The organism is Leclercia sp. LSNIH8 (genome assembly GCF_002920195.1).
Lineage (GTDB): Bacteria > Pseudomonadota > Gammaproteobacteria > Enterobacterales > Enterobacteriaceae > Enterobacter.
Genome location: NZ_PQJY01000006.1, coordinates 171,915 through 226,584 on the forward strand (window position 1 = coordinate 171,915; position 54,670 = coordinate 226,584).

60 protein-coding genes and 1 pseudogene (2 of these 61 only partly in view) are annotated in these 54,670 nt (G+C 60.0%); 27 read left to right on the forward strand and 34 right to left on the reverse strand.

What is annotated here, in order from left to right:
* The 3 genes in view from C3406_RS17990 to C3406_RS18000 are tightly spaced (at most 10 nt apart) and all read left to right on the forward strand, a layout consistent with a single transcriptional unit that may run on beyond the window.
* On the forward strand, positions 1 to 134 hold the 3' end of the coding sequence (locus tag C3406_RS17990) for a DNA replication terminus site-binding protein (protein ID WP_022652180.1). 826 nt of this gene lie to the left of the window's left edge; 134 of the gene's 960 nt are visible here — the last part of the coding sequence; its start codon lies off the left edge, out of view; it ends in the stop codon at positions 132 to 134.
* 10 nt (positions 135 to 144) lie between these two features.
* Entirely contained in the window at positions 145 to 1,053 is a 909-nt protein-coding gene (locus tag C3406_RS17995; protein WP_022652181.1) for a hypothetical protein, read from the forward strand.
* Positions 989 to 1,333 carry a hypothetical protein gene (locus C3406_RS18000; protein ID WP_015063150.1) on the forward strand — a complete coding sequence of 115 codons (345 nt, stop codon included), beginning with the start codon at positions 989 to 991 and terminating at the stop codon, positions 1,331 to 1,333. The genes C3406_RS17995 and C3406_RS18000 overlap by 65 nt, the downstream gene beginning before the upstream one ends.
* Positions 1,334 to 1,357: 24 nt before the next feature.
* On the opposite strand, the gene C3406_RS18005 is transcribed toward C3406_RS18000, so the two are convergent.
* The 14 genes from C3406_RS18005 to C3406_RS18070 all read right to left on the reverse strand — a co-directional run bounded on the left by C3406_RS18005 (position 1,358) and on the right by C3406_RS18070 (position 15,245).
* On the reverse strand, positions 1,358 to 2,539 hold the full coding sequence (locus tag C3406_RS18005) for a tyrosine-type recombinase/integrase (RefSeq protein ID WP_015063151.1): 1,182 nt from the start codon (positions 2,537 to 2,539) through the stop codon (positions 1,358 to 1,360).
* 374 nt (positions 2,540 to 2,913) lie between these two features.
* The gene (locus C3406_RS18010) at positions 2,914 to 3,159 is read right to left on the reverse strand and encodes a DUF2274 domain-containing protein (protein ID WP_006378741.1); all 246 of its coding nucleotides are present in this window, start codon (positions 3,157 to 3,159) and stop codon (positions 2,914 to 2,916) included.
* The gene (locus C3406_RS18015) at positions 3,156 to 4,439 is read right to left on the reverse strand and encodes a TraB/TrbI/VirB10 family type IV secretion system protein (protein WP_016487820.1); all 1,284 of its coding nucleotides are present in this window, start codon (positions 4,437 to 4,439) and stop codon (positions 3,156 to 3,158) included. Before C3406_RS18015 ends, C3406_RS18010 begins: the two co-directional genes overlap by 4 nt.
* Positions 4,440 to 4,441: 2 nt before the next feature.
* Positions 4,442 to 5,434, reverse strand: coding sequence for a P-type conjugative transfer protein TrbG (trbG, locus tag C3406_RS18020; RefSeq protein WP_016487821.1), 993 nt, complete (start codon positions 5,432 to 5,434; stop codon positions 4,442 to 4,444).
* On the reverse strand, positions 5,431 to 6,135 hold the full coding sequence (gene trbF / locus C3406_RS18025; protein ID WP_006378793.1) for a conjugal transfer protein TrbF: 705 nt from the start codon (positions 6,133 to 6,135) through the stop codon (positions 5,431 to 5,433). The genes trbG and trbF overlap by 4 nt, the downstream gene beginning before the upstream one ends.
* 18 nt (positions 6,136 to 6,153) lie before the next feature.
* A complete protein-coding gene (gene trbL / locus C3406_RS18030; RefSeq protein ID WP_006378795.1) occupies positions 6,154 to 7,521 on the reverse strand; it encodes a P-type conjugative transfer protein TrbL in 1,368 nt (455 codons plus the stop codon).
* Positions 7,518 to 7,844, reverse strand: a complete 327-nt coding sequence (locus C3406_RS18035) for a hypothetical protein (protein ID WP_006378798.1) — start codon at positions 7,842 to 7,844, stop codon at positions 7,518 to 7,520. The genes trbL and C3406_RS18035 overlap by 4 nt, the downstream gene beginning before the upstream one ends.
* Positions 7,845 to 7,856: 12 nt before the next feature.
* Complete coding sequence (gene trbJ / locus C3406_RS18040) at positions 7,857 to 8,600, reverse strand: P-type conjugative transfer protein TrbJ (protein ID WP_006378800.1); 744 nt, start codon at positions 8,598 to 8,600, stop codon at positions 7,857 to 7,859.
* Complete coding sequence (trbE, locus tag C3406_RS18045) at positions 8,597 to 11,047, reverse strand: conjugal transfer protein TrbE (protein WP_006378801.1); 2,451 nt, start codon at positions 11,045 to 11,047, stop codon at positions 8,597 to 8,599. The genes trbJ and trbE overlap by 4 nt, the downstream gene beginning before the upstream one ends.
* Before the next feature lie 12 nt (positions 11,048 to 11,059).
* Positions 11,060 to 11,329: a VirB3 family type IV secretion system protein gene (locus C3406_RS18050; protein WP_006378802.1), complete on the reverse strand. Its 270-nt coding sequence runs from the start codon at positions 11,327 to 11,329 to the stop codon at positions 11,060 to 11,062.
* On the reverse strand, positions 11,326 to 11,712 hold the full coding sequence (locus tag C3406_RS18055) for a TrbC/VirB2 family type IV secretion system protein (protein WP_006378803.1): 387 nt from the start codon (positions 11,710 to 11,712) through the stop codon (positions 11,326 to 11,328). The genes C3406_RS18050 and C3406_RS18055 overlap by 4 nt, the downstream gene beginning before the upstream one ends.
* A complete protein-coding gene (gene trbB, locus C3406_RS18060) occupies positions 11,699 to 12,778 on the reverse strand; it encodes a P-type conjugative transfer ATPase TrbB (protein ID WP_022652184.1) in 1,080 nt (359 codons plus the stop codon). The genes C3406_RS18055 and trbB overlap by 14 nt, the downstream gene beginning before the upstream one ends.
* A complete protein-coding gene (locus C3406_RS18065; protein WP_006378865.1) occupies positions 12,775 to 13,251 on the reverse strand; it encodes a CopG family transcriptional regulator in 477 nt (158 codons plus the stop codon). Before C3406_RS18065 ends, trbB begins: the two co-directional genes overlap by 4 nt.
* The gene (locus C3406_RS18070) at positions 13,248 to 15,245 is read right to left on the reverse strand and encodes a conjugal transfer protein TraG (protein WP_016487822.1); all 1,998 of its coding nucleotides are present in this window, start codon (positions 15,243 to 15,245) and stop codon (positions 13,248 to 13,250) included. Before C3406_RS18070 ends, C3406_RS18065 begins: the two co-directional genes overlap by 4 nt.
* Before the next feature lie 306 nt (positions 15,246 to 15,551).
* Between C3406_RS18070 and C3406_RS18075 the strand changes: the two genes are divergently transcribed.
* The 3 genes from C3406_RS18075 to C3406_RS18085 all read left to right on the forward strand — a co-directional run bounded on the left by C3406_RS18075 (position 15,552) and on the right by C3406_RS18085 (position 17,819).
* Complete coding sequence (locus tag C3406_RS18075; protein ID WP_006378991.1) at positions 15,552 to 16,457, forward strand: LysR family transcriptional regulator; 906 nt, start codon at positions 15,552 to 15,554, stop codon at positions 16,455 to 16,457.
* Positions 16,458 to 16,737: 280 nt separating this feature from the next.
* Positions 16,738 to 17,268, forward strand: a complete 531-nt coding sequence (locus C3406_RS18080) for an SRPBCC family protein (protein WP_016487823.1) — start codon at positions 16,738 to 16,740, stop codon at positions 17,266 to 17,268.
* 44 nt (positions 17,269 to 17,312) lie between these two features.
* Positions 17,313 to 17,819, forward strand: coding sequence for a type 1 glutamine amidotransferase family protein (locus C3406_RS18085; RefSeq protein WP_006378996.1), 507 nt, complete (start codon positions 17,313 to 17,315; stop codon positions 17,817 to 17,819).
* A gap of 335 nt (positions 17,820 to 18,154) precedes the next feature.
* Here C3406_RS18085 and C3406_RS18090 read toward each other — a convergent pair whose 3' ends face one another.
* The 4 genes from C3406_RS18090 to C3406_RS18105 all read right to left on the reverse strand — a co-directional run bounded on the left by C3406_RS18090 (position 18,155) and on the right by C3406_RS18105 (position 21,225).
* A complete protein-coding gene (locus C3406_RS18090) occupies positions 18,155 to 18,472 on the reverse strand; it encodes a DMT family transporter (protein WP_000539741.1) in 318 nt (105 codons plus the stop codon).
* Between the two features lie 58 nt (positions 18,473 to 18,530).
* Positions 18,531 to 18,794, reverse strand: a complete 264-nt coding sequence (locus C3406_RS18095; RefSeq protein WP_016487824.1) for an EexN family lipoprotein — start codon at positions 18,792 to 18,794, stop codon at positions 18,531 to 18,533.
* A 32-nt stretch (positions 18,795 to 18,826) separates the two neighbouring features.
* On the reverse strand, positions 18,827 to 19,732 hold the full coding sequence (locus C3406_RS18100; RefSeq protein WP_006378999.1) for a LysR family transcriptional regulator: 906 nt from the start codon (positions 19,730 to 19,732) through the stop codon (positions 18,827 to 18,829).
* A gap of 89 nt (positions 19,733 to 19,821) precedes the next feature.
* Positions 19,822 to 21,225: an efflux transporter outer membrane subunit gene (locus tag C3406_RS18105; RefSeq protein WP_016487825.1), complete on the reverse strand. Its 1,404-nt coding sequence runs from the start codon at positions 21,223 to 21,225 to the stop codon at positions 19,822 to 19,824.
* Positions 21,226 to 21,326: 101 nt separating this feature from the next.
* On the opposite strand from C3406_RS18105, the gene C3406_RS26565 reads away from it, so the two are divergent.
* The 6 genes from C3406_RS26565 to C3406_RS18135 all read left to right on the forward strand — a co-directional run bounded on the left by C3406_RS26565 (position 21,327) and on the right by C3406_RS18135 (position 26,142).
* Positions 21,327 to 21,815: a TetR family transcriptional regulator gene (locus C3406_RS26565; RefSeq protein ID WP_022652185.1), complete on the forward strand. Its 489-nt coding sequence runs from the start codon at positions 21,327 to 21,329 to the stop codon at positions 21,813 to 21,815.
* Positions 21,816 to 21,830: 15 nt separating this feature from the next.
* Positions 21,831 to 22,451, forward strand: coding sequence for a DUF3313 family protein (locus C3406_RS18115; protein WP_016487830.1), 621 nt, complete (start codon positions 21,831 to 21,833; stop codon positions 22,449 to 22,451).
* Positions 22,448 to 23,605 (forward strand): MlaE family ABC transporter permease, encoded by a 1,158-nt coding sequence (locus C3406_RS18120; RefSeq protein WP_016487831.1) that lies wholly within the window; start codon positions 22,448 to 22,450, stop codon positions 23,603 to 23,605. The genes C3406_RS18115 and C3406_RS18120 overlap by 4 nt, the downstream gene beginning before the upstream one ends.
* Positions 23,602 to 24,423 (forward strand): ABC transporter ATP-binding protein, encoded by an 822-nt coding sequence (locus C3406_RS18125; protein ID WP_016487832.1) that lies wholly within the window; start codon positions 23,602 to 23,604, stop codon positions 24,421 to 24,423. The genes C3406_RS18120 and C3406_RS18125 overlap by 4 nt, the downstream gene beginning before the upstream one ends.
* 91 nt (positions 24,424 to 24,514) lie before the next feature.
* Entirely contained in the window at positions 24,515 to 25,444 is a 930-nt protein-coding gene (locus tag C3406_RS18130) for an MlaD family protein (protein WP_016487833.1), read from the forward strand.
* Between the two features lie 92 nt (positions 25,445 to 25,536).
* Positions 25,537 to 26,142: an ABC-type transport auxiliary lipoprotein family protein gene (locus C3406_RS18135; protein WP_223231737.1), complete on the forward strand. Its 606-nt coding sequence runs from the start codon at positions 25,537 to 25,539 to the stop codon at positions 26,140 to 26,142.
* A 75-nt stretch (positions 26,143 to 26,217) separates the two neighbouring features.
* Here the strand turns inward: C3406_RS18135 and C3406_RS18140 are convergent, their stop codons facing one another.
* The 9 genes from C3406_RS18140 to C3406_RS18190 all read right to left on the reverse strand — a co-directional run bounded on the left by C3406_RS18140 (position 26,218) and on the right by C3406_RS18190 (position 33,667).
* The gene (locus tag C3406_RS18140; RefSeq protein WP_016487835.1) at positions 26,218 to 28,212 is read right to left on the reverse strand and encodes a relaxase/mobilization nuclease and DUF3363 domain-containing protein; all 1,995 of its coding nucleotides are present in this window, start codon (positions 28,210 to 28,212) and stop codon (positions 26,218 to 26,220) included.
* Positions 28,213 to 28,660: 448 nt separating this feature from the next.
* Positions 28,661 to 29,248 (reverse strand): S26 family signal peptidase, encoded by a 588-nt coding sequence (locus tag C3406_RS18150; RefSeq protein ID WP_006379345.1) that lies wholly within the window; start codon positions 29,246 to 29,248, stop codon positions 28,661 to 28,663.
* Entirely contained in the window at positions 29,245 to 29,802 is a 558-nt protein-coding gene (locus C3406_RS18155; RefSeq protein ID WP_006379346.1) for a DUF2840 domain-containing protein, read from the reverse strand. The genes C3406_RS18150 and C3406_RS18155 overlap by 4 nt, the downstream gene beginning before the upstream one ends.
* Entirely contained in the window at positions 29,799 to 30,062 is a 264-nt protein-coding gene (locus tag C3406_RS18160; RefSeq protein ID WP_022652187.1) for a hypothetical protein, read from the reverse strand. The genes C3406_RS18155 and C3406_RS18160 overlap by 4 nt, the downstream gene beginning before the upstream one ends.
* The gene (gene parA / locus C3406_RS18165; protein WP_003092312.1) at positions 30,059 to 30,697 is read right to left on the reverse strand and encodes a ParA family partition ATPase; all 639 of its coding nucleotides are present in this window, start codon (positions 30,695 to 30,697) and stop codon (positions 30,059 to 30,061) included. Before parA ends, C3406_RS18160 begins: the two co-directional genes overlap by 4 nt.
* Positions 30,698 to 30,938: 241 nt before the next feature.
* Positions 30,939 to 31,760, reverse strand: a complete 822-nt coding sequence (locus tag C3406_RS18175) for a replication initiator protein A (protein WP_022580213.1) — start codon at positions 31,758 to 31,760, stop codon at positions 30,939 to 30,941.
* Positions 31,761 to 31,810: 50 nt separating this feature from the next.
* On the reverse strand, positions 31,811 to 32,095 hold the full coding sequence (locus C3406_RS18180; RefSeq protein ID WP_001247107.1) for a helix-turn-helix transcriptional regulator: 285 nt from the start codon (positions 32,093 to 32,095) through the stop codon (positions 31,811 to 31,813).
* Between the two features lie 111 nt (positions 32,096 to 32,206).
* Complete coding sequence (locus tag C3406_RS18185) at positions 32,207 to 32,977, reverse strand: DUF2285 domain-containing protein (protein WP_006379424.1); 771 nt, start codon at positions 32,975 to 32,977, stop codon at positions 32,207 to 32,209.
* Between the two features lie 342 nt (positions 32,978 to 33,319).
* Positions 33,320 to 33,667, reverse strand: coding sequence for a DUF2958 domain-containing protein (locus C3406_RS18190; protein WP_016487838.1), 348 nt, complete (start codon positions 33,665 to 33,667; stop codon positions 33,320 to 33,322).
* 287 nt (positions 33,668 to 33,954) lie between these two features.
* Between C3406_RS18190 and C3406_RS18195 the strand changes: the two genes are divergently transcribed.
* Positions 33,955 to 34,248: a helix-turn-helix domain-containing protein gene (locus C3406_RS18195; RefSeq protein ID WP_006379425.1), complete on the forward strand. Its 294-nt coding sequence runs from the start codon at positions 33,955 to 33,957 to the stop codon at positions 34,246 to 34,248.
* Positions 34,249 to 34,560: 312 nt separating this feature from the next.
* On the opposite strand, the gene C3406_RS18200 is transcribed toward C3406_RS18195, so the two are convergent.
* The 4 genes from C3406_RS18200 to C3406_RS18225 all read right to left on the reverse strand — a co-directional run bounded on the left by C3406_RS18200 (position 34,561) and on the right by C3406_RS18225 (position 38,894).
* Positions 34,561 to 34,875, reverse strand: a complete 315-nt coding sequence (locus C3406_RS18200) for a DUF736 domain-containing protein (protein ID WP_001273857.1) — start codon at positions 34,873 to 34,875, stop codon at positions 34,561 to 34,563.
* 770 nt (positions 34,876 to 35,645) lie between these two features.
* Complete coding sequence (locus C3406_RS18215; RefSeq protein WP_016487839.1) at positions 35,646 to 35,855, reverse strand: hypothetical protein; 210 nt, start codon at positions 35,853 to 35,855, stop codon at positions 35,646 to 35,648.
* Positions 35,856 to 35,916: 61 nt separating this feature from the next.
* Positions 35,917 to 37,986, reverse strand: coding sequence for a ParB/RepB/Spo0J family partition protein (locus C3406_RS18220; protein ID WP_006379606.1), 2,070 nt, complete (start codon positions 37,984 to 37,986; stop codon positions 35,917 to 35,919).
* 80 nt (positions 37,987 to 38,066) lie between these two features.
* Positions 38,067 to 38,894: a DUF932 domain-containing protein gene (locus C3406_RS18225; RefSeq protein ID WP_003092327.1), complete on the reverse strand. Its 828-nt coding sequence runs from the start codon at positions 38,892 to 38,894 to the stop codon at positions 38,067 to 38,069.
* A gap of 392 nt (positions 38,895 to 39,286) precedes the next feature.
* On the opposite strand from C3406_RS18225, the gene C3406_RS18230 reads away from it, so the two are divergent.
* Positions 39,287 to 41,743: an ATP-binding protein gene (locus C3406_RS18230; protein ID WP_016487840.1), complete on the forward strand. Its 2,457-nt coding sequence runs from the start codon at positions 39,287 to 39,289 to the stop codon at positions 41,741 to 41,743.
* A gap of 66 nt (positions 41,744 to 41,809) precedes the next feature.
* On the opposite strand, the gene radC is transcribed toward C3406_RS18230, so the two are convergent.
* The 3 genes from radC to C3406_RS18245 all read right to left on the reverse strand — a co-directional run bounded on the left by radC (position 41,810) and on the right by C3406_RS18245 (position 44,931).
* A complete protein-coding gene (gene radC / locus C3406_RS18235) occupies positions 41,810 to 42,319 on the reverse strand; it encodes a RadC family protein (protein WP_016487841.1) in 510 nt (169 codons plus the stop codon).
* Between the two features lie 351 nt (positions 42,320 to 42,670).
* Positions 42,671 to 43,735: a PDDEXK nuclease domain-containing protein gene (locus tag C3406_RS18240; RefSeq protein ID WP_016487843.1), complete on the reverse strand. Its 1,065-nt coding sequence runs from the start codon at positions 43,733 to 43,735 to the stop codon at positions 42,671 to 42,673.
* Positions 43,732 to 44,931, reverse strand: a complete 1,200-nt coding sequence (locus C3406_RS18245) for a tyrosine-type recombinase/integrase (protein WP_014603550.1) — start codon at positions 44,929 to 44,931, stop codon at positions 43,732 to 43,734. Before C3406_RS18245 ends, C3406_RS18240 begins: the two co-directional genes overlap by 4 nt.
* Positions 44,932 to 45,244: 313 nt before the next feature.
* Between C3406_RS18245 and C3406_RS18250 the strand changes: the two genes are divergently transcribed.
* The 13 genes and pseudogenes from C3406_RS18250 to C3406_RS18320 form a co-directional block, all read left to right on the forward strand.
* Positions 45,245 to 45,457, forward strand: a complete 213-nt coding sequence (locus C3406_RS18250; protein WP_022652191.1) for an Hha/YmoA family nucleoid-associated regulatory protein — start codon at positions 45,245 to 45,247, stop codon at positions 45,455 to 45,457.
* 176 nt (positions 45,458 to 45,633) lie between these two features.
* Complete coding sequence (locus C3406_RS18255) at positions 45,634 to 46,275, forward strand: hypothetical protein (protein WP_015063153.1); 642 nt, start codon at positions 45,634 to 45,636, stop codon at positions 46,273 to 46,275.
* A gap of 291 nt (positions 46,276 to 46,566) precedes the next feature.
* Positions 46,567 to 47,640, forward strand: coding sequence for a competence protein CoiA family protein (locus C3406_RS18260; RefSeq protein WP_022652192.1), 1,074 nt, complete (start codon positions 46,567 to 46,569; stop codon positions 47,638 to 47,640).
* Positions 47,641 to 48,167: 527 nt separating this feature from the next.
* The gene (locus C3406_RS18265; RefSeq protein ID WP_022652193.1) at positions 48,168 to 48,560 is read left to right on the forward strand and encodes a hypothetical protein; all 393 of its coding nucleotides are present in this window, start codon (positions 48,168 to 48,170) and stop codon (positions 48,558 to 48,560) included.
* A gap of 409 nt (positions 48,561 to 48,969) precedes the next feature.
* Positions 48,970 to 49,200 carry a hypothetical protein gene (locus tag C3406_RS18270; protein ID WP_022652194.1) on the forward strand — a complete coding sequence of 77 codons (231 nt, stop codon included), beginning with the start codon at positions 48,970 to 48,972 and terminating at the stop codon, positions 49,198 to 49,200.
* Positions 49,201 to 49,352: 152 nt separating this feature from the next.
* Entirely contained in the window at positions 49,353 to 50,558 is a 1,206-nt protein-coding gene (locus tag C3406_RS18275) for a hypothetical protein (protein WP_015063155.1), read from the forward strand.
* A gap of 244 nt (positions 50,559 to 50,802) precedes the next feature.
* Complete coding sequence (locus tag C3406_RS18285) at positions 50,803 to 51,462, forward strand: HNH endonuclease (RefSeq protein WP_015063156.1); 660 nt, start codon at positions 50,803 to 50,805, stop codon at positions 51,460 to 51,462.
* A 114-nt stretch (positions 51,463 to 51,576) separates the two neighbouring features.
* Positions 51,577 to 51,984 carry a hypothetical protein gene (locus C3406_RS18290; protein ID WP_015063157.1) on the forward strand — a complete coding sequence of 136 codons (408 nt, stop codon included), beginning with the start codon at positions 51,577 to 51,579 and terminating at the stop codon, positions 51,982 to 51,984.
* 32 nt (positions 51,985 to 52,016) lie between these two features.
* The gene (locus tag C3406_RS18295) at positions 52,017 to 52,220 is read left to right on the forward strand and encodes a hypothetical protein (protein WP_022652195.1); all 204 of its coding nucleotides are present in this window, start codon (positions 52,017 to 52,019) and stop codon (positions 52,218 to 52,220) included.
* A gap of 185 nt (positions 52,221 to 52,405) precedes the next feature.
* Complete coding sequence (locus C3406_RS26310) at positions 52,406 to 53,317, forward strand: HNH endonuclease (RefSeq protein WP_022652196.1); 912 nt, start codon at positions 52,406 to 52,408, stop codon at positions 53,315 to 53,317.
* Between the two features lie 129 nt (positions 53,318 to 53,446).
* On the forward strand, positions 53,447 to 53,701 hold the full coding sequence (locus C3406_RS18305) for a hypothetical protein (protein WP_022652197.1): 255 nt from the start codon (positions 53,447 to 53,449) through the stop codon (positions 53,699 to 53,701).
* An 84-nt stretch (positions 53,702 to 53,785) separates the two neighbouring features.
* Positions 53,786 to 54,097: a hypothetical protein gene (locus C3406_RS18310; protein ID WP_032610398.1), complete on the forward strand. Its 312-nt coding sequence runs from the start codon at positions 53,786 to 53,788 to the stop codon at positions 54,095 to 54,097.
* 430 nt (positions 54,098 to 54,527) lie between these two features.
* Positions 54,528 to 54,670: pseudogene (locus C3406_RS18320) on the forward strand (DDE-type integrase/transposase/recombinase); its annotated part runs 25 nt beyond the window's last position; the annotation flags it as partial.

Below are 54,670 nucleotides of genomic sequence, written 5' to 3' on the forward strand. Positions count from 1 at the left end.
CAGCATTTAAAGGTCTTCAGAACTGGGTGCCTGCGTCGGATGACGCACCGTCAAATGCACGAAGGATCAACCATAGCTACACGGAGCTTGTACCCGGTGCGGATCTTGGCATTTTCATTATGAGTAAGGTCTGAGGAGAAAAGCATGCAATGGATCTCCACTACCAGCCAGAAGCTCGATGAGAGACTTTATCGTGTCTGTGTCTGGGTGAAAAAATACCACGAGGACGCTATTAACCGTGTTGTATTGACGGTGGATCTCAGTAAAGCCCGACATGACCCGGGAGAGGATAAGGTACGGTCCGAGTTACTGTGTGGCCATTACTTTCTCATGAGGAAGGAAAACAATGCGAAATCGGCGCCAGCGGATCAAAACTTTGAATTTTTACCTGACGGCCGCAACCTGAGCTGGCAGACGTCGACCCCGGGGCTTCAGCAGCTTCTGCTGAACAATAATGTACCGGAGTCCCTCAGGACCCTGGCTGATTATATTCACATACGTCTGACCAAACTGACAATGGTCCCGATGTCGGGAACCATAATGAAAGCTGCACAGGAAGACAGTATCAGCTGGGTGAAAGTGGATCTGCGATATTTCTGGCAGTATGAACTGGTTGATTCCCATCTGGGACCTGTCCAGGTGTCTCATAAGGCGCTTGTGCGTTTTGGCCGTCTGGCTAAACACGATGAAAATGCCAGCGCTATTCGTATGCTTCGCCAGCGGTTGTCATCACCATTTATTCAGGAATATGAGATGCCTGAGGAGGAGCTGAAGCGTAAGCAACAGATCATGAATACCGCCGATGTGAAAATGCTTTTTCATGCTCATTATCCGGGGCAGAAATTGCTGTTGGCCCGGTATGCCAATGGCTGGGTGCTGGTGGATTGTTTCCTGTTCCACCATATCAAACCCAAAAAGAAGGCGAAAAACAAAACCAAAGCAGGCAAATCAGAAACACAAAATATAAAAACGACGGGGAGTGAGGATCATGGAACTGGGCATTATGGTGTGCATCGTGTTGTTACTCTCACTGGCAGCGGTGTGGATCAGTAACAAGGCGGTGGGATTACTGGAAATCCATTATTTTAAGCGACCGCTGAGCATGGAATATGCGGCGTGGCTGAGGGTGATGTGTGCCGGTTTGTTGTTTATTTTTATCCAGATGGCCCCGGCATTCACGTTTCTGTATACGCTTAAGCTGGTGGCACTGTTAAACTTGGGTGTGCAAACTATGAAGCTTAACGGCGTTTATAAAATGAAACGCACAGGTATGCTGCCGCCGAAAGACGCCCTTCAGGATCTGAACCGGTTTAATCCTTTCCGTAAGAAATAACCCTCAGCAGCGCCCGCATGGGCGCTACTCATCCAGCGCTCCGCGCATGAATTGCGTCATCGCTTTTTTACCAGCTTCAATGTTACGGATATAGCGTGAAACCATCTCCGCGTTGCTCCAGTTACCCATCTCCATGATCTGCAAGAGCGTATACCCGGCATGAGCAAGTTCGATGGCACCGCCTACGCGGACGCTGTGACCGGTCCAGCATCGGGTGCCCGTTTCCTGCGGATGAAGCTCTTCCCAAAGCGCTTCAAAGGCCCGGAGTAGCGTGTTCTTACTAAGCATACCCTCATCCTCGACGGGAATGGGTTCGCCATTTCCCCCGAGCGGGGTTCGGGTAGGCAGATAGGGCATGTTATGGTTTCTCAGCAGCGCATTGATTTCGTTACCCTGGCTTCGTAAACCCCATTCAGGTGGCATATATCCGTTATCCTGAAAGTTAACGGCCTGAAAGAGATAGTCCTTCGGATGGCTGTATTGATCCCTTCCGACCATACCCATCAGCCTTCTCAGTGTGGCTGTGAGGTTAGGGGTCAGATGATAGGTGAGCAGGGTACTGACAGTGGATTTTGTCCGGTATACCGTCAAGGTAAAGCTGCCGGTCTTTTCATCCAGCACAAGGTCTTCCATCCGAATTCGCCTGATCTCCGCTGAGCGAAGCAGTGTTTCAAACCCTGTCCAAATTAGGCAAAGGTCGCGGAGTTTGCGCACCGACTGCGTCGTACTGTGTGCTTTAATCAATGCCTTTAGATCCGTCACCATGAATGGCGTAGCCTGGCGGGTAACTTTCTGCTTTCGGGCTTCAGCCTGTTCGAGGGCCGCAAGAATATAACCCACTTCAGATGTGATGATCCCAGGCTGATCGAGTGCTTTCCTTTGGATACTGTTCAGGGCATGCAGGCACCCTTTAATACTGCTTCGTGACAGTGACTTCTGAAGATGGTCTAAATAGGCCAGCAGTGGAGTTTCAGTCACCGGGAGAGAGCTGGCGGGCCAATCTTCGTTCACCTCCTTTCCTGCATTTGCCTGATACCACTCATTCCAGGAACGCAGCCAATGGAGATACGTCTTAGCCGTATGGTATTTCAGGTGAGAAAAATAGCGGATGAGGCGCATCAGTTGCTTGTCATTAACTTTAACCGTAGACAATTGTTGATGGAGATCGTTGTCTGCAAACCGTCTGGTTACTGGCTGGCTATTCATTGTGTCCACCTGAATACACTGTTTTTATTTACAGCCATTTTAGCATTGCGGTACCTGCTTATGAACAGGTTCCGGGCAACAAAAAAGTGCCGGTGTCAAGTCTTTCGCGCAAATCAAGAAGGACTTGAAACCGTATATGGGACAGTAGGTTAGCTCCTTTCGGGGCCGCTTAGAAGAAGAGCGGCGTTGTCGGCTAGGAGCGACATAGGAGCGTTGGGAGAGAAAGCCGCATCGCACTGTGTAGTGCTGGATTGCCGAGGAACGGCGGGCCTGTCGCATCATCATAGCCCAACAGGCTCGGCGGCATCCAGAATGAAGAACGCGCAGCCTGGGCTGCGCGTTCGATGGATGCCGTTGAATAGCATGCGGTGCAATCATGGCGGCTTCGGTGGTGTGCTGCGGGTCGCCGTGCCCTTCCTGAATCCTCGATCCCCCGCCATGAACGCTTCCAGCATATGCGGGATCAGCGTCGCCGCATCAACGGCCTCGCCATACGCCTGCGCGTGTAGCGCGGCGTAGCGGTCGAGGTCGGCTTTCAAGCTGGTCGGGCAAACGAAAGTCAGCTTGGTGCTCTCGGTCTTCGGCAGCGGGCCGAGCCGCAGCTTCTTGGTCGTGCTCATCGTGAAGTCCCCCGGTTGAAGAACAGCGGCTGGTACCGCCGCAGCACCAGATCCCGGTTGACGATGATGCGAACCGGCAGGCCCGGCCGTTGCGTTAAGGTCGGCTGGATGTTGAGGTTGCGCCGGGTCATCTCCTGGCCGACCTGATTGATGCTGTCCTGCGCGCTGTCGCGCCCAGCGATGATGACGCGATCACCATCCTGCCGGTTCTCCGGCGCGGCCAGCTCGGCACCGACGCCCAGCAGCGTGGTGAGTGCCGCACCGGCAAAGATGCGGCCCCAGTGGTAGTCCACATCGTCCTCCAGCCCGGCATAGCCGGCTGGGTCGGTGCCGGCCAGGTTGTCGAGCGTGAGCGAAGACGTGTCCGGCAGGATGATCCGGTTCCAGACGACTTGAACGCGGCTCTGCCCGTAGCTGACCTGGCTGTTGTATTTGCCCAGGATGCGCGAACCCTGCGGAATCAGCAGGAAGCGCCCGGAGGCTGTGTCATAGACCGGCTCCGTCACCGTGGCGATCACGTCGCCGGGCAAGTCCGACTTAATCCCCGTCACCAAGGCACCTGCGACCACCGTTCCGGCCATGACCTGATACGGCGAAGTTGGCAGGGTCAGATTGCCGGAATTACGGGTTTCAGTGGAGCCACCTTTCAAGAAAGCCTCTTTATGGTCTTGCCGGTTTTGCACCGCTGTCGGGTCAGCAGGCTGGGCCGCCGTGGAGACCGGCCCGGCCGCCAGCGGGTCAAACACCGCATTGGCGGCGAAGCCCGGCGCAGCGGCCACCTGTGTCTGCGCCACCGGCGCCGCATTCTGCCCTCCCGAGCGGAAGAACACGGACGAGGCCGCGGCCGCTTCGGCTTCTTTGCGCAGAGCATCGTTCGGGTCGTGGCCGGGGGCCGCGTAGGCGGCCGTCGCCGGCTGCTGCGACTTCACGATGGCCGGGCCAAGATCGCCCGGCAGCGGCGGCCCCAGTTCGGGAACGGCAGGCGGCAACGCCGGCGGCAGCTTGGAGTAGTCCGTCGGCAGCGCATCCAGTCCTTCAGACTTCGAGACACGATCGACGTTGTAAAGCTCGGTCTGCTCGCCCGCACCGCGCCGCTGAGGTTGCAGCGACCACATCACCGCGCCGAGCACGGCCACCGCCAGGACGCCGGCGAGGATGGCCAGCGTGCGCCGATTCAGGCGCGTGACCGGGCGCGGCTGGGCGCGAAGCGCGACCGCCTCGGGAGCGATCTTGCCCGCCGCCTGCGGCGCGGCAAGGTCGGGAGTGTCATCCTGGCTCATGGTCAGTTCCTCCGCGCAACGCCATCGGTGCGCTCGATCCGCACCACGTCGCCGCCGTCGCCGCCCAGCCGCAGTTCGGCCGCGCCGAACAGGCGATCCACGACGTAGTACGGCGCGCGGAAACGGTAGTTCACCAATTGCCCGTCGCCCTGCGCGCCGATGACAAACAGCGGCGGCAACTCGCCCTGGGCGATGCCCGCCGGAAACTGGATATAGACCTTCTCTCCATCATCGAAGGCGCGTAGCGGCTTCCACGGCGGGTTGCTGCCCGATACCGCGTAGCGGAAGCGGATCTTGTCCAGCGACAGGCCCGTATCGACAGGCGTTGTCGCCTGCGCAGCCTGCGCCTGGCGCTGCAACGCGAGCATCCGGTCTTTCGGGTAGTCCCAGGATACCGACGCCATCCATGCCTTCTCGGTCGAGGTCAGCTCCAGCAGGTAGGTGCGCCGACTGGTGGTGATGACGAGATTGGTTTTCAGGCCGGAACGGATGGGCTTGACCAGCACATTGACGCGCAGATCGGCCCCGCCGCCGCTGGACGTGTCGCCCACGATCCAGCGCACGGTATCGCCGGCGGCGACCGTCACCAGTTCCTCGCCCGGTTGAAGCGAAACCACCGTCACGCGCCCCGGCGACGCATAGACCTGATAAAGCGCGCCATCGGTGAACGGCCACACCTGAATCGCGTTGACGTAGCCCTCACGGGTAGGCGCGATACGCGCTTCTGCATTGGCACGGGAAACGCGCACCTTTTCGTCGGCCGGCTCCGGCGCAACGGGGGCCTCATCGAGTTCCGGCAGCGGCTTCAACTGCGCCGGCAGCGCCAGCGGTTCAGGGACGGCGACGACTTCGACGGGCTTGGGCGGTTCGGGCAATGGCTGGGCCAGCACCGGCTCGTCGAGCGAGATGGACGGCGGCGGCTTGCCCTGCGAGGCGCAGCCCGCGAGGGCCAGCAGCGTCAAAGGAAAAACGTAAAGGCAGAAACGAAGTTTCATGGTTTGGCTCCTTCGGAAGAATCCAGTTCGCGGCTCCATGACAGGCCGTTGACGTAGATACCCAATGGGTTCTTGCGCAAGCGCTGTTCAGTACGCGGGGTTTGCAGGACGGTCGAAAGCACGGCGTTCCAGCGTTCGGTGCCGGCGGGCGCACCGTTGACATAGCGCTGCTCTGTCCAGCGCACGTTGAAAGACGTGTCGCTGGCGCGAACCACGCTGGTGATTTGCACCGTTACCGATTCCTTGCCGATGCGGGCGAATGGGTCATTGGTGCGGGCGTAGTCGTTGAGCACCGCCGCGCCCTTGTCGGTGGTGTAGTCGTAGGCATCGAGCCAGTTCTGCCGCACCACGATGGGGTCGATGGACAGCGAGCGAACCAGCGTCACGAAGCGCGCCAGGTGGTGCGCGATCTGCGCGTCGCCGGGCCGATACGGCGTAGCGGCCTTACCTACAGCGCGCACCTGCCCGGCCTGATCGACCTCGATGACATAGGGCGTCACGATGGACTGCGCCGAGCGCCACACCAGGCCGCCGGCCATCAACAGCGCGAGCACTAGACAGCCGAAGGCCATCAGGCGCCAATTCTTCGCCTGCACGCGGGCGGAGCCGATACGGTCGTCCCACACCTGGGCGGCGGCTTGATACGGGGTGGCAGGCTGCGGCGTATCGGCGTAGCGCACCTGCGGTCGTTTGAATCGCATGGGTGTTCTCCTTGAAGGTTAGGTATCGGAATCCCGCAGGCTCGGGCCTTGCCCGGAGCCGCCGCCGTCGCCCCCGCGCAGCGTGTGGGCGGCAGTGGTCGCGGCATGGGTAGCCTGCTGGCGGCGGTGCATCCGCTTGGCCCAGGCCGGTTGCTCTTGCTTCTGCGAGCCTGCGGTGCCGTCTGCGGTCTGGCCGCGGCCAGCACCGTCGCTGCCGGCTTCTGTGCCGTTCCAGCCAGCGCGGAAGGAGTCGGCCACCTTCTGCCCAACAGCGGAAGCACCAGAGGTGACGCTGCGGCCTGCGGCTTGTGCGCCGGTCTTGGCGACATTGCCGAGGCCAGCCGCCGCGCCCTTGGCACCGCCGCCGGCCGCAGCGGAACCGGCCTGGAACGCCGATCGGGCACTGCCGGCCGCCGAAGTCGCGGCACGCGCGCCGGCACCGGCCAGCTTTGCGGCCGCCGGGGCCATTCGTGCCCCAGCCATGACGGCGCCGCCCACTCCCGTTGCGGCGGCTCCGATGGCAACGCCGGTGCCGACAGCCCCGACCGCAGCACCAGCCATCGCGCCCGCACCAAGCTGTGGCGCACCGGACACCAGGCCGGTGGCGATACCGGGGCCGAAAATGCCCAGCGCCAGCAGCGCGAGCGAGGCCAGCATCACGACCAGCGCGTGGTCGATTGATGGTTCGTCGGGATGTACCTGGAACTCGGCAAACAGCCCGGAACCAATGCCGACGATGACGGCCAGCACCAAGACCTTGATGCCTGACGACACCACGTTGCCTAGCACCTTTTCCGCGAGGAACGAGGTCTTGTTCCAGAGTGCAAACGGGATCAAGACGAAGCCGGCGAGCGTAGTCAGTTTGAACTCGATCAGCGTGATGAAAAGCTGTACGGCCAGCACGAAGAAGCAGAGGATCACCACCAGCCAGGCGATGAACAGAACCACGATAGGGTCGATGTTCACGAACACCTCGGGGAACCCAGCCATGTCCCCGATCTGTTCCAGAATCGGCGCGGCTGCGTCGATGCCGGTCTTCGCCAGCCGGCCCGGCTGAAGAAAGTTCTCCATCGTGATGGCCGAGCCGGTAGCGGTGATTCCCAAGCCGGCGAACGAGCGGAACACGATGCTCGCCAGCCAGTTGAAGTTGCCGATGATGTAGGCGAACGCGCCGACATAGAGCACCTTGCGCAGCAGCTTGGCGATCACGTCGTCGCCCTGGCCGGTGGCGTGGCTCATGGCCCAATACAGGCCAGCGATCGTCATGTCGATGACGATGAGCGTGGCGGTGAGAAATGCCACTTCGCCCTGCAATAAGCCGAAGCCCGAGTCGATGTAGCGCGAGAACGTATCGAGGAAACGGTCGATGATGGTCACGTCGTTCATGGCGAATCCTCGGGCGGAGTGAGCGGAACGGCGCCCTCTGGCAATTCATCTGCGGGCGTATCGAAGCTCGGCGGAATCGGCGGGAGTTCAGCCAGCGAGTTGTATTCATCCGGCCCGGTATGGCCGGCGAAGAAGCGCCGCCGGAAGGCTTCGGCGGCGGCGCGGCAGGCATCCTCGCCCATGGCCTGCCGGTCGACCGCGCATTGCCCGCGCAACGCCTTGAGCCGCACCGGATCTGCGGCCAGGGCGTCGGCCAGGTTCTCGGCCGGCTGCTGGCCGCACGCGGTCAGCAGCACGGCCAGCAGGACGGAAGCGCATCGCATGGCCGCCTCCGGTCAGTTGTTGTAGAAGTTGACGGACTGCGGCGTGTACGGCGTGCCGGTGCCGAGGAAGCGCCGCCGCACTTCGCGGGCGCGCTCCATAGCCGCCGCTTGCCGCGCCAGTTCCAGCGAAGCGGCCCGGTCTTGCGTGATCTGGAGCTGCTGCGCCTGGATCGACTGCTTGGCCTGCAAAGCCAGGAGCTGGTTCGTCGCCTGCATCGCTTGCAGCGCGCCGGTGGCCGACTGGCTCTGGCTCACGAGGTCGGCCAGCGCGCTTTCGTCTTGGGCGAGGTTCTGCGACACCTGCGCCTGCATCCGCATCGCGGTGTGCAGGCCGTTCAAGGTGTTCTGCCAGCGTTCGCGGGCATCCTGTGCCATGCGGTCGCCGCTGATGGTGGAGGCGTACTGTTCCGGGTACAGGCGGGCGAACGTGGCATCCATGCTCTGCACGTCGTAGGCCAAGCCGCGCGCCTCGGCGATCAGGCGCTCGGTGGTGGCGAGCGTCGAGCGCAGGCGGTTGACGATGTTGAAGTCGAGATTTGCCAGGTTCCTGGCCTGGTTCATCAACATCTGCGCCTCGTTCTGGAGCTGGTTGATCTGGTTGTTGATCTGTTCCAGCGTGCGCACGGCGGTCAGCGTGTTCTGCACGAAGTTGGACGGGTCGAACACCGTCAGCGCGGATGCGGGCTGCACGGCCAACAGCGATACCGACAGCACAGCAGCGAGTGAGACAGAGAGCAAACGGGGCTTGGTCATCATGGCGAAACCTCCAGCGGTTGAGAAGCGAGAAAGGAAGCTGCCGCCGGAGCGGACGGCAGCAGGTCGGCGGCCCAGCCGAGGCCGCGATGGCGCAGCCACGCGCCGGCGAAGCCGGGAGCGCCGGCCTGCGTCAGCACGCGGTCAATGTCGCGTTGGTCTTGAGGGGTGGATGCGCTCGCGAATGCGAGCGCGACAGGCCCCAGGTCGAGGTCGAACAGGCGATTGCCGAGGCGCGACTGGTAGTAGTAATCGCGCTTGGGCTGGGCGGTCGCCACGATCTCAATCTGGCGGCTGCTCAAGCCGAAGCCTTCGTAGATCGTGCGAATCTGCGGCTCGGTGGCCTGCGGGTTAGGTAAGAAGATCCTGCTCGCGCAGCTTTCGATGATGGCTGGCGCGATGGTCGAGTCCTTGATGTCGGCCAGCGACTGCGTGGCGAAGATGACGCTGACGTTCTTTTTTCTGAGCGTCTTGAGCCATTGCCGGATGCGGGCCGCGAAGGACGGCTCATTGAGGAACAGCCACGCTTCATCGAGGATCAACAGCGTGGGCGCGCCGTCGAAACGTTCGTCGAAGCGGGCGAACAGGTAGCGCAGCACCGCTTGCACGGCGGCCGGGCTGTGCATCAGTTCTTCCATCTCGAAGCCCTGCACGTCGGCCATGCCCAGCCGGTCGTGGTCAGCGTCCAGCAGCTTGCCGTGTGCGCCGCCCAGCACATAGGGCGCGAGCGCTTGGCGCAGCGCGTTAAACTGCAATAACACCGACAAGCCGGTCATGGTGCGCTGCTCCACCGGCGCACCGGCAAGGCTTCTCAGCGCCGACCAGATGGCAGCCTTCTCGTCCGGGCCGACCGTCACGCCTTCGTGCAGCAGCCGGCCCTCCACCCATTCGGCGGCCCAGGTGCGGTAGCCCTCGTGGGCAATTCGCGCGAGTGGCTGGAAGGCGATGCCGCCATCGGCGCCGAGGTCATAGTGCTCACCGCCAAGGCCGAAGATGGTGGCGCGCATCGAGCGGCCCATGTCGAAGGCGAAGATCCGCGAGCCGAAGTAGCGCCGGAACTGCATGGCCAAGATGGCGAGCAGCACCGACTTGCCCATGCCGGTCGGCCCGGCGACAAGGGTGTGCCCCACGTCGCCGATGTGCGTCACCAGCCGGAACGGCGTCGCGCCATCGGTGCGGGTGACGATCAGCGGCGGGCCATCGAGGTGTTCGTTCTTCTCCGGCCCAGCCCATACCGCTGACATCGGCATCATGTGCGCCAGGTTCAGCGTCGAAACGATGGGCTGACGCACGTTCGCGTATGCGTTGCCGGGGACGGACGACAGCCAGGCATCGACTGCGTTGAGGGTTTCGGGGATGGTCACGAAACCCCGGCCCTGGATGACGCGCTCCACCATGCGCAGCTTCTCGTCGGCCACGGCCGGGTCGGCGTCGAGCACCGTCACCGTGGCGGTGAGGTAGCCGAAGGCGACTTGATCGCTGCCCAGCTCCTGCAAGGCGGCATCGGCGTCGGCGGCCTTGTTGCTGGCATCGGTATCGACCAGCGGGCTTTCCTGCTGAAAGATCGTTTCGCGCAGCAGCGCGATGACGTTCTTGCGCTTGGCGAACCATTGGCGCCGCAAGCGCCCCAATTCCCGTTCCGCCTCGGCTTTGTCCAGGCACAGGAAGCGCGTACTCCAGCGATACGCAAAGCCCAGGCGGTTGAGGTCGTCCAAGATCCCCGGCCAGGTCGAGGTCGGGAAGCCTCGTACCGACACCACGCGCAGGTGCTGATCGCCCAGCATGGGCGCCAGGCCGCCGACCAGCGCGGCATCGGCAAGCAGTGCGTCGATATGGAACGGCACGTCGGGCACGCCGACGCGATAGCGCCGGGTGGAGACTGTGGCATGCAGGTAGGTCAGCGTCTGGCTATCGTCCAGCCAGGCAATCTCCGGCATCACACCATCGAGCAGGTCGAACACGCGATCGGTCTCTGCCACGAAGGAATCAAGCCGACCACGCCAGTCCACACCCTCAGTGGGCCGGTTCTCGTACAGCATCCCAGCCGCACGGGCGCGAGACTCTTGCGGCGGTAGGTGTTGCAACGTGAAGTGATAGACGCTCTCGAAATGGCCATCCGACTCCTCGAACGCCGCGCGTCGCTCCTCATCCACCAGCCAGGACAGTGGTTCGGGAAAGGAGGATTGCGGATAGCTCGATGCCCGCATCCGCTCGGCCTCGATATAGAAGGCCCAGCCAGACCCGGTACGGCGAAGCGCGTTGTTCTGCCGCGCCGACGTGGCAATCAGCTCGCCCTGTGTCGCACTGTCCAAGTCGGGGCCGCGAAACTGGAACGTGCGTTGAAACGAACCATCTTTGTTCAGCACAACGCCCGGCGCGACCAGCCCGGCCCAGGGCAGCCAGTCGGCAAGCAAGGCCGGGCGCTGACGATATTCGGCAAGGTTCAGCATGGCGTCCTCCCCTCACACGTCCAGAAGCGGGCGGTGTTTGATATGCCGCGCGAAGACCTGCATGAACTGCGGATCGACGCGCGCACCCCATACGGCCAGCGAGTGGCCGACGATCCAGAGCACCACGCCGGGAATCCACAGTTGCAGGCCCAGCCCGACGGCGGCGGCCAGCGTGCCGTTGGCAATTGCCACGGTGCGCGGCGCGCCGCCCAGCAGGATTGGCTCGGTCAGCGAGCGATGCAGCGGCACCTCGAAGCCTGGAAGGTCGCTGGCCGTACTCATACGACGGCCCCGCCGGAGAACGAGAAGAACGACAGGAAGAACGAGGAAGCGGCGAACGCGATGCTCAACCCGAACACGATCTGGATCAGCTTGCGAAAGCCGCCGCTGGTGTCGCCGAAGGCCAGCGCCAGGCCCGTGGCGATGATGATGATGACCGCGACGATGCGTGCCACCGGCCCCTGGATCGACTCCAGAATCGACTGCAAGGGCCCCTCCCACGGCATCGAGGAACCGGCGGCTTGCGCCGTTCCGGCCAGCAACAGCAGCAGCGCGGCCAGCAGCAGCCCCTGCCTCGCAGGGCGGGTGAGGCTGCGCAGCCGCGCCAGGCCGGACAGGCGAGGAAGCGGATTTACGGAAAAGCGGAAAGAATCAACGTGCGTCATGGCAGTTCTCCAAGTTGGTTGGGGGACGGGAATGTGCAGCGGCGTCGGCTGCGAGAGGAACCGGCGTCAGCTCGGGAAACGGCGTTTCCAGTGCGTCCGCCAGGCGATAGCCGGTGCCGTCGAAGCCGACGACACGGGCGATGGTTTCGACGTGGCGCTTGCGGCCGCGTCCGGCGATGTTGATGACGACGTTGACCGCCTCGGCGATCAGCGCCCGCGGCGGATTCACAGCGACTTCGAGAATCAACTGTTCGAGGCGCAGCAACGCGCCCAGCGCGGAGCCGGCATGGATGGTCGCAATGCCGCCGGGGTGGCCGGTGCCCCACACTTTGATGAGGTCGAGGGCTTCGCCGCCGCGCACCTCGCCGACGATCACGCGGTCAGGCCGCAGGCGCATCGTGGCCCGCACCAGCTCGGTCATGGTGACGACGCCGGCGCGGGTGCGCAGCGGCACATGGTCGCGGGCCGCGCATTGCAGCTCGATGGTGTCTTCGAGCACCAGCACGCGGTCGCCTGTGGCGGCGATCTCGGCCAGCAGCGCGTTCGCCAGCGTGGTCTTGCCGGTGCTGGTGCCGCCGGCGATTAGGATGTTCTGCCGCTCGCGCACGGCGCGGCGCAGGAACTCGGCCTGCCCGGCGGTCAGGATGCCGTCGGCCACGTAGCGATCCAGGCCGATGATGCTCACGGCCCGCTTGCGTAGCGCGAAGGCTGGCCCCGGGGCGGCCGGAGGCAGGATGCCCTCGAAACGCTCGCCGGTTTCCGGCAACTCGGCGGTCAAGAGCGGCTGGCCGCGATGCACCTCCGCGCCGACATGCGCGGCGACCAGGCGGATGATGCGTTCACCATCGGCCTCGGGCATCTCCACGCCCAGCGGCGAGCGACCCGACGACAGCCGATCCACCCACAGGGTGCGATCGGGGTTGAGCATGATTTCCACCACATCCGGGTCTTCGAGCGCAGCGGCGATCAGCGGCCCCATTGCAGTGCGCAGCATCTGGATGCGGCGATCCTGGGACGCTGCTGCGGATGAGCGAGGTTCGGGCTGGATCTGTGGAACGGCACTCATGACGCACGCTCCGCAGTTCGTTCATGGGCGGAGGCCATCGCTGCTGCGTCATCCATCTGCATCGGATCGGGGTGCAGTTCCTCCACCACGTCGCGCACCAGACTGCGGCCACGCAGAAGGTGGCGACCCAACTGTTCGACGAACTGCTCGAAGCGCACCTTGCCCTGGGCGCGTGCCGCATCCTGATGGGCTTCGGGCACCGGCGTGCTGACGGTCAGGAAGTAGCGGATGAACAGCGCCAGCGTTTCGATCTGGATGTTCTGGTCGCGCTCCAGGCGTTCGGTCTGCCGCGACAGTCGATCCAACCGCTTGGCAATGGCGGCCTCGCGCTGGTCGCCAGCATCGGGCGACAGCCAGGACGCCAAGGCCGCTGCGACGATGGACGACTTGGACACGCCTTTCTTGGCGGCCAGTTCGTCCAGGCGCTGGGCGTGCTCGGGCTGGATGAAAAGATTGAGGCGGTATTGGCTCATAGGTCGATTCCGTCGTTGGGGTCGAGGGAAGCCAGCCGGGCCGTGCGCTGCATGGCCGGGTCGAGCTGGCCGGGAAGCGGCAGCGCCAGGTCGTCGTCATCGAGCAGCGCCAGGTCGTTCGCATGTGCGTCCGGCTCGGGGTCGTAGGCGACGGTTTCGGAGAGTTCGGGCTGGCGGCGTGGGCCGCCGTCATCGGTGCCGCCCAGGCCATCGGCGGATGCCGAGGCCGGCGCCGCAGGTACGGCCGGGATCGCCAAGCCGCTCCAGTCGTCGGGGCGGGCTGGCGGCGCGTCGGCGTACCTCCCGGCTACGAGCGCGGGCGGTGGCAGGACGCGATTCTTGAAATTGGCGTCGGCGTAGTAGCGCAGCTTCTTCGCGCGGATCGGGGCGACGCTGGACACCATGACCACGGCGTCATCAGGTGGAAGCTGCATCACCTCGCCGGGCGTCAACAGCGGCCGTGCAGTTTCCTGACGCGACACCATCAGGTGCCCCAGCCACGGAGCGAGCCGGTGGCCGGCGTAGTTGCGCTGCGCGCGAAGCTCGGTGGCGGTGCCGAGGGTTTCTGAAATCCTTTTCGCCGTCCTTTCGTCGTTGGTGGCGAAAGTCACCCGGACATGGCAGTTGTCGAGGATGGAATGGTTCTGCCCATACGCCTTGTCGATCTGGTTCAGGCTTTGAGCGATGAGAAAGCTGCGGATGCCGTACCCGGCCATGAAGGCAAGCGCGGACTCGAAAAAATCGAGGCGGCCCAGCGCCGGAAACTCGTCCAGCATCAGCAGCAGCTTGTGCCGGCGCGCGATGCCATCGCTGCCGTCGAGCGATTCGGTCAGCCGCCGCCCGATCTGGTTCAAGATGAGCCGGATCAGCGGCTTGGTGCGGCTTATGTCGGAGGGCGGCACCACCAGATAGAGCGATACCGGGTGCTCGGCGGAAATCAGGTCGGCGATGCGCCAATCGCAGCGCGATGTGACTTCGGCCACGGTCGGGTCGCGGTACAGGCCGAGAAACGACATGGCGGTGGAGAGCACGCCCGATCGCTCGTTGTCCGACTTGTTAAGCACTTCGCGGGCAGCGGATGCGACAACCGGGTGAGGCGCATCGCCCAGGTGCTTCGTCGTCATCATCCGGTGCAGCGTCAGCTCGAACGGACACGCCGGGTCGCTGAGGAAGTTGGCGACGCCGCGCAGCGTCTTGTCCTCGCCTGCGTACAGCACATGCAGGATGGCGCCGACCAACAGCGCGTGACTGGTCTTTTCCCAATGGTTCCGGCGTTCGAGTGCGCCATCGGGATCGACAAGAATGTCGGCCACGTTCTGCACGTCGCGCACTTCGTGCGCGCCGCGCCTCACTTCCAGCAGCGGGTTGTAGGCTGCCGACTGCGCATCCGTGGGGTTGAACAGGAGGCAGTGGCTAAACCGCGAACGCCAGCCTGCGGTGAGCGTCCAGTTCTCGCCTTTGATGTCGTGAACGACGACGGATGCGGGCCAACTCAACAAGGTGGGAACGACCAGGCCCACACCCTTGCCCGAGCGCGTTGGTGCGAAGGTCAGGACGTGTTCCGGGCCTTCATGGCGGAGGTACTGGCCGCGATGCAGCCCGAGGAAAACCCCGTCGGGCTGGATCAGCCCAGCTTTGCGTATGTCTTCCGCATCGGCCCAGCGTGCCGAACCGTAGGTGGTGACAAGGCGCGCTTGCCGCGAGCGCCACACCGACATGGCGATGGCGACCACCACGGCCACCAGACCACTTCCACCCGCGATGGCCCCGCCGATATCGAAGACGTGCGGCGCGTAGGCATCAAAGAAGAACCACCACTCGAACAGCCGCCAAGGGTGATAGACCGGGGTTCCAAAGAAGTCGAACCATGGCGAGCCAAGGCGTAGTTGATAGCCCAGGGCGGCGGCTGTCCATTGCGTTGCACCCCACACGCCGGCGATCACGATGCCGAATACGGCGGCGATCTGCCCGAACAGTACGCCCTGAGCTTGCATTGACTGGCCTCCGATTTCCCTGCACTGATTCCTCGTTCAAAAGCGGCACAGGAACGTGCCGCATAGAGCGAGGATCGGTGCCGCGTGGGTGCCCGTCAAAGACCGTTTTGAGCACAACGGTCGAGGGAAAAGAAAGAATGAGCGGCGGGGCGAGTCGAAGACAAACGCCGCAAACTAAAGCACCCTATGGCGCATTTGGAGTTTCCAAGAGGTTGCCCAGAAAAAAATTCTCGCTGGGTCTCGCTCCCCTCATGAGCAGAATCTAGATATCATGGGAAAGAATTATTTATTGAAATCTGGATAAGAATGAAAGATATCAAGAGCATGGATCTCAACTTACTCAAGGCGCTGGACGTATTGTTGGACGAACGCAACGTGACACGGGCGGCAGCACGTCTTGGACTAACCCAACCGGCCTTGAGCGGCATGCTTGCGCGGCTGCGTGAAAGCTTCGGCGACCCGCTGTTCGCGCGTGCGCAGCGGGGCATCGTTCCGACGCAGCGGGCGCTAGACATAGGGATATCTGTCAAACAGGTGCTAGCGGAAATCGACGCGCTGCTCCAGCCACCTTCTTTCGACCCGGCCACCGCACAACTGACCTTCTCCATCGCCGCGACGGACTATGCGCTGCGTGCCATTGCTGTCCCATTTCTATCGGCACTCAAACAGCACGCACCGCGCGTTCGAGTCTCATTAGTGCCAGTCGAGAGCGGACTGCTACAGAACCAGCTTGAGCGCGGTCAAATCGATCTAGCCCTCCTGACGCCAGAGATCACTCCGCCAAATCTGCATGCCCGAGAGCTATTCAAGGAGCACTACGTGTGTGTCCTGCGGGAAGACCATCCAGCGGCTATGGGGCGCAAGCTGACAGTTAAGCAGTTCTGTGCTCTCGACCATGCGCTTGTTTCCTACGATGGTGGAGGTTTCCGCGGCGTCACCGACGATGCGCTAGAACAGTTGGGCAAACAACGAAGCGTCACACTGTCGGTCAAGAGCTTTCTGATCTTGCCAGACATCCTGCGTGCCAGTGACATGGTCGCGATCTTGCCGAGCCGCTTGGTCGCCGGTATGGACAAGCTGGCTATCTCCCTGCCGCCGATGAAGATACCGGGGTTCACCAAGACGGCTGCTTGGCACGAACGCACCCATCACGATCCAGCACATCGCTGGATACGAGCACTGCTGTTCACTTCCTGTGCTAACAACAAGTAGGCAAGATGGCTCTCATCGTCATGCTCAGCACAACTCTGCCTCGCACTACAAATATGCAATCAGCCGGCTCAATTGGAGACGGACCCTTTCGTAGCACCGCTGCGAGATAGCCTTGTCGGCGGATGGCAGAACCTAGACGCTGATATCAAATTATATGATTTCAAAAATAAAAAATTAGGATTTCACTTATTTCACAGGGAGGCTCATGATTGCTCTATGACCACTTGAATGACGCAGCCACCCCTGTTGCGTCATTGACATTTTGTGAAGGAGCTTCGATATGAGCAAGCAACAGAACGCCATCCTCTGGCCCGAAGGCTACACGCCGGGCTTTACTGAGAATTTCGCCTCTAATGAGATCATCGCCGCCGGCTTGAGCGCGGCCGACGTATGGCCGCTACTCGTCACACCATCGCTGTGGCCAAGCTACTACGCCAACTCGGCTAACGTGCGCTTTCATGGCGGCAAAGGCCCGGTACTGGCCGACGGCGATCGATTTTATTTCGAGACCTTCGGCTTCCCGGTAGAGGGGCAGTGCAACGAGTACGTGGCACCTGCGGATGGGCAACCCGGCCGCGTGGCCTGGCACGGCTGGTCCGGCGAGGAAGGCACAGATACGCGCCTGGATGTGCATCACGCCTGGCTGGTCGAGAACCTGGACGGCGGGCGCGTGCGCATCCTCACGCAGGAAACGCAGAAGGGCAAGCCGGCCGAGGAGCTGCACAACGCCAAACCCAACCCGATGATCAACGGCCATCAGGACTGGCTCGACAGCTTGGTCGAGACAGCGCGCAAAGCCAAGCAGGCGTAATGGTCGCTGGCCGCTTGATCCCAAGCGTCTGAACTGAGAAAACCATGATGGGAACTCCCCTCGAGATTCTGCTGGTTTTGACTTCGCAGGCAACGATGGGCGACGACCCGCGCCTGACCGGCGTGTGGTTCGAGGAACAGTCCACCCCGTACTACGCCTTGGTCGATGCAGGTGCCAATGTGGATATTGCGTCAATCGCCGGCGGCGAGATTCCGGTGGATCCTCATTCCATAGCGAGCGAAGGCATGAACCCGCCGAGCGTGGAATGCTTCCTCGATGACAAGGTGTCGATGGACAAGCTCGAAGGCTCGCTGAAGATCGACAGCATCGCCCCGGAAGGGGGTGCGGTGATGTTCCTGCCCGGCGGCCATGGCACCATGTGGGACTTACCCGGAGCGGGGCGCTCGTCAATCTGCTGTCGGGCGCTTGGGCTGACGGCAGGGTGGTCGCGGCGGCCTGCCACGGCCGAGCCGGACTGGTTAATGTCAAGGAAGCGAATGGCCAGCCGCTGGTTGCCGGCCGTCGCGTCAGCCCCTTTGCCAAACGCATGAGCCGCGAGACTGGGCTACCTGTGGCAGTGAGTTGGGGCATCGACGATCCGCGAATGGCCGAGCACGTGATCGCTGGCAGGTAGATGGGTTTGGTGATTCTTGGCCGCGCCATGCTAGCCAACCCACACTCTTTCTCCACCTTTGCAGGAGCTGAAGGTGGAGCACCCGGAATGGCTGCTCCACCGCCTTACGCGCACTGGCTCGAACTCTCCCGAGGCTGCGGCAAGCTCACCACATATAACGACTAGGAGGAGGTGACCGTGCGAGTTCCCAGAACCCGATCCAGTCTGTGTCGCAGGGTGTCCCAGTGACTACGCTATCAAAGGAGCTAGTACTCAACTCGATAACTTGAGCGTGATAACGCCCAGGATGATCAGCGCCACGCCAAGGTATCGCATCAGGGAGGTTGGGTCGCCATAGAAATGAATTCCGACTAAGAACGTTCCCGCCGCTCCGATACCCGTCCACACCGCATAAGCAGTCCCAATCGGTATCTGACGCTGAGCAAGCCATAGGAAGGCGCCGCTAATTGTCATGAAAGAGACGGCTACTGCGACCCCACTCCAACGCGATGTTGGCTCTTGCGCCATTTTCAGCCCGACCGGCCATCCGATTTCAAACAATCCAGCCAAAACAAGATAGATCCAGCCCATTGCAATTCTCCTTCAAGTTTTTCATATCCGGCATACATACTCCAGCGTGACCACCAGCTTAGAACTTCGGCGGCTCTTTAGGTGTGGTGTAGGGCACATCGCCATCTTCGTAAAAGCGCTTTCGCGTAGCCTCGGCAACCCGGTTACATAGTTGGTCGCCCAGCATAGGACGATCCAACTTGCATTGCTGGCGCAACTTTTTCAGCCGCTCAGGATTGAGCGCTAATTCATCGACCGTCGGAAGGTTGCCTTTATCTGGTTTCCCGGATGGGCTGCAGGCTGCCAGTGTCGAGGAAAGCAATATGAGAGCAATCTTCTTCATGGTTAAGTTTCCTTGGGAGATTGTGTGATGGTTTACCGCCGACTTTTGGCGTCTGGAGATTTGATCGAATGAACGCGTTCCATGAAGCGAGTCAGTATTTCTGACGGCTCGCTGGCCGGTCGTAGCAGATAGGTCGTGAGCATGGGCGAACCTCCAGTCAGCGGCCGTGCGACCACACCCTGTTCCCTGCTGGCAGTAATATGCGCACCTCCTGTGAGGCCTAGTGCAAGTCCCGCCGAAACCAGGACCATCATTAGATCGCTGGAAGTCACGCGTTCGGCAATTAGAGGCTCAATGTCCACGCGACGTAGCACCCGTTCAACTTGCCGAGCATGGCCCTCACACGCCACCGCGTCGCAGAGCACCAGCGGATACCGCAACAGCTCTTCCAGGGGAATCTGTTTGTGGGATAGCAAGGGGTGCCGTGCGGGCACAGCTACCATCAGAGGGTCACTCCACACCGGCACGGCGATGATGCCTTCGCCGACTTCATCCGATTGAGCGAAGCCGAGATCGTACAGTTCGCCACACAATCCCTTGATTTGCTGTGACAAAGGCACTTCGAAGAAGCGAACTTCCACTTCCGGCTCTTCCTGCCGGCAGAGCGCCAACAACGCAGGCAGGCGCGATGGCGTGATTCCATCAGACAATGCAATACGGAGCTGGCAATGAAAGCCATTGGCTGCGGCGTTCACACTGTCGCGCGCCTGCTGCAAAGCTGCGAAGACACGGGGTACGCTCTCAAAGAAGAGTCTGCCTGCACGAGTCAAGCGGGTGCTCCGAGTGGTTCTCGCAAATAGCGCTACGCCCAACTCCTCTTCAAGCTCTTTGATGGCGCGCGACAGCGGCGATGTCTCGATGTGGAGGCGCTCTGCGGCTCGGGCAAAGTGCAGTTCCTCTGCCACCGCTAGAAAGTAGCGCAGATGCCGAATTTCCATGTTCGCATTCCTCCTCACTTAGGCCTCACCACCTTCGCCTTGCGCCACGCTATCTAGCCTTCGCAAGCTGCTCCAGCAAGCTTCCCCGATCAAACAGGTGGGCCGGATAGTGCTTTTGCCAGCACACCCCATTGCACGGCTGTCTCGGCCCGCGTGCGGATCAGCGAAGCCTGCGCTGACATCACCCCCGCCTCAGCCTCGGCCACCACCGTGGCGTCCACTTGTCCCGCCTCAAACAGACGGCGGCTGCGATCGAGCTGACGCTCCGCGACTGCGACCCCCTCGGTCTGATGCTCCAGTGCGGCGTGCTGCGTATGCCAACCGAGGTATGCGTTCTCTACGTCCTGCAATGCACTCAACAAAGTGCGCTCGAACTCCGCGCGCGCAGCTCGGCTGCGCGCCTCTCCGGTCTCGATGCCGGCACGGATCGCGCCACCATCGAAGATCGGCAACGAAACCCCGGCCCCAAGTGAAAAAATGTTGCCGGTAATGCGCGTCCCCGCACTCTCAACGCGCTGCCGTCCGCCGCTCAGGTCCAACACCAGCTTAGGGAAGCGTTCGCCTTCGGCTGCGTTCCAGCGCGCGGTTTCGGCTGCGAACTTCGCTTCGGCGGCGCGCACGTCGGGCCGCTCACTCAGCAGGTCCGCAGGTATGCGTGTCGGTGTCCAATTGGGGGCGGCGAGTGAAGCAAGAGTCGGAGAAGCTGCAGACGCTCCGGGCGTTTGTCCCGCTAGTACATCAAGTGCATGCGTCGCCTCGCCGCGCGCACGCCGAAGTTGCTCTTGCTCCACACGCAGTGCGACGACGCCGGAGCGGGTTCGCTCGATGTCGAAGCCGGTAGCTTGTCCGGCCTCGAACTTCCGTTGTGTCAGCAAGACGAGTCGCTCGGCGGATGCCAGCCGCGCCGTGGCGAGCGCTTCGAGTTCACTGGCTTGGCGCTGCTGCACAGCCGCCGACACTGTTTCAAACGCGACCTGCCAACGCGTGGCAACCCACGCTTGTTCGGCTGCCACCGCATCCAGGCGCGCACCTTCTGCTGCCTGCGAAAGCCGCCCCGACAGGTCTGCCTCCCACGATGCAGACAACGTGGCGCGGCCATCATTGCCGATCGCAACGTTCTCTGAATAGTCGCGTCCTCGAGTTGCCTGCGTGCCCGCGGACAACGAGGGGAGCAGGGAGGCCCGTGCTCGCCGCGTGGCGGCCGAGGCCTCGTCGACGCGCGCGCGCGCAATCGACAGTTCGGTGTTGCGCTCCAGCGCCGCCCGGACTAGGACATTGAGCTGTGGATCGCCGTAGGCCGTCCACCAGTCGACGGGAAGAGTACGGCGGGATGATTTGTCCAGGATGCCTTCACCTCCCTCTTCATTTGAGAAATGGGCCGGTACATCCAGGCGAGGCGGATCGGCAGAGTGCGGAGCATGGCTGCAAGCCGCAAGAAGCATTAGCGGCGAAATCATGGCCATGAGGCGATAGCGTTCAAGAATTTGAGACATGGCAGGTCCTTGCATTCCGAAAAAGTCTTGACGGACTGTTTTACGCCTTCTACTATACCGACTGGACTGTATATGACTCAAGCTTTTTTTGGAGCACGACCATGCCGCCTCGCGCGAAAACAAAGTTGCCCCCCCCGTCCACCGCCCATAGCAGCACCGATGCGCAGCCCGTTCTCCAGCAAGGAGCCCAGCTAACTCGCGAGCGCATCCTGCAGGCCGCTCGCGAACTGGTGCTGGAGGAAGGCGCCAGTCGTCTGACGCTGGACGCCGTCGTCGTGCGGGCCGGGTTGAGCAAAGGGGCGTTTCTCTATCATTTCAAGACCAAACGCGATTTGTTCGTGACACTGATCGACGAGATGATCCGGGCGTTCGACGCGGTACAAGCCAATCACGAGCGCAGGTTTGCCGGAGATTTGTGGCTCGCGCTCAAGCGGATTCCGATCAGCGCGGCCTCTGCAGCCTGGGCAGGAATCGGGCTACTTGGAAACTTGGGTATCGGCGCCCTCTTGCTAGGCGATCTCGCATCAGTGACGCGCTGGTCTGGCACCGCCCTCATCGCAGCAGGCATTGCCTGTCTTAGTTTCGTTTGATCAAGGAGACCCATTATGAAGAGCAAAACTGCATTGATCCGCGGCGGCATTTTTTTTTGCGTAGCAGCCGCGCTCTCTGGATGCGCGACCAACAGCATGACGCGCTCCGGATTTCTCGGCGACTACGAGAAGTTATCGCCGACACGATACGAGAACGTACTGATGTACCGCGCAGCGGGATTCGAGCCCAAGCGTTATGCCGCTGTCGTGGTGGAAGATGCGCAGATCAAGACCGCCTCGGGTCGCATCGATGGGCTCGATGACGCGCAGCAGCGTGAAGTGCTAGACCATGTGACGAGCGAACTGAAACGCCAGGAAGGCAAAAGTCCCGCCACCCCAGGTGGCACGGGACAGGTTCGGGTGCGTGTAGCGGTCACCGAACTGCAGACACCGAATCGGGCAGTCAATGCAATGACGACCCTGCTGGTTGGACCCGTGACGACGGGCGGTGCCAGCCTAGAGTTCGAAGCAGTCGATGTAAGTACGGGACGACGCGTTGCTGCCGCCAGTTGCTTCGAGCGCGGCAACGTCATTAAAGAGTTCGCCGGTTCGTACACATTGCTGGGTCATGCCAAAGCGGCGATCACGAACTGCATCGAGCGCATCGACAGCGCTTGGCGGGACACGCAGCCATGAGCAACGCTTCACAGGCTTGGCTCCGGCAGGATGCCATGGTCGGCGGTGATCACAAATGGCTGGCGGGTGGCGACTGGACGATAGAGCACTACGCCAGTCTGGCAAAATCCGTGTCCGCCGCCCGCATCAGCCATGCCGAGGGGTACGCCACTCCCTTGCTCGACTGGACGCAAGTCCAGAGACTGGACACCGCCGGCGCGGCTCTGCTGGTGGAAATTCTCGGGCCAGACTCGATACTCGACCGGCCGGAGGCAGCTCCAAATCTGTCCCCGGATCGCCTCGCCCTAATGAAAGCGCTTGCCGCCGCTGCTACCGCTCAGCAGAAGACGGACAAAGCAGCGGTGAGCGGGAATCCTCTGCTCCGCGGTCTGGGACGCATAGGCCTGACCGTGGAACAGGGCTGTCGTGCGTGTCTTGGTCTGGCCGGGTTCGTGGGTCAGATCATCGAAACATGGAGCCGTACCGTTCGTCACCCGCGTCGCTGGCGCACGACCTCGGTGATCGCTCAAATCCAGCGGTCAGCGGTGGACGCCATTCCCATCGTGGCGCTACTGAGCTTCATGGTAGGAATGGTGGTGGCGTTCCTGGGCGCAACGGTGCTGGCCAACTTCGGTGCGAGCATCTTCTCGGTGCATCTGGTCGCCTTCTCGTTCATGCGCGAGTTCGGAGTGCTGCTCCCGGCCATATTGATTGCAGGCCGTACCGCAAGCGCGTATACCGCCCAAATCGGTTCGATGAAGGCAAATGAAGAGATCGATGCGCTTCGCTCCAACGCGCTCGACCCCATCGAGTTGCTGGTGCTGCCACGCGTGCTGGCGCTTCTTGTGTCCTTGCCACTGCTCACATTAGTAGGCATCTTGGCTGGCATTGTGGGCGGCGCCACTGTATGCGCACTGAGCTTGGAGATTCCTCCTGCACAGTTCCTTGCCATCGTGCAGGAAAAAATCGAGGTGCGCCATTTTCTTGTCGGAATGAGCAAGTCCCCGCTCTTCGCGGTGATGATCGCCGCTATCGGCTGCCATGAAGGGTTCAAGGTCGCCGGTAGCGCTGAGTCGGTAGGCGACCACACGACTTCTAGTGTTGTGCAATCAATCTTCATGGTGATCCTGATCGATGCCATCGCTGCACTGTTCTTCATGGAGATGGGCTGGTGAGCGCGGTGAAGGAAGACACCGACAACGGTGTGCGACACGCTATTGAAGTGCGCGGCCTAGACAACAGGTTTGGAACCCAGCAGGTCCATCAGGACCTGGACCTGGACGTGCGACGCGGGGAAATCCTTGGCGTGGTGGGAGGATCAGGCACCGGGAAATCCGTGCTCTTGCGTAGCATCGTCGGGCTGCAGAAGCCGCATTCGGGCGTGGTCCGTATCGGGGGGCGCGACCTACTGCGAGCCCAATGGCTTGCACGCGCGCGTATGGAGCGAAGGTTCGGCATTCTGTTCCAGAAGGGCGCGTTGTATTCATCGCTGACCGTCTTGGAGAACGTCGCTCTTCCTTTAATCGAGCATGTCGGTCTGGCGCGGCCTCTTGCCGAGCGTTTGGCAAGAAGCAAGCTGGGCTTGGTGGGGTTGCCTGCCGGAGCGGGAGACAAATATCCGGCCTCGTTGTCCGGAGGCATGGTGAAACGAGCAGCACTGGCGAGAGCCTTGGCGCTTGATGCGAACATCCTGTTTCTTGACGAACCCACCGCAGGACTGGATCCAATCGGGGCTGCATCTTTCGACCAATTGATTCTGACCCTGCGCAATGCACTGGGTCTCACGGTGTTTCTGGTAACCCACGACCTCGATACGCTGTACACCATATGCGACCGTGTCGCGGTCCTGGCGAACCAGAAGGTACTCATCAACGACGGCATCGAGGCAGTCGAGCGATTCAAGCACCCGTGGATACAGGAATACTTTCACGGCCCCCGTGGCCGTGCGGCCGCACAGGCCACTGGTGCTTCCAGCCAAGAGACGCAGCCATGAAACCCTTCCGCATCTGCATCATTCTTCCGTCGCGCACGCATTGGGCTGGGCGCACGCAATATTTACACTCTGAAAACGAGGTGGTCTGATCATGGAGCCACGTGCCCATCATGTATTCATTGGTCTGTTCGTCGTGCTGCTCGGTGCGATTGGTATCGGCTTCGCGCTCTGGCTCAGCGACACACGTTCCGACCACGATTACCAGTATTACCGGATCATGTTCGATGAGCCAGTGACCGGGCTTACGCCCGGCAGCCAGGTTCAGTACAGCGGAATCACGATTGGCGAAGTCGTTGCACTTTCTCTTTCGCCGCCTGACCCAAGGCGGGCGATAGCGCGCGTGCGTATCAATGCCACCATCCCGGTCCGGCAGGATACCCGCGCTGAATTGGTCATCACGGGAATTACCGGCAACGCGGTGATCGAGTTGAGCGACGGTGGGCCAAACGTGCCATTGCTGGATCGGAAAGAGGACGAGGAACCGTTGATCCTCGCGCCACGTTCGGCGATGGCATCCCTGGTCTCCGGCGAGGGTAACAGCATGACGACACTCAACGGCATCTTGCTGCGCACGCAGGAGTTACTGTCGAAGGAGAATTTGGCTCTTGTGCACCGCAGTCTAGTGAATCTCGAACAGACTACGGGCGCGGTCGCTGACCAGAGGGCCGAGATCGCGACGTTAATCAGCAATCTGACCGAAGCAAGCAGAGAATCGACAGCTGCCGTGCGCCAAGCAAATAGCACTCTTCGCGATGCCAACCTGCTACTAAATAACGATGGTAAGCAAATCATGGTGAACACGCGTGATGCAACGGCATCCCTCGAACGCGCCGCTTTCAGGGTTGAGACGCTACTGCAAAACAATCAGGAATCGCTGAACCAAGGCATGGCCGCCACAGGCCCTGCCATGCACGAACTCCAGCAGGCGCTGGCCAATCTAAACACCGTGCTGCGCCGACTGGATCGCAATCCGGCGCAATACCTGCTCGGTGGAGAGAACATTGAGGAAACCAAGCCGTGAACACTTCCGCCAGGATGATTCCCGTCGCTGCCGCGACTATGACGCTAGTACTCGGCTTGTCCGCGTGCAGTGTGCTTCCCAAAACAGCTCCAATGGTCACCTACAAACTGCCCGACTATCACATCGCCCAGGCGGAGAGTACGCCACGCGCCGTTCCTGGACCTGGGGCGCTGCGCGTCTACGCCCCTGAGAGTAGTCGCGTCCTGGATTCGGAGCGGCTTTTCATTGCGCAGCCCGATGGTCGCTTGTCGGCTTGGCAAGGAGTGCGTTGGGCCGACCCCGCACCGGTGCTGCTACGCGACCGAATCGTCGAAGCCTTCATGCGCGATGGGCGGTCGACTTCGGTGATTACCGATAGCACGCCAATGAGCGCCGATATGGAGTTGCGCAGTACGCTACGGGCGTTCCAGCTCGAATACCGCGGCACTGAAGCGATCGCCGCGGTTCGGGTTCGGCTCGATGTGCAACTGGTCGATCCGGCCAAACGGACTGCTATTGCCAGTAGACGCTTCGAAGCAATCCAAGCTACAGGCAGCAAGCGAGAGGCAGATGTGGTGAGCGCGTTCGGTGTCGCGACGGACGTGTTGGCCGGGCAGATCGTTGAATGGGCAGTTCAGGTCGGGGCAGCGCGTTTGCGAGTTGCACCGGAATCGGCAAGCAACCATGCACCCACAGCGTCGGCGATAAGCACAGACTAGTCGCCTTAACGGAGCACAGAAGCTAGGGCCAGAACGCTGCTCGACACCTTAACTCGGTACGACAGCCTACGGCCCCTATCCAATCCCAGGACCTCGTTGCCGTCCAACCTCCCATGACACACCGCCGCCGCGTACAGTCGCGGCGATCTGCTGCCCCAGTCGTGGCTCGATTATCGGCCGCCAAGGCACCAGACTGAACCCCATGCCGTCATCGAGCAGCGCATAGCGACCGCTGGCGAGAATGACCGAGCGCCGGTAGATGCCGGCTACGCGCTGCCCGTCTGTGACGTGCCGATGCTCCAACCCACTATCGGCGGCAATGTGCTGGGCGGCCTGCGCCAGCTCCCGATTGCGCAGCGTTTCCAGCAGATTCCGGGAGAGAATCACCCGCTGCCCACGCCGCTGGGCCAGCCCCTGTTCTTCGAGGAAGTCGGCGCGCTGCTGCAAGGCTTGCTTGGCATCGCCACCAAAGCCCAGGTCGCCCAATCCCCGGCCGCCGCCGATCAGTTGCTGGTCGAGCCAGGTGGCGCCGATCACGCGGGCCTGCCGCTCGATCGGCAGGTGAGATTTCAGGTCCACGGCCACGCCGCCCAGTCGCTGCGCATCGTACTGGCGCCCACGCTCGGATAGGTCGTCCGGCACTTTCCATAGCCCTTCCGCCACGCGCTCCACGATGCCGGCCCGGCGCAGGGCTTCCAGCCGTCGGACGTGGGCCGCGACGACTTCCTGCGGGTCGCGGCCGGGCTTGGCTCGGCCTTGCTCGATCGCCAGGTGATGATCGGTACGGTACAGGCCATCGCTCGCCAGTGCGGCGATGTTCTTGTCCGCCGCCCGTACCTCGGCGGAACCACGCACCTCCACCACCGCGCCGGTGGGGTAGCTCGCCAGTTCGTCGCGGGCGTTCAAAGCGACGTAGTGGGCCTTGCCGTCCACGCCGTCGATGACCAGATAGCCGCGGTCGTGCAGCTCGTCGGCCAGCCCCTTGGCGGCCACGCGGCCGACGAGGGTACGGCCGTCGTCGGCCGGCTCGAATACCGCCAGCTCGCGCGGCTGGCCGCTCATGGCGCGCTGCATGGTGCGGATGATGTCGCCACGCTCGCCCAGGGCACGCAGGGTCTTCTCAGCGTCGGCATGGATGGCCCAGGTGCTGGGCTGCACCTCGTCGGCCAGGCCGAGCCGCTGCAAGCGTTGCAGCCGGCCGATCAGTAGCAGGCGCTGGCGTTGCAACGTCGGTTCGTTGAAGCGTTCGATCCGCACCCGGTCATCCTCGCCGACCTCGCGCTGCAACGTGCGGTCGAGGCTCGTCCACCGCTCTTGCTTCACCTCGCGCTGCCAGGTCTGCTGGATCTCCAGTTCGGTGCGCGGCCCCAGCCATTCCGTCGCCAGCTCGGCGGCGCGATGGCGGAAGCCGTGGGCGATGTAGTCGCCCGCGATGACGAGGTCTCTGCCGGTATCGTCGCGTCCGCGCACGATCAGGTGCGTGTGCGGGTTGTCGGTGTTCCAGTGATCGACCGCCACCCAATCCAGCCGCGTTCCCAGGTCGGCCTCCATGCGGTTCATCAGGTGCCGGGTGTAGGTGCGCAGGTCGTCCAGCTCGGCTCCGTCTTCCGGGGAAACAATGAAACGGAAATGGTGTCGGTCGTCCTGGCAGCGTTCCTTGAAGGCATCGAGGTCGGCATGGTCGGTCTGCGGCCCGTAGGCACGGCCCGGCTCGCCGTCCCGGCCGGCACCGTCGCGCTCGATGTAGCGCAGGTGCTTGGCGAGCGACTGCGGGCTGGCGTTGCGCTGGTTGACCAGCAGCGTCTTGACGGTCACGCGCCGTGACATGGGTGTCAGCTTTGCACCTGCGAAGCGCGCTGCCGTATGGCCGCGCCCAAGCCGTGAGCCGGGCCGCTGGCCCGCGTGCTGGCCGCTCCCGCCAGCGACAGGACGGCGCACCGCCGACTTGCCGCCGCTGGCTTTGCCAGCCCGCTTGAGCACCTTGGAAACGAAGCTCTGGCCCTGGCCTTTGCCTCGGTTCTTCGGCGCGCCAGGGCGCACCCGGAAATCGTCGTCGCGGCGGTCGGTCATGGCAGCGCCCCTGGCAAGCTCCGGCGTCTCCGGGCGTGCGAAGCACGCGGACATGCCTGCATTGGCGCGGGCCTCGCGCCCCACGCGGCACGGCGGCAAAGCCGCTCCGTGCCGCGCCACCCCCATGTGCAGACAGGCCTTCGACGCGGCCCGGTGCCGCGTCCTTTTGTCTTGCCTTCCGCCTTTGCCCCTCGCTCCCGCTCCGGGCATCGGCGGCCCGGCGGCGCTGCTGCACCAGCAGCCAGCCCGCCGGCGAACACGCCAATGGCCGCAGGCCAGGCGCGTTCGAGGCAAGACGCCTGCACGTTGGACGGCTGCGCCGAAGGCAGCGCGAAGTGCGGTGCGAATGCACCCGCACTGCACGTGCGATGACAAGGCGACGAACAGTAGAACGACATGCCCGATGGCACGATGAGAGGCGCGGCAAAGTGCAGCGAATCGGCGGCCATCATGGACGTGTCTCCAGCCAGATCGGATGCGCAACGCCGATCGCGGTGGATGCACTGACCGGCCCGAAATAGCGGCTGTCGAACGACGCTGGGTTGGTCACGCTCAAGAGGAACAGTTCGCCCGGTTCGAGACGGCGGCAAAGCTGCAAGGATGGCAGCGGTCGGCCCTGCCGGTCGGCAGGCAGGGCGGCGGCCACCGGCACGCCGTCGATGCGAACCTGGCCGGCGACGATGCAGACGTGTTGTGGCGCGACTGCGCCCACACGTTTGAGCAGCGGAACGCGGGTCGGTAGGTAACTGCGCTGCGCAGCCAGCATGGCGGCCCTGTCGGGCAGCGGCACCAGCACGATGCTGTCCACGGACAGCGGACGTGGCCGCGAGGCGGTGCGCGGGTCGAACGGTTCGATGCGATACCAACCGACCGCCACGCTGTCGGACGGGTTGTAGGCCATTCGCGGCAGGGGCTGCACGAACGCAGCCCAGGCCAGCGCAGCGAGGCCGACGGTGGCGAAGCCTGCCAGCACGAGGCGAGTGCGCAGGCGCGAGCGAGGATGCGGCACGGGGCCGGTCGTGGAAATCGTGGTCATGGCAATGCCCTCCCTGCCAGCCAGGCGGCGTGCCGTTCTGTGGTGTATGTGGGTAACGCCGAGCGCGCTGCGAGCCGGTTCGCGAGCGTGCGCCAGTACGCGGGCGATGTGTCTGCGGCTGCGATGCCCAGCGCCTCGATGTCGTCGATGCGTTCCAGCACGGCGCGAACGTTGGCATCGCCTTCGGCGTGCAACAGCAGACGCGCGCCCGGCTGCACGCCGGGGATGCGTTGCACGGCGTCCAGCGGCGTGGCGGTCTGCATCACCATGAGCTGCCAGCGGATCGTGCCGTAGTCGTTGGCCTGCCAACGGATGCGGCACAGAACCGCGTTCGGCAGGAACACGGCGCAGCGCCGCCAGCGGTCGAGCTGGAGCGTGCGCGCCGGTTCGCCGAAGCGCAGGTAGAGCTTGAAGCGGGGTTCGATGTAGGTCAGCGCCACGCGCGTCAGCGGCACGTTGCCGGCCTGGCCGGCGAGTGTCGAAGGCGCCGGCGGCGGTGCAGCCGTGGGCGCACTTGCTTTGGGGGTGTGGGCGGTCGAAGCGGATGCGTTCACGGCGTGCCCTCCGGGGGAAACTCCCGCTCCAGCAGGCTGCGCAGCAGTTCGGCTACGGTCACGCCTCGCGTGAAGGCCGACACCTTGATGCGCGCCCGCATGGCGGGCGTGATGTCAAGCGTCAGTCGAGCGGTGTAGAGGTCGCCTTTCTGCAAGGCATCTGCGTCGCCCTGGCGAATCCACGCTTCGGCGTGCGGATTCGCTGGGGGACGTACACCGATGCCGACGCGCTTGCTGCGTGGTGATGGCTTTCCAGTCATGTCGGCCACCGCAGCAGTTCGTCGGTGAGCGCGGCGATCTCGCGGGCAGCGGCGCTGTCGGGCGCGGTTTCGCGGGCGAGCCGGCCAGCGGCTACGCTGTCGGCAAAGACGATGCGCTGGTGGATCTCCGAGCGCAGCGCGGGCAGCGGCTGTTCGGCCAGCGATTGCCGTGCCTCCCTGCCGATGATGGTGGTGCTGACGCGCCGGTTGATGACGAAGGCCGCGCGTAGCGCTGGCCGGAACACCTGTGCTTCGCGGATCAGTGCGACCATCTCGGCAGAAGCCCATACGTCGTAGGGGCTGGGCTGCACGGGGATCAGCACGCGCTCGGCCGCCAGCAGCGCGGAGCGCGCGAGGGCGGCGATGCGCGGCGGGCCGTCGATGATGATGTGATCGGCCCGCCTGGCGAGTTCTGGCGCTTCCTGATGCAGCGTTTCGCGGGCAAGGCCCACGGCGCTGAACAGACGGGGCAGGCCCTGCTGGCTACGCCGCTGCGTCCAGTCGAGCGATGACCCCTGCGGGTCGGCATCCAGCAGGATGACATGCAGGCCGCGCATCGCCAGTTCGCCGGCGATGTGCGTGGCGAGCGTGGTCTTGCCGACGCCGCCTTTCTGGTTGAGAAACGCGAAGATCATGGCGCGGCCCTCCGAGCTGGAAAGCCGGCCTGGGCGTGCCATTTCGTGGTTGTCCACCGAAACGGCGCGCTTCTACTAAAAGTTATGTATTTCTTGTTAGGTAAGTTAGAGGGAACGCAAACCCGCGCCGTTGTTGGCTTTCCGGCGTTTTCGTACTCCTGATAGCACGAGGGTCGTACTCCTGATAGCACGATACCCGGTACTCCTGATAGCACGAGGCCGTCCACAGGTTCTCCCGCAGTTATCCCCGTGCCGCGTGCGGCACGGGCCGGAAGGTCAGCAGCTCGGTGTTGTCGTCCGGCATCCGCTCGATGCCGAGGACGTAGCCGGGCAACGACTGCCGCGCCACCAGGGCGCGCACGTCGTAGGCGAAGTCCGAGAAGCGGGCCGCGCTGCCGGATTTGCGGTACAGGTGTCGGAAGTCGAATTGCCAGCCGTGCTCCTGCCGCCCGCCATGCTTGCGCACCAGGCGGTACAGCCAGCGTTCGATACCGCCTTTCAAGCGGAAATAGGCCGGGTCGATGGTCAGCACCAGGGCGGCGTCGAGCACGCCGGCATAGAACCAGTCCGGCAAGATCAGCTCGATGCCCAGCGGGGTGCCGCTGGCGTCGGCGAGTTCCTTCCACTCGTTGATCCACGAGAAGCGATGCAAGCGCCTTCCCGTGGTTTCGCGGATGGACGTGGCCACCGTGGTCGATTGCAGCCGGTCGAGGGCGGCCTTCAGGCGCTGGTAGTCGTTGAGGGACGTGCCGCGCCCGATGAAGCGCAAAATCTCGTAAGGCGTGGCGCGTATCCAGCGCGACGGGCGCAGGCCCGCGTCGCGCGCCTCCACGATCTGCGAGGCGGCCCATATCAGCACGTCGGCATCCCATATCGTTGCGATGCCGTGCTCCTGCGTGCCTTCCACGCGAATGGTGACGTTCCCGCTGCGGAAGTCGATCGGCGCCGTGCGCCGCGACTTGGCAAGCGAGAAGAACGGAAAGGCCATCAAGTCCTGGGAATCGCGTGGCGCCATGTCGCCCGGCAGCGCTCGGAACAGATCGAGCTGTTCGCGCTGCGGCAAGGCTTGCCCTGGCGGGCTGGACATGGCGAAGGCCACCCACGCGCCGACGATCAGCGGCCATCACGGTAGTCGCCCGCGTGGCGCTCGGCGTATTCGGGATCGGACGTGGCCTCGTAGCTGCGCTGGTCGGCCCAGGCATCGAGGTCGGACACCGCGTACATGACGCGGCGGCCGAACTTGCGGAACTTGGGGCCGCCGCCGATCACCCGCTGCTTCTCCAGCGTGCGCGGCGACAGCCGCAGGTAGTCGGCGGCTTCGTCGTTTGTCAGGTAGCGTTGAGGCTGCGAGGTCGCAGTGACGGCAGCGGCGGCAGGCCGCGAGGGAGCAGGTCGCATGGGATGTACCTCCATCAAGCCCGGCCACACCACGCGGCCGGATAGAGGCACTCTCAAGAAAGCAAGGCTTCTTGCTAAGGGACGATTCGCACGGGTCGAGAAACGTCCCCCCTAATGCGACGGGAACATTGGAAGCTGCGCTAGTCGGCGGTAGCCGCCGTGCATCAGCTCATCGCCGCGGCGTACCAGCCGCCGCACGCGGGCACGCAATGCACTGTCTTTGTGCCAGTCGGCCGCGACGGCATCCGCGCCGAACAGACCTTCGGCCACTTCGCGCAAAGAGGCTCCCGCGAGGGTCGCGTCGAGCGCTTGCAAGGTATGCAGTTCCAGCAGCGCGGCGGGCGTGGGGCGAGAGCGGGCTGTTGCCACAGGCGCGGCCACGGTTGCGGCAGATAGCGCATCCAGCTTCGCAGCGAGCGTGCGGTAGCGCGCACAGGGCGTGGCGCAGGCGCGTGTGGCGTAGAGATAGGCCGAGCCATCTTCTAGGTCGGGTGCGAGTGCGAGCCGAACGCAGCAGCCTGGCCAATGCGATACAAGCACCAGGCGCTTGCCGTCGTGGGTCAGTTGCTTGCGCCCAGGAATGCGCCAGAACTCGAAGGTATGCGCATCGGGTGGTGGGTCGGCGTCGGGGTATAGCTGCACCACGCCGTCGTGATCGGGGAACCAAGCAGGATGTGCATCGCGCGCATCCAGGCCGGGATCTTCCAGCAGGCGCAGGCCCCAGGCCTGCGCCGCATCTGGCTTGCGACGCCGGCGTAGCCAGTCGCGCCGGTAGCTTGCATTCCTGCGCAAATACTCCCAAGCCAGCGCTGGGCCATCGAGGTGCAGCGTGTAGAGATACGCGGCCGTGGGATACCAGTGTTGGCTGCTGCGGTCAGTCATGGCGAAACCTCCCTGTTTCTGGGAACGTCGCCACAATTCCGCTGTGCGGGAGCTATCGAATCGCCATCAAGTGGTCATCAAACTCGGGTTACGCTTTAACTGCTGGTGTCAAGACAGATTCGCTCCAGTGCATTGCCGAAATCGTCTAAATGCGACGACTGCACCGCCCGGAAATGGGGTGCAGCATTGAACACCGTGCCGAATCTCGCGCCTGGCATCATGACTGTTTTGGTCAGGAGCGCACCACCCTGGTGCAAGCATGCGGATCAAGACTTGCCAGGTCTTGGCTAAGACCGAAATAGTCACAATGCGATACTTTTTGCCTGGTCGCGCTGGAATGCGTCAATCGGTGATCGAACCGTTTTCCTGAGCCAGTCGAACGTATTCCGACAGCGGCCGCGTCGGCTGGAAGTACCGATCTCGTATCACGGGCTGCTTGAGCGGCCCGACGATGGACGCCAGATCGGACAGCTTCACCGTCGCCAGGGCAGGCATCCCGATCCCGAGGTCGATCAGGCCGTAGGCCGTATCGCCATCGGTCGGATCGAGCGCGGCCAATAGCCAGGTCGCATGTGCGTCCGGTGTGAACAGGCGCACCACGGGCAGCGGGTCACATTCCTGGCCTGCGGCGCGGGTGAGGCCGTGGGCCAGTAGGTGCACCCGGTCTTCCTCGGTGACAAGCGTGGTCAAGGCCGCGCCCCTTCCACGAACACACGCAATCGCCGAGGCGCATCTGTGCCTGCGGACGGATGCACGTATGCGCAAGCGCACGAAGCCGCAAAAGCGGAGAGGCACGAAGGCGTATTGGTGGAAGTCAGGAAAGACACGGACGCGGTTCCCTGGGTCTGAGGAAATCCGCAGATGCGGATCTCCGTAAAAGCACGGAAAAGGAAAACATCACCACCAAATGAACACTATAGATTGTAGTCCTATAGGGCGCAATGGGCTGTCATCTTGGTTTTTTGGGGAAACCATAGGTGGCAGCGAAGAACTCATTGGCAGCGGCGATTCGGACGGTAAGGAAGGCGCGTGGTTTGAGCCAGGAAGCGTTCTCCAACGTGTCCAGTCGCACCTACATGAGCACGCTGGAGCGCGACCTGAAAAGCCCAACCATCCAGAAGCTGGCCGATCTGTGCGAGGTCATGGAAGTGCATCCGCTCACGCTGCTCACATTGGCTTATGCCGGTGACAGCACCCGCGAAGCTGATGAATTGCTGGCACAGGTGCGCCAGGAACTCAGGGCGATATTGGAAGAGCCCGACACGCCGTAGCGCGTTGGCGTGTGGTACTGAATTGCAGCAAGCGGAGCGCGCAGCGCCGCAGGCGCGAAGGCGTGAGGGATTGAAGCCGGATGGCCGTGACGGCTTGCCGGCACGGGGCGAAGCCCGAAAGCCCGGCGGCGCTTACAGCGCCGACACGCCACACACCGCTCGTTGACACGGATTGCGAGCCACAAGGCACGCATGCAGGCCCGCGGTGACGGGCGTATCCAGCACGCGGCAGCAGCAGAAATCCTGCGCGTGCGGTGCTGCGATCAGCAGCATCGCGCCCCGCCGCAGTGGGCGGGACGCGGTAAGCGGCTGTCAGGCCGCCTTCGGCTTGTTGCGCGACCAGATCAGGTCGTGCGTGCCGTCCTCGTTCTCGATCAGGCGGGCATAGACCGTCGCCGGGAACGAAGGGTCGTCGATGGATACGGACAGGTATTCCCGCCCGGCCTCGCTGGTCTTCTTCCACGCTGCGCCGACTTCGTGGCCAGCCGCTTGCAGGTGGAAGTCGGGGGCGTTCTCGGTGTCGCCCTTGTCGTTGGGAACCAGCTTGACCTTGACGTTGAGCGTCAGGGTGCGAAGCGTGCCGGTGAAGCCGTCTTTCTCTGCGGTGAAGGTGCCGATGTTAGCCATGATGTTTCTCCTTTCGGGTTGAACAAGGTCGCGCCAGTGCGTCCTTGTTGTGATCCGGCCGGCGGGGGATGGGCTGGTCGCACCGCGCAGCGGTCGCAACAACGTGGAGAACCTGGAAGCGAAAAGAATTTGTCCCGCGAGGAATGCGCGCAGCGCAGGGGAAATTGTTTTCGCTTCCAGGTTGCGGCCATGAAGCCCAAGGCGCAGCCGCGCCACCGCCAGGATTCACAACAAGACAAGGACGCACAGGCCGCCCGCTCCCGAATGGAGACGTGGCCAACTCGGCATCCCCGCGTGACGGCTGCACCGGCTTGCGCCCTGACGCGGGCCAGGTCAATGCCCCGACGACAAGGCCAGAGCGCCCCTGCCGCAGCTCACGGCCACATACTGAGGCGTGGTGTGGAAGCTCCATAGAAGCGAGGCTGGGCGGCGTGTCGGTGAACCGTCTTTCGTGACGTACAGACAACGAACCGCCAGCGTCGGGGACGGCACGCTTTCGTGCAACCTGCCGCAGCAAGCCGGGGCGTAGCCACACCAGCCCCGCCCATTGCGGCGGGGCTCGGTCGAATCGTTGGCGGCGCGATGCGCCGCCACACTTGCTGGCTTCGTGGATTTCGCGCACGAGCGCCCTTGTGCGTGGCCCCATCGCCGCCGACCGAAGGCGGCGATGGGGCTTTTTTTTAGCAGTGAAACCGGGCGCGGCCACCGCCGCGCCCGGAGTTTTCGACCACCGGCCCCAAGGCGGCACGGCTTGGGGCCGGTGCGGCTCGTTATTTCTTGGTTTCGATGATCCACCACACGGCGCGCGGCAAGGCGCGGCCCGTGAGGGGATGCAGATCGGTCAGGTCGGCGCGGGCCGTCCAGCCACGCGGCGGACGGTAGCCGCGCACGTCGCCGTCGCCGTGCCAGCGGCGGGCGCGCACCGTGCCGGAGGCATAGGTCGCAGCCATACGGGGGCGGTTTGCGGGTTGGTGGGTCATGGCAGGCATCCTCAATATGAAGCGCCCCGGCCGGAACCGGGGCGCTATCTACGGTGCGAAGTCACGCGGCCAAAGCCTCGGCCTGCGGCTGGACATCCGCCACGGCGGCCGCTTCTTCCTGTGCTTCGGCTTCGCCATCCGCCGGCGCGTCCTGCCCGGCCTGCTGCGGGCCTTCGGTGCGGAAGATGGCGGGCATCCAGCCGGTGCCAGCGGCGAGCCGTTCGGCTTCGCTGGCAATGTCGCCCTTCTTCAACTTCGCCAGTCGGGTGACGTGCGAGGGCGCGAACCCGCCAACGGCTTCCAGAATCGCGGCCTTCGGCACATGCCGGAAGTAACCCTCATTGGTGGGCTGCCACCACGCGGCCATATCCAGCCCCACGGCCTGCGCCAGTTCCGCGCCGGGCTGGTGCGGCGTGGCGCGAGGCGTCACCACGTCCACCGTGGAAGCTAAGCACACGGCCAGCAGCCGCACCAGTTCATCCTGTGATTTCGCCAGCAGCGCGGCGAACAGTTCGGCGCTGTCCTCCGGCAAGGTTTCGCCTGCCACCTGTTGCAGTTCGCGCAGCGCCACGGCGGCGGGTGATTCCGGCCAGTCCGGGGCCATGCCTTCCAGCCGGTCTTGCACCGTGAGGCGCACGCCCAGCGGCAGGTCGTGGCCGTAGTGGCTTTCCTGCAAGACGGTCTGCACCATGCCATGCACCACGGCGGCCAGCGCGGCTTGCGGATGCCGGGCCACTTCGATTTGCAGCGCGGCGGTACGGTGCGCGCTCAACCGCTGCGCCAGTCGGTCGGACATGGTGGCGGTCTTGGGCTGCTCGTCGTCCTCGCCTTCGTCCTCGTTTGCGGCTTCGCCTTCGCTGCCGAAACCCTGCCGCAGTCGTTCCAGCGTGCGCAGCGCCTTGGCTTCGGCTTCGCGCAGCAGCCCGCGATGAATCGCGGCCTGCCCGTCGCGGTCGATGGTGACGATGGCACCGGCTGCGGCCTTCACATTGGCCGCATAGTCCAGCAAGCCTTCTTCCAGCGCCTGCAACTGCTCGCCCAGGCGTTCGCCTTCTTCCTGCAAGGCATCGGCCTTTTCTTCGTCTTCGTCGTCCAGCGCGGCATCCACGGCTTCGGCCAGTTCGTGCAGCTTGGTTTGCAGCTTCTCGATGCGCTGCGCGTCGCGCTTGTTCGGACTGCGGCGTTCCCTTGGCGCACGCTGGAAGGCTTGCAGATCGGCATGGGTCATGCCCGGCGTGGCATCCACCCACGCCCAGCCCTCGGCCTGCACCTTGGCGGCGATACCTGCCAGCTTGTCCTGCGCCAGCCGTTCCAGCAGTGCGGCATCGGTCAGATACACGCCTTTGTCGCCCTCCGCGAACAGGTCGCGGCGGATGCCACCGCCTTCCTGCTCGTAGCCGTCCAGCCCGACAAAGCGCACCAGCGGATGCCGGTAGGCGTCGATTTCGCGTTCGGTCAGACGGTCGCGCAGGTTGTGCGGGCTGCGCTGCCATGTCGGCGCATCGTAGAACGCGGCTTCCTGCGCGGCGTGGTCGTCGGTGATGGCAAGGGCCATCAACTGGTCAAGGCTCACGGCCTCGGCGCGATAGTCGGCCAGCAGGCGCGGCGAGACGTTGGCGAGTTTCAAGCGGCGCTGCACCACCAGCGGCGTGACGGAAAAATCCGCTGCGATATCCTCGATGCTGCGGCCTTCGGCCACCAGCGCGGCGAACGCCTCGAACTGGTCGGCGGGGTGCATGGCTTCGCGCTGCACGTTCTCGGTCAGGCTGGCCGTGCGTGCGGTGCCATCGGCCACCTGCAGGCAAGGCACCTCCCATTCCTTGCTGATGCGGTGCTTCTTCGCCAGCAGCTTCAACGCTGCGAGGCGACGGCCACCGGCCACGACTTCGTAATGCTCGCCGTCGGCGGCGGCAATCACGATGAGGTTTTGCAGCAGGCCGACACGCTGGATGCTGGCGGCGAGTTCGGGAATGGACATGCGCGGGGTCTTGCGCACGTTGCGGCCAGTGGGGCGCGACACCAGCCGCGACAGCGGAACCAGAATCAGGTTCTTGGTCGGGTCAGCGGCTTCCAGCGGGATAGCGGCGGCGGTGTTGATGGCGCGGGCTTCGGTTTGGGTAACGGCGTTCATGGTGATAACTCCTATCGGTTCAGGAATGCAGCAGCGAAGAAAGCGACAAGGGCTGCTGCCTGCCCCTGCCGCGTGGGGATTCAGGCTTTCAACTGGCGCATGCCATCGGCCAGCAGCCAGAGGGCGCGATTCAGTCGGATGTTTTGGTCGATGCCCTGCACCGGGCGGGTTTGCTGTCGGCGCCCGTTGGCGCTGCGGCCACGCAGCCCGCCTTGGGTCAGGTTTTCTTGGGTGCGGTTGAACACGCTCCACAGGTCGGGGCGGCGGTCGTCGAAGCGGCGCGGCATCAGGATTTGCGATTCCGTGATGGGCGCGGGCTTGTCGGGGTCGTCGTACTTGAGGGCGAGCGCGGCGCGGGCGAACACTTCGGATTCGCCATCGTCCAAGGTGATGCCGCGCATGGCATCGCGCGATTCCTTCACCCGATCGAAACCGCTCAAGACTTCGTAAGCGCCCTCAATGACCAGACCGGCCACGTCGCCTTTATGGGGCACTCGCACATCGGCCACGGTGTTGCCGCAAACAAGGCCATTGCTGCACACGAACCGGAACATTCCGGCCAGCATCTGATAGCTGCTGGTGCCGTCGTGCGAGTTCAGCAGCACGATTTCGTTGGCCTCCGCGCCGTTGATCTGGCTGGCATGGCGCAAGCGAATCATGTGTTTGGTGTGCTCGCGCTTGCCTTCGTCGCGCACGCGGGTTTGCGTCACCATGAAAGGCTGGAAGCCTTCTTTGCGAAGCTCGGTCAGCACGGCGGCGGTGGGGATATAGGCGTACCGCTGCGAACGGCTCTCGTGCGGGGCATCCGCGAAGATGGACGGGGCCACGCGGTGAATCTGGTCGTCGGACAGCGGGTAATCGCTGCGCAGCGAGGGGGAGCGGAAAGCGAAACGGGATGCGAGTTGCATGGTCTTTCTCCTGACAAAAGAGGTTTGCTGTTCACACCGCACACCGGATTTCTAGATTCGGAGCCCAGCCTTTCGGCTGTTTGGTGCGGTCGGCACGAGGAACCCGGTTGGCCCTGTTGCCACCGTCTTTCCTGAGTTCATCGCCCGCGGCCAAAGGAGCGCGCGGACGGGGGCCGTCAAGGAGCCAAGCGCAGGGTGGGTGCGGCCCGCAGGCGCAGCCGAGGACACGGCCCTGCGCGCCTTGACGGCACACGGGCGCGGGCTACGGTCGCGGGTAAGGTGATGAAGTCAGGGGAGACGGCTGGACAAGGCAACGGCCATCCCTTTGTGCTGACCGCACGCAAGCGAAGCGCGCAGGCCCGAAGCTGGAAGCCGGGCCGTAGGCGTCAGCGATGCGGAAGGCTGGCGAAGCCAGTCCCGCCAGGGATGAGCGACTAGCGAACCTGGAGCAGCGCGATCCGCGAAGCGGAGACGCAAGAGGACTCTTCGTTTACCATTTGTTTCGCAAGCTAATGATGGGAAAGCAAGAACACGGAGATCTAGAGATGATTGTCTGCATCAACCGCCTCAAACAGTTCGGAATCTTCAGCGACTTCAATGGAACGAAGATCCAAAAGTTCGGCCGGTACAACCTGGTCTATGGTTGGAATGGAACAGGCAAGTCAACGTTATCGAATCTATTCTCTTGCTTTGAGCTTCGCTCGATGGTTCCCCGCTTCAGCACGGGCCAATTTTCAGTAGTTCTGGAGGATGGCTCAACGATCACGGAATCCACACTCCACTCATCCCAATTGAATATTCATGTTTTCAATCAACGCTTCGTGCATGAGAACATTGATTGGGACAAATCCGTAAAGAGCATCCTTCTTATTGCGAAAGAGAAGATTGATGACTTGCAGAAGCTGGAGAAGCTGAAGAGCGAGCTTCAGTCGAAAAAGAAGGCTCACGACGACAAGCAAAGCGATATCAAGAAGCAGCGTGAGGCATTAGAGAAGTTCCTGACCAATGCTGCCAAGAAAATGAAGCTTGGACTTCAGGCGATTGATACGAGCGACAGTTATTACTTGAATTACGACCGCCGCAAGCTCTCCAACTTCATACAGAATAACGGCGAGACAATTATCAAGGCGGAGTCGGTTCTTCCAGATGAGAGGGTTATCGACCTTACGAATGCCGCCAAGCCAGATCAGCTTCCAAGCATTGCTTTCGCCTCAACGGCCATTGAGCCGGACTACTTTAAGAAAGCGGCGGGCCGCATCAGAGATTTGATTGGGACTACGGCGGTCAATCAAGCAATCCAGCGGCTTACCGATAACCCGGACATCCGCGAATGGGTTCAAGCAGGCTTGGAAATCCATAAAAACCACGACTCGCAATCCTGCGAGTTCTGCGGCTCTCCGTTCGCCCAGCTTCGTGCCGAGGCGCTTGCTGCCCACTTCAGCAAGGAGTTCACGGAGTTTCAGAGCCGACTTCAGAATGCGGCGACATGGATTGAATCTCAAGGCGCTCCAGCTAATCAGTTTCCCGCATCGACCGAGTTTTATAAAGAACTATCGGCCGAGGCAGAAAAGCTTCAAAAGGACTACGCAACTGCTGCTGAAAAGATCGACCAGCAAATGGACGCCTGGCGGGAAGCCCTGAAGGCCAAGATCACAGACCCTGGGAAGACAGACATTCAGATCTCGGATGTGGTTGAAGACGATGTCACCAATTTCAATGACATCCTGAAGTCGATTGTTGCTCTCGTTGGAAAGCACAACAATAAGACTTCAAATTTCAAATCTGAGACCTCAAAAAGCAAGGTGGCACTGGAGCTTCACTTTGCTGCGGCTGAGGTGCAAGAGTTTGACTATGCTGGAAGTGAGAAGAAGTGCAATGACCTTGAGTCAGAAGCAAAGAACGACCATAAGGAAATTGAAAAAATTAGTCTAGAGGTCGGAGCCATAGAAGCGGCGCTCTCGAATGAAACGGTCGGGGCAAAGGAGTTCAATGACATCCTGCATCGCTTCATTGGCCGCTCTGAGCTTTGCCTGAACTTCAATCAGAAGAAGAAAGGCTATGAGATCATCAGAAACGGGGTTGGTGAGCACGATGGGAATTTGAGCGAAGGTGAGAAGACTGCGATTGCATTTGTCTATTTCATCACGAAGCTCAAAGAAAATGGAAATAACATCAAGGATACGATCGTCGTCGTTGACGATCCGGTCTCAAGCTTTGATTCTAATCACTTGTTTCACGCCTACTCGTTTTTGAGAACGCAATGCACTGAAGCCAAGCAACTTTTTGTGCTGACTCACAACTTCACTTACTTTAAGCTAGTGAGAGACTGGTTCACTGGCACCAATAGGAATCGAGTCAAAAAAGGCAACGCCGAGAATTGCTTCTTTTATCGCCTGGATGCGCCACCTGGCTCCCCTCGTCACTCCCTACTTGTGGATGCCGACGACTCACTCAAGAACTACGGTTCCGAGTACCACTATATCTTCAAGAAGCTTTACGAATATAGGGCGCACACGACACTCAATCGAGATGAGGCGTTCTTGACCGCCAACCTCGCCCGAAAGCTTGTTGAATCGTTTTTTACCTTCAAATATCCAAGGCGGCGAAGCGACATTAGTCAATTGATGGAGGCTGGCCTAAAAGATTGCACCATCACGACACCAGAGCTTAAAGAAAAAATCTACCGCTTTATCAATAAGTATTCACATAGCGACGTTATTGAGATAACAGAGGAATCCGCAGAAAACTTGGCAGGCGAAAGCCACAGCGTCATCGGGAACATCTTCCAGTGGCTGGAAGAGGTGGACAAGAAACATTACGACGAGATGATTCAGGTTGCGACGGCCTGAGCATCAGGCCGCGAGGGCCATAGCTATGCCACCAGGCGCAGCAAAAAGGGGCCGAAGCCCCTTGGGCTAGATCAGCCCATGCTCGGCGAACGATGCCGTTTCGTTGCCCGCAACGATGATGTGATCGAGCACGCGCACGTCCACCAGACCCAACGCTTCCTTGAGCCGCTGGGTCAGCGCCCGGTCAGCCGCGCTCGGCTCGGGGTTTCCGCTCGGATGGTTGTGCGAAACGACGACCGCCGCCGCATTGAGCCGCAGCGCCTCCTTGACCACTTCGCGCGGATACACCGACGCACCGTCAATAGTGCCGTGGAACATCTCCCTGTATTCGATCAGACGATGGCGCGTATCCATGAACAGCACTACGAACACCTCATGCTCGAAGCTGGCCAACTTTGTACGCAAGTATTCCTTGACCGCCGCCGGCGAAGTGAACTCTGCTCCGCGCTGCATTTTCCGGTCAATGACCTGGCGCGCAGCTTCCAGAATGTCGTCGGCCGATGCCGGTAGATAGCGCCCGTGCGCGTCGCGCACCAGCAGACAGGAATCGAACGAGGGAAAGGACAGTTGCGACATGATCGTGCTCCGGTTGCTCGGGCGGAATTGCCCGGAACCGGCGGCAGCACGGCGCAGCGCAAGCAGTCAGGGGTCGCAGACGGCCGCCAGGACGCAAGCGCGCATGGCGCGCGCCGCCCTTGACGGCGAGAACGCCGTGATACGGTGAAGGGAACAGCAAGACCGCCCACACCCGCCCACTGCACAGAGTCGATTTTTGGCAAGCGGAGCGCGCAGGCCCGGATCAACGAGCCGGGACGGAGGCGTCAGTGATGGAAGCCCGACAGGGGCGAGACTCGCGCAGCGAAGCTCGATGCGCAGCACGACAGCGCGACGGCGGCACGCCGGGACGCCCGACTGCTTGGGACAGGACTACTCGTTGTCCGTCTTGCGCTGCTCGATTTGCAACTGCGCCCGTTGCGTTGCCTGTTGCAGCCGCTCCACCAGCACGCCCCTCGGCGGCAAGGCGGTCAGATACTCGGCAACGTGGATGCCGGACTTGTCCAGCTCCAGCAATTCGATCTGCTCGCGCTTCTTGCCGGTGCAAAGGATGATCCCGAGCGGCGAGGCTTCCTCCGGCTCCCGTTCGTGCTTGTCTAGCCACCGAAGGTAAAGCTCCATCTGCCCTTTGTAGGCCGCCTTGAAGTCACCTACCTTCAACTCCACCGCAACCAGCCGCCGCAGCTTGCGGTTGTAGAACAGAAGGTCAAGGTGGAAATCCTCGTCGTCGATCGGAATGCGCTTCTGCCGGGCGACGAATGAGAAGCCCGCGCCCAGCTCCAGCAGGAAGGACTCCATTTCACGGATGATCGCCGCTTCCAAGTCGCCTTCCTGCCAAGTGTCCCGCAGGCCCAGGAAGTCGAGGATGTACGGGTCGCGCATGACCAGGGCCGGCGACATGCGCTGCGCATCGCGCAGGGTCGCCAACTCCTGCGCTATGGTTTCTTCCGGCTTTTGGGAAAGCGCCGTGCGCTCGTACAGCATCGAGTCGATACGCTCGCGCAGCGTCCGCACGCTCCAGCGTTGGGTGCTGGCCATCTGTGCGTAGTAGTCCCGCTGGAGCGGGTCTTTCAGCGGCATCAGGGCGATGAAGTGCGTCCAGCTCAATTCTCGTATCAGTGATACGAGAATTCGCTCGTCGGGGAAGGTGGCGGCGAACTGCACCATGCGGCGCAAGTTCTGCTCTGCAAAGCTGCTGCCGTACTCCTCCACCAACTGCGCAGCCAAGGTGGGCAGAACTTCCTTGCCGTAGGCGCCCCGGCGCCTGTCCAAGACCTGCGTGTGGATGCGTTGGCCGATGCGCCAGTAGAGCATCGTAAGCTCGCTATTCACCGTCGAGGCGGCGCGCTTGCGCGCCGCCTCGATCAGTGCCCGAATGTCGCCCAGCAGCGCCGCGGGCGCTGCGAGCGATGCTGCTGATGGCCGGCGCCCGTTCATGCCACCGCCTCCGCAAGCTGCCGCGCGCCCGTGATGGCTTGGCGGCGGCTGGCCACCAGCTCGGCCGCCTCGCGCACCGGCTTGTCCTCGGTGTGGACGTAGTGCATGAACATCGCCACGGTCTTGTGGCCCGTCAGCTTCATTCCCACTTTGGTCGGCACACCGGAATTGGCAATGTCGGTGGTCGAGCGATGACGGATGCCGTGCGTGCCTACGTGCGGCACGCTGGCGGCCTTGAGCGTCCGGCACCAGCCGCCATAGTGCTCGCCAAAGGTCAGGTGCTTGGCCGGGTCGTTCGGCGACGGCAGGACGTAAGGGCAGCCTTCCAGACGCGGCGCCGTCGAAAGCAGCCGATAGGCTTCCTCGCTCATGGGCTTGGAAATGCCGCCAACCTTGCTGTCGGGCCACACCACGCGCCGGTTCTCGAAGTCCAGCCAGCTCCATTCGAGCGGGCAGATTTCGGAGCGCCGCGCCGCAAACTCGAATTGCAGCCGGATCGCCAACGGGATGACGTAGTTCTCCAGCCCCTCCGCCTCCAGTTTCTCCAACTGGCGGAAGATCCGCACCATTTCCTCGTCCACGATGAGCCGGGTTTCCTTGCCCGGCGGGTACATCGGGACGTGGCGGCACGGATTCGTACCGTCCGGGCGGAAGCCCCAGACTTCGGCCAAGTTGAACATCTTGCGCAGCACGCCGAAGGTCTTGTTGGCCTCGGTCGGCTTGTAGGCCAGCTTTTCCATGAGCCCCGCAATGTCGGGCCGCTTCACGTCATGCACCTTCTTGCGGCCCAGCAGCGGGATGATGTTGCGGTCGATGACGCCCTGGTAGCCGTCCTGCGTGCTGACCTTGTTGCGCTTCTTGGAGTAGTCCTCCATGAACTTTTTGCACAACTCGGCCATCGTGGGCGCCTTGCGCGCCTCGGCCTTGGCACCGCCGGGATCACCACCCCGGCGAACCTCGGCCAGCCAGTCCTGCGCTTTGACCCGCGCCTGTTCGACGGTTAGCTCCCCGTAGAGTCCCAGCGAGGGCTTGCGGGGCTGGCCAGAGTTCGTGCGGTACTGGAGCATGAACACCCGGCGTCCCGTCGGGGTAATCTTGCAAAGGAAGCCGGGCACGACGGTATCCCGTAGTTCGATGTCCTTCGCCTGGGGTTGCGCCGACTCTACGGCGGTCTTGGTGAGCTTGATCTTTGCCATGATGACTCCTTGGAACGACCCGGATTCCAGGAGCCAGATAGGAGCGGCGCGAGGGAGAACCGGGTCAAGTTTCAGAAAGCACCGGCATATGATGGACGCGCGTAAGCTATTGATAAACCTGTTGTATCGGGCTACGTCGCAGTCCAGCGAACTACCGGGCTGGAGTCATCGTGAAACAAAAAAAGGGGGCCCGCCAGTTCAGCAACGAGCCGGAGTTATACGTCAAATAGTTGCAAAAAAAATTAGATTCCCGGAACAAATCCACATAAGATTGGGATACTGTACTTTTGCTGAAAATAACTTAAGGTTGACCATGTCCGAAACTAAACAGGCGTATTTGATGAAATTTCGTAAGTGCTCTTCATTTGACACACTGGAAAAAGTATTTGAACGACTCTGTGAAAAGAATGTTGGTATAGTTTCACTAGAAATTTCCGGGGCATATGACCATCGAAAAGCTGAACTGACAATGAAAAAACTCTACGATAAAGTCCCCGCCAGTGTATGGACCCTGGTTCGTCAGTAAAATGAAAATCCCGGGAACCATTATACAGCCGACGTTTAACAAAAAGAGGTTTATGAAATCGTCTGTTGAACATATAAATTTATTAAATTATTTATTACCACCTCTGGGAATTAGTTTAATCAGAAAAGTAATAACTTCACTTAAAATGCTTTACTTGCTCTGTTGTGGTAAAACGCATGGGAATTAAACCTTTATTAATTTTAACTCTTCCATTCATCTCCTTTTATTTAAACGCGGCGAGCCTAAACGAGTTCAGTCAAAAACTGGATGAAGGTTACCGTTACGCCTGTAACGCAACTCAGACGGGCAACGCAGAGGTTGCCTCTCTGGCGCTTGAGAACTACAGGGCAAATTTCACTACCTCAGACCCAAAAGTTGGTTTCAGCCAGATAATGAATGATGAAATAAACAAGGTTGTCTCGAATTTTTTCAGAATGGGCATGATCCAGGGGAACACCAGTACTGCGGCCTGCGAGACGCCTTCGGAGTTGCTGAGTCAGACCGCTTTGGCGGTATATTCCCGACAGGAAAAGGCGGCGTTGGCATCGAGCCTTGATGCTGTCCGCTTCACTGAATATGCGGCGCAGGCCTACCCGATTTTTGATTCAATCCGGAGTACAAGCATCAGTGAGGATGAAGTAATTAATCAGATTAATAAAATTGGGAATAATGCAATTATAAATGACAAGAATGCTATTGACGCCAGCAATGCGACAAGTGCGATGAAAAACGTAGTGACTGTACTTTTTTCTGCCCGGAGTGACCCGGAACTTATGCAATTTATGATGGGTTATATTGATCAACACAAACTGCATTGAATGTAGGGTCCAGTATTTATATTAAATCAGCTTTCGTCCTGAAAGTGAGCCCACTGTTGGAATGCTCACTAATTCCGGTTCCGTCCGTATTAATAAGTCTCACTGCTGGTGGAGGGACGGGCAACCGGAAAAGTAGCTTTTTACCAGCATAGAATTGCCATCGCTTTATCCATTTGCCCCTGCCACAGTAATAAAAGCAACTTAAAAACTCATGAAAAAAGACCTCTTATCGAAATGTCATACTGCTTTCGTCCGATATAGTGAATGTCTGTATGCTGCGGGGGAAATAACATGCGAAAGAGCTATACCTATGGGATTCCTTTCGGACTCCATCGCGAAACTGGACGGTATCTGGACATCACGGAAGTAAGCAGAGGGAGTGCATGCAACTGTATCTGCCCCGGGTGTCGTACGGATTTGATCGCCAGGCAGGGTGAGGTCAAACTCTGGCACTATAGCCACACCACGGACCTCTTCGGTGATTGTGACGGCTTGATGGAGGCGATTCGGGGAAAAATTATTGAAGTTGTCCGGGAAAGACATCTTCTCGGTTTCCCGCATCTTCTGGCCGGTTATGAAGGCGGGAAGGTGCCACTTGATGAGGTAAGCGGCAGCGGAAGCATGTTCGGCGCCACGGCAGATCTGTTTGTGAAGGTTAACGACCTCTGTGTCGCCGTGTTTCTTGATACCGATCGCAGCGTGGCCGGGAAGCTGACGTTCGACCATCTCCATCCCTCGGAAATGGTAGCAGCATTACGTATCGATCTGCCGGATATAGAATACGAAATCAGTCAGGTACAACTTGGCAGGCGAGATGGAACCTACAGCGAACGTATCGAGAAAATTATCATTGATGAGACGGAGTCACGAGAGTGGTTGTATCATCCCATGATGCAGGAACTGGGGACTGAACCCCTGAAGGTTTATCAGGGCCGTGAGCCTGCGGAAGCAGGACCACTTCTCCAGCGTCTTTCCGACTGCTACATGAAGCTGCCGGACATCTTACCCCAGAGCATGAATACGCTGATAAGAATGCAGCAGGACACCATCGTTTGTTTGTGTCGGCTCACCGTCAGAGCATCCAATATAGCCCAGACTGATGAATTTCCGCTGTTTATACGTTACTTCCGTCTGCATTGTCTCGACACCAGTGAGCATGTGAATTACGAGAAATTGCTGAACTGGCAGGACATGATCACAAAATCACAGGAAGGGCAGTCGCTAACGATGGAGGAACGGGATTATCTCCAGGAAATCGCCCGTATTGGCCTCTACAACCACCGACTTAAAAGTGTCTGCCTGACGGCCTGCGAAGACAGTAAGGTGGCAACAACTGAAGGACCAACAAATTTCTCATTGCTCTGAAGGGGGCTGGGGAGTTACGGGCCTGGCGGGCATGGAAACGTAAACAAAATCTACTTGCTCGCCTTAAGCAGTAATGGGTTGTTCATTTCTTACATGGTCTCAGAGTACCTATCATGATCAGTCCGGTAATATAAACTGGCACAGCCATCATAACAGCCCAACGCTAATGGACATACATTAGCGTTGGGCTGTTATGGCCGAAAGACTGGATCAGGAGTTCCGGATTTTTGCGCGGTAGGTGTGTTTGATCCTTTCAATCGTGGCAAGAGATGCATTCCAGTAGCGTTCAGCGTCGGGGCGATATTGGTCATCGAAGATGCAAAGATTCAATAATAGTGTAATTAGCGTCTCCTGGCGGCAAAGTCAGTCGGCCGGAACTGGTAAACTGTATTCCACCTCACCCGGGCTGGCGGGCGACTGACGTCTTGCCGGTTCATAGCCGGTGGTCGCGTCTGACAATGCGGTGTCCTGCCGGTAGTGACGCTGGCAGGGAGGTTTGCCAAATATACCCTACAGGGACTTCAGGAATGAATACGTTCGAACAGTTTAAAGCACAGGTCACCCAACATGCCTGTGGACTCGGTCCGGAACAACTGGCCGGGTACTGGGGGCGGTCCACCAGCGGCGAATGTGTTTCGCCATCGTATGAAGTGTTCAGGGGTTATCCGACCCGCCATCCGCTGGCGGAGTTTGTGGAGATGGCTGCATCCCGCAACGGCATCAGGCCGGATGACTACCTGGGTGATTTACTCCGGGGGCCGCATGAGGTTGTCGGCTCCCTGACGGATGACAGCACGTCACCCGCCGCCAGCCTGCCTGTCTATTTCTTCCCGGGTGCCGGGATTTACGCTGCGGCGGTCAGTGATACCGAGGTGCTCGATGTCTGGATGAGCTGGCCTTGCTACCCGGAAAACTGGTGAACATCCGAAACCGGGTTAACCGGCCGGGGATGATTTCCACGACAGCTGGTGCGGACGTGATAACACAATTGCATGTCCTCATCCCTAATGCCCCCTGCCAGACCCTTCCGTGCGGTCAGGCTTCGCCTGATTCCCGATCGGCGCGTATACATCAGGCTATAACTCTTTGTTTTCTTTTTATTTTCTTCCTGTTTACTCGAAATTCGCGGGCGGCCTTGCCAGGGCACAATTGTCAAATACGTGATACTGATGGCTGCACATTGTTAATGTCGGGCACGATGTTTTGTAGTTAACAAGCACTAGTTGGATGAGGACATGCAACTTCATGATGTATCTGACGCTGTTGACTCATGGCAGTCGCCAGTTCAGTTACACCATAAACGTTAGCTTTTAATAAGAGAGGGTTACTATGTTTAGAACTGAGCAAAAGTCAGAGCATTTAGGCCAGGTCATGATGATTGATCCGGAGCTGGTTGGGCAGGGCATAGAGGTTGGACAGGTCGTTGTGTTTGATCTGGGGCACGCCAGCAAAGGCGTTGTGCATTTGATGCGCGAAAGCAAAAAGCGTGATTGTTTTTCCCCTACAACAGAGCGCAAACAGACTTTCAATATGACCGATCAAACTACCAAGGGAGGTTGATACGGGTAAGACGACTGTGGGGCACATCTCACACTGATGATGAGGTCATGCAACCTATTAGTCACCGACTTGGCTGATGTTATGATGTACATCGCTTTCATCTCTTTAGACCGGTCTGAAGTAGAGTCTCAATAATCCGTGAGGAATTCGTTATGAGCCGTGAAGTACCTGCTGGTAGGTTTTTTTGTATGGATGAGTTCCACAATCATCATATGAACGATGATGTCATTCGCGAAAGGCTCCGCTCAATAGACGGTATCCCCGGTGTGAGCTATCAGGTATATGGCGATAATGTTTTCGTGTTCGAGAAACTTGTCCAACTGGTGAAACAGAATGGCCATAACCTGGCAACAGCCTTAGACCTCGTTCCGCAGGCAACAATGACCGCCTCAGAGGCTATTGAGGAGTGGTCGGTCTTCCCGGCGCCATATTCTCGTGAGATCAATAATACCGACCATAGTCAGGCGATCTACCACCCTTATTTCAATGCGTATTTGCCCCGGAAATATCCTGACCGTGACGCCTGTAATGCGGATGCGACCAGATTGCTTCTCGGTAATCCTGTCGAGGGTGAGGGGGATTTTGTCTACCGGGGGCAGTCCATGATCCTTCGCCAGCCCTTTACACTCGACCGTCTTCCCCCACGGCCTGAATGGGATGTGCCGGTGTATGAAAATCCCGGTGCCTACACGCATCTCTGGAACACGGATTTTGTCAGTGGCTTCGCGCCGGTTTCCGAATCTTTGTTTAACGAGGTTAAATCAGCGGAGTGGGAATGGAACCACGCTATCGCCGCGACATGCGCGTACATGGGAAATCCGGAGTGTTTCGCCTCGTTGTGGCCCCGGGCGGGAGAGTTCGGACTGGAGCAGCTGGAGCTCAAATCCAGTGACGTTGACGAACTCGATCCGGAATACCACCAGCAATTCCAGGCTATATACCCGGAGCTGTCCATGTTGTCCCCGGCCGCTATCCAGAGAGCCTATGACGAGTACTGTGAATCGATGTGGGAATACCCTGAGAGGTGCGACGGATTTCTTTATCACCTTATTGGCAGTACCGTCAGTTCGAATGTGTCCCGCGACAACCCGGAAAAAACAGGAAGACTCATCGCACACGCATGGCTGACAGGAGCCTCGGTTGAGGATGCCTATCGTTTTGGCTCAGAGGCTCAGCAGTTCGATACCGCTCTTTCTGGGCTGGCGTATCAGGTATCCGTGGCCATGAAATTTGTTGCCGGTGATTCTGCGGCCGCAGGAAATGAAGGCCATCCGATCAGCACACTTTCCGATACCTTCCGTCAGATGAGAAAAGTAAGTAGTACCCTCCTGACGGCCACACAGAACGGCCGGAAATGATAAGCACTAACCAATATGGATTCTAACAAAAAGCACGATGAATACGTCGACTGGCTCATTGAGCAGGCAGACGATCATGAAATAAATGCCATCAGCTCAGGACTCAGAGATGCGTGGGAACTTTGTACGACCTTTCTGGCCTGTGTTTTGCTCGGCAGTGGGATGGTTCTTGCCTGCTTAAATATCACTCAGTAGGGAAATCTGATGACAACTCAAATTGAAGTTATGACGGTTGCTGAGCTGCATGCTCAACTACAACAGCTGGTGGATGATTGGCTCGGAGATATTCCGGTATGTGCGACAGATCTCCGCGCCCGGTAACGGTACCGGCGGCGACATTTTTCCGGTGAAAACCCAGCAGGACTACCGTGCCGCCTACCGTAAGCTCGAAGCGGATGGATATGCACCGGCCGTTATCGAACAAATGACCACAGGCGCTGCCTACAATCTGGCTTATCCACGAATCCCGTTAAAACGCTCTGAGAACGCCACCAGCGAACGGAAGCGAAAACCTGACGTGGACATTCAGGGAGAGCCTTGCGAGCGCTTTGTGACCCAGCGGAGCGGCGCAGCGCAGACAAAATTCAAGAATCTCCTTGTTGAGAATTTCGCGGGTCGGTGTGCGGTCACGGGATGGGTTAATGGTGGTGTGCTGGTAGCGGCTCATATCGAGCATGGGACGCGCTACAACCCTTCGAACGGCATCCTGTTGACGCCGACAATGCACGCGCTGTTTGACGCGGATCTGATGGGTATAGACCCGTCCACACTCACCGTTCATTTTAAACCGGGCATCGAGGCGGGAGAGCTGTTTGAAGGCAAAACGCTCAACCCGTTGGTGTATGACCTGGATACAGACCGGCTGGCTGCTCGCTGGGCTGATTTCCTCGGTACCGAGGAATAGATGGAAAATCCAGCCTATACCGGATGACAGTGTTTCCTGGTTAGGCACCTCATTCTGAGATGTGCTGACTGCACGCCACCATTTTATTGAAAACCGACAGAGTTGATACCACTAATGCCAAATTACCTTACGGGATATTTAAAAGCGACCATTGTTATTTTATCTGCGGGCCTGTCAGGTTGCGACCTGGCAAATGGTGCGACGGAAAGTGGAGTGTATCAGAAATACACGAATGGACCTTTCAGGGAGCCGACTATCGTGATGAGTCCGGGCTGGCGAATGGATGACCACGGCAAGGAAGCACTTATATTCGGGAGCAGCCAATGCCCAGATGCTAACGGCAACACTACGTCTGAGGGCGGTTGCGTCCTCATTGAGAATCACTCTGAGACTGTCGCGGTCATCGTTGTTGATGCGACAAAGCAATTCCGACGCCAGGAAACATGGACGATTGAACATAAAAAGGATCGGACCATTGTGATGCGCCCGGATAACAGTTATGTGATGCCCTGGGTAAAATAGCCAATTAAGTTAATCAAATTAGGATTCATACTATGGGCATTCAAGATTTGGTTGGAAAAGAAAGAGAGCTGATCGTCGTCGCACTACTGGCCCTGCATCGTGAACGCGTTAATAGTTTTAATTCAGCTTGCACGGCATGTTCATTAGCGGGGAAAGAATGGCCGGAACAGGAAATGTTTGGTATTAACGAAGTAATGAATGCCCTCCGCATGGTTGGTGCTTTGCCTGTGAGATAATGAGACCTGCTAGCTTCGCATCTGGCTGATTGATTGCCTGACCTATAACGGATTTCATGAGTTTTGAAGAGATTCTGATGTGGACGCCGTGAACAGGCCTCTTAGCGACGAGGGCTCGTTTTTATGACTAGGCGTGGACGCCAGTGCCAACCTGAATGAACAATGGGATGCAAACCGGAAACAACATGAACACCAGAGTGAATAAGCCTCAACCCGTCAGGCTTCGCCCTGTCTTCCAGAAACTGGAAGAGCTGGGGTTAACAGGGGAAATTATTTCCATTCGCACGGACGGGAAAACTGGAACCTTAACTCCAGACCTGAAGCCTGGTATCTTCAAAACGGGTCCCTGCCAAACGAAACGGATCATGACCGGCAACTGGGTTATCGCTGACTCAAGGGACTACTTTGAACATGTTGTTCTGTGTGTTGAGCGTCCAGACGGAGCCTATGACATATTCACCGGCTCTTTCATAAAATTATATCCGGTTGAAAACTGCAAAAGCAAAATCGTCGAAATGAGTAACCCTGTCCTGGTGGGCATGACTTACTCCATCCGGAAGGTTTTTAATGGAGGAAAGTTCAGTCGGCGAGGAATTGCCTATCTCTCGATCCCCGCAGTAACATCAACAAAAGTAACTTTTCCTTCCCGAACGTATCAGGAGGGGCAGGAACAAATCACAATGTCGAGCCCGGACCAGGCACCATTTTCCGAAGATGTCCGGAAAAACTGCGCCGGTACGTGTGTTCTTACCGGCGTTCGAGCCAGACAAAGAACTGAGGCAGCGCACATTAAACCCCGTCATGCTGGTGGTGAGCCGGATGTGACAAACGGGATTCTACTGCGAAGTGACATCCACACCCTCTTTGACAATTGGCACTTTTCAATCGACCCTGATTCAATGAAAGCCCGTTTCAGCCCGGATGTGCTCTCCGTCGATAAAGACTTGCTACAACTGGAAGGCAAGCAAATTGATTTTTCCCGCTTGCAAATGCCTATCAATATTGAATACCTGCGACATCACTGGAACGAATTTTTTAACCGTCATGGCAATCCATTCAGAAAGAAAGAGCCAAATAATAAAAATCAACAATTATGAAAAACGCCCAGTTAGCAGCAACATGCACTATGAGGCTATGTTAGCCTAATGGCATTCTTATTTGATAAAGCTTGCTACAAGAAGTTTTGTCAATGTTCAACCTGTTTATCAAACCTATGGAGATTATTTATGACTGGGAGTGGTATGAATACTGTACGCATAAACAATGAAGTGAAACACATCTCAGAGTTAGATTCCGAGACCCTTTCTCTTGAATGGAATAAACTGAAAAACGAAAATAACGAACTGTATCGCTGCATAAAGGAAGCAAATTCTGGTTGGCGAGGTTTTGTCCTTCGTTTGATAGGGGTTCATCTGCCTGATGGTAAAACAATTGTCATTCATGGTGTTAGCACTAAAAATGAATCTACTCACACTGAATAATACACAATAGAAAAACTGTTAGTATCAAAGATCACAATGAGGCTATGTTAGCCTTCGAACATTCACAAGAACTAAGAAATTCAAATGGCTTACGTTCAATTCGAGGTAAAAATGATGGCAGATATCAATGACTCTTATTATGCTCGTAACGAAAAGTGGATTAGGCCAGCACTGATTGCTTTTATATTTGCATTTGGCAATAGTCTCGGTGATATTCTCGGGGTTGCGAGCCCCATAGTTTCCACAGCAAGTATGTGGTTGGCTGCAATTGCGTTTATTATCACTGGTGTAATGGTGATGTTTACAGATACGATTTCAGCACATATTTTAAAATTGTTGGCGGTCGTGGCACTGTTAGGGGCAGTCATCACTTTAGTGATTCGCTATTTCACATAGAATCCCTCAATGAATGCACCGCTTGCACGCTTTCTGAGTTATTGTTTCCCTTTATAAACGTCGGCTTATGTATAGCGTTCATCTGCACAACGGGGACGTTGAGTGAATGAGAACTGCCGGATTGCGTTCCTGCATTACCACAATCAGAGATCCTGGTTGTGGTTTCTAAGAAAATTCTGAATATCGGTTCATGAGACCGGTGGTTACAACTTGTAATATATTAGACTTAGCTTTTGATTCATATATTTGTACTATACCCACATCATTTATATGGATGTAGGTCGCTATGGCGTTAAAAGGCAAATTAACTCTCAATGATGCAGATTATGCTCCATTTGAACTTAATGGGGTAGGCGTCTTTATGGCCTTTTCCGGAAACGGAATATACAGAAATCACGGTGGTTGCAGGGTTGTGCCGGATAATGGACCTAAGCGCTGGGCGTACCTCGCCGTTGTTCTCGACCTGTTCTCAAGAAAACCAGTGGGCTGGGCCATGTCGTTCTCGCCGGACAGCAGGCTTACCATGAAAGCACTGGAAATGGCATGGGAAACCCGTGGTAAGCCCGTCGGGGT

Excerpts from the sequence above, each read along its gene's own strand:
- C3406_RS17995 (WP_022652181.1), top strand. The coding sequence starts at position 145 with ATGCAATGGATCTCCACTACCAGCCAGAAGCTCGATGAGAGACTTTAT.
- C3406_RS18000 (WP_015063150.1), top strand. The coding sequence starts at position 989 with ATGGAACTGGGCATTATGGTGTGCATCGTGTTGTTACTCTCACTGGCA.
- C3406_RS18005 (WP_015063151.1), bottom strand. The coding sequence starts at position 2,539 with ATGAATAGCCAGCCAGTAACCAGACGGTTTGCAGACAACGATCTCCAT.
- C3406_RS18010 (WP_006378741.1), bottom strand. The coding sequence starts at position 3,159 with ATGAGCACGACCAAGAAGCTGCGGCTCGGCCCGCTGCCGAAGACCGAG.
- C3406_RS18015 (WP_016487820.1), bottom strand. The coding sequence starts at position 4,439 with ATGAGCCAGGATGACACTCCCGACCTTGCCGCGCCGCAGGCGGCGGGC.
- trbG (WP_016487821.1), bottom strand. The coding sequence starts at position 5,434 with ATGAAACTTCGTTTCTGCCTTTACGTTTTTCCTTTGACGCTGCTGGCC.
- trbF (WP_006378793.1), bottom strand. The coding sequence starts at position 6,135 with ATGCGATTCAAACGACCGCAGGTGCGCTACGCCGATACGCCGCAGCCT.
- trbL (WP_006378795.1), bottom strand. The coding sequence starts at position 7,521 with ATGAACGACGTGACCATCATCGACCGTTTCCTCGATACGTTCTCGCGC.
- C3406_RS18035 (WP_006378798.1), bottom strand. The coding sequence starts at position 7,844 with ATGCGATGCGCTTCCGTCCTGCTGGCCGTGCTGCTGACCGCGTGCGGC.
- trbJ (WP_006378800.1), bottom strand. The coding sequence starts at position 8,600 with ATGATGACCAAGCCCCGTTTGCTCTCTGTCTCACTCGCTGCTGTGCTG.
- trbE (WP_006378801.1), bottom strand. The coding sequence starts at position 11,047 with ATGCTGAACCTTGCCGAATATCGTCAGCGCCCGGCCTTGCTTGCCGAC.
- C3406_RS18050 (WP_006378802.1), bottom strand. The coding sequence starts at position 11,329 with ATGAGTACGGCCAGCGACCTTCCAGGCTTCGAGGTGCCGCTGCATCGC.
- C3406_RS18055 (WP_006378803.1), bottom strand. The coding sequence starts at position 11,712 with ATGACGCACGTTGATTCTTTCCGCTTTTCCGTAAATCCGCTTCCTCGC.
- trbB (WP_022652184.1), bottom strand. The coding sequence starts at position 12,778 with ATGAGTGCCGTTCCACAGATCCAGCCCGAACCTCGCTCATCCGCAGCA.
- C3406_RS18065 (WP_006378865.1), bottom strand. The coding sequence starts at position 13,251 with ATGAGCCAATACCGCCTCAATCTTTTCATCCAGCCCGAGCACGCCCAG.
- C3406_RS18070 (WP_016487822.1), bottom strand. The coding sequence starts at position 15,245 with ATGCAAGCTCAGGGCGTACTGTTCGGGCAGATCGCCGCCGTATTCGGC.
- C3406_RS18075 (WP_006378991.1), top strand. The coding sequence starts at position 15,552 with ATGAAAGATATCAAGAGCATGGATCTCAACTTACTCAAGGCGCTGGAC.
- C3406_RS18080 (WP_016487823.1), top strand. The coding sequence starts at position 16,738 with ATGAGCAAGCAACAGAACGCCATCCTCTGGCCCGAAGGCTACACGCCG.
- C3406_RS18085 (WP_006378996.1), top strand. The coding sequence starts at position 17,313 with ATGATGGGAACTCCCCTCGAGATTCTGCTGGTTTTGACTTCGCAGGCA.
- C3406_RS18090 (WP_000539741.1), bottom strand. The coding sequence starts at position 18,472 with ATGGGCTGGATCTATCTTGTTTTGGCTGGATTGTTTGAAATCGGATGG.
- C3406_RS18095 (WP_016487824.1), bottom strand. The coding sequence starts at position 18,794 with ATGAAGAAGATTGCTCTCATATTGCTTTCCTCGACACTGGCAGCCTGC.
- C3406_RS18100 (WP_006378999.1), bottom strand. The coding sequence starts at position 19,732 with ATGGAAATTCGGCATCTGCGCTACTTTCTAGCGGTGGCAGAGGAACTG.
- C3406_RS18105 (WP_016487825.1), bottom strand. The coding sequence starts at position 21,225 with ATGTCTCAAATTCTTGAACGCTATCGCCTCATGGCCATGATTTCGCCG.
- C3406_RS26565 (WP_022652185.1), top strand. The coding sequence starts at position 21,327 with ATGCCGCCTCGCGCGAAAACAAAGTTGCCCCCCCCGTCCACCGCCCAT.
- C3406_RS18115 (WP_016487830.1), top strand. The coding sequence starts at position 21,831 with ATGAAGAGCAAAACTGCATTGATCCGCGGCGGCATTTTTTTTTGCGTA.
- C3406_RS18120 (WP_016487831.1), top strand. The coding sequence starts at position 22,448 with ATGAGCAACGCTTCACAGGCTTGGCTCCGGCAGGATGCCATGGTCGGC.
- C3406_RS18130 (WP_016487833.1), top strand. The coding sequence starts at position 24,515 with ATGGAGCCACGTGCCCATCATGTATTCATTGGTCTGTTCGTCGTGCTG.
- C3406_RS18135 (WP_223231737.1), top strand. The coding sequence starts at position 25,537 with ATGGTCACCTACAAACTGCCCGACTATCACATCGCCCAGGCGGAGAGT.
- C3406_RS18140 (WP_016487835.1), bottom strand. The coding sequence starts at position 28,212 with ATGACCGACCGCCGCGACGACGATTTCCGGGTGCGCCCTGGCGCGCCG.
- C3406_RS18150 (WP_006379345.1), bottom strand. The coding sequence starts at position 29,248 with ATGACCACGATTTCCACGACCGGCCCCGTGCCGCATCCTCGCTCGCGC.
- C3406_RS18160 (WP_022652187.1), bottom strand. The coding sequence starts at position 30,062 with ATGACTGGAAAGCCATCACCACGCAGCAAGCGCGTCGGCATCGGTGTA.
- parA (WP_003092312.1), bottom strand. The coding sequence starts at position 30,697 with ATGATCTTCGCGTTTCTCAACCAGAAAGGCGGCGTCGGCAAGACCACG.
- C3406_RS18180 (WP_001247107.1), bottom strand. The coding sequence starts at position 32,095 with ATGCGACCTGCTCCCTCGCGGCCTGCCGCCGCTGCCGTCACTGCGACC.
- C3406_RS18185 (WP_006379424.1), bottom strand. The coding sequence starts at position 32,977 with ATGACTGACCGCAGCAGCCAACACTGGTATCCCACGGCCGCGTATCTC.
- C3406_RS18200 (WP_001273857.1), bottom strand. The coding sequence starts at position 34,875 with ATGGCTAACATCGGCACCTTCACCGCAGAGAAAGACGGCTTCACCGGC.
- C3406_RS18215 (WP_016487839.1), bottom strand. The coding sequence starts at position 35,855 with ATGACCCACCAACCCGCAAACCGCCCCCGTATGGCTGCGACCTATGCC.
- C3406_RS18220 (WP_006379606.1), bottom strand. The coding sequence starts at position 37,986 with ATGAACGCCGTTACCCAAACCGAAGCCCGCGCCATCAACACCGCCGCC.
- C3406_RS18225 (WP_003092327.1), bottom strand. The coding sequence starts at position 38,894 with ATGCAACTCGCATCCCGTTTCGCTTTCCGCTCCCCCTCGCTGCGCAGC.
- C3406_RS18230 (WP_016487840.1), top strand. The coding sequence starts at position 39,287 with ATGCGGAAGGCTGGCGAAGCCAGTCCCGCCAGGGATGAGCGACTAGCG.
- radC (WP_016487841.1), bottom strand. The coding sequence starts at position 42,319 with ATGTCGCAACTGTCCTTTCCCTCGTTCGATTCCTGTCTGCTGGTGCGC.
- C3406_RS18240 (WP_016487843.1), bottom strand. The coding sequence starts at position 43,735 with ATGAACGGGCGCCGGCCATCAGCAGCATCGCTCGCAGCGCCCGCGGCG.
- C3406_RS18245 (WP_014603550.1), bottom strand. The coding sequence starts at position 44,931 with ATGGCAAAGATCAAGCTCACCAAGACCGCCGTAGAGTCGGCGCAACCC.
- C3406_RS18250 (WP_022652191.1), top strand. The coding sequence starts at position 45,245 with ATGTCCGAAACTAAACAGGCGTATTTGATGAAATTTCGTAAGTGCTCT.
- C3406_RS18255 (WP_015063153.1), top strand. The coding sequence starts at position 45,634 with ATGGGAATTAAACCTTTATTAATTTTAACTCTTCCATTCATCTCCTTT.
- C3406_RS18260 (WP_022652192.1), top strand. The coding sequence starts at position 46,567 with ATGCGAAAGAGCTATACCTATGGGATTCCTTTCGGACTCCATCGCGAA.
- C3406_RS18265 (WP_022652193.1), top strand. The coding sequence starts at position 48,168 with ATGAATACGTTCGAACAGTTTAAAGCACAGGTCACCCAACATGCCTGT.
- C3406_RS18270 (WP_022652194.1), top strand. The coding sequence starts at position 48,970 with ATGTTTAGAACTGAGCAAAAGTCAGAGCATTTAGGCCAGGTCATGATG.
- C3406_RS18275 (WP_015063155.1), top strand. The coding sequence starts at position 49,353 with ATGAGCCGTGAAGTACCTGCTGGTAGGTTTTTTTGTATGGATGAGTTC.
- C3406_RS18285 (WP_015063156.1), top strand. The coding sequence starts at position 50,803 with ATGCTCAACTACAACAGCTGGTGGATGATTGGCTCGGAGATATTCCGG.
- C3406_RS18290 (WP_015063157.1), top strand. The coding sequence starts at position 51,577 with ATGCCAAATTACCTTACGGGATATTTAAAAGCGACCATTGTTATTTTA.
- C3406_RS18295 (WP_022652195.1), top strand. The coding sequence starts at position 52,017 with ATGGGCATTCAAGATTTGGTTGGAAAAGAAAGAGAGCTGATCGTCGTC.
- C3406_RS26310 (WP_022652196.1), top strand. The coding sequence starts at position 52,406 with ATGAACACCAGAGTGAATAAGCCTCAACCCGTCAGGCTTCGCCCTGTC.
- C3406_RS18305 (WP_022652197.1), top strand. The coding sequence starts at position 53,447 with ATGACTGGGAGTGGTATGAATACTGTACGCATAAACAATGAAGTGAAA.
- C3406_RS18310 (WP_032610398.1), top strand. The coding sequence starts at position 53,786 with ATGGCTTACGTTCAATTCGAGGTAAAAATGATGGCAGATATCAATGAC.